This is a genomic window from Pandoraea sp. (assembly GCF_004297875.1).
GTDB lineage: Bacteria > Pseudomonadota > Gammaproteobacteria > Burkholderiales > Burkholderiaceae > Pandoraea.
This window is the reverse complement of sequence record NZ_SCSK01000004.1, coordinates 1-56,523: the sequence shown is the minus strand read 5'-3', so window position 1 is coordinate 56,523 and position 56,523 is coordinate 1. Positions and strand designations below refer to the sequence as shown.

General features: G+C 64.6%; 52 protein-coding genes and 1 pseudogene (1 of these 53 only partly in view). 27 read left to right on the top strand and 26 right to left on the bottom strand.

The genetic code is table 11. The features are described 5' to 3' along the window. The 10 genes in view from EPN80_RS01845 to EPN80_RS01800 are tightly spaced (at most 10 nt apart) and all read right to left on the bottom strand, a layout consistent with a single transcriptional unit that may run on beyond the window. A protein-coding gene (locus tag EPN80_RS01845) for a type II secretion system F family protein (RefSeq protein WP_293022967.1) crosses the window boundary here: on the bottom strand, nt 1-520 show its beginning. Its footprint begins 674 nt before the window's first position; 520 of the gene's 1,194 nt are visible here — the first part of the coding sequence; its start codon is at nt 518-520; its stop codon lies off the left edge, out of view. Beyond that, the gene (locus EPN80_RS01840; protein WP_293022965.1) at nt 517-2,415 is read right to left on the bottom strand and encodes an ATPase, T2SS/T4P/T4SS family; all 1,899 of its coding nucleotides are present in this window, start codon (nt 2,413-2,415) and stop codon (nt 517-519) included. Before EPN80_RS01840 ends, EPN80_RS01845 begins: the two co-directional genes overlap by 4 nt. 10 nt (nt 2,416-2,425) lie before the next feature. After that, complete coding sequence (locus EPN80_RS01835) at nt 2,426-2,911, bottom strand: hypothetical protein (protein ID WP_293022962.1); 486 nt, start codon at nt 2,909-2,911, stop codon at nt 2,426-2,428. After that, entirely contained in the window at nt 2,874-4,073 is a 1,200-nt protein-coding gene (locus EPN80_RS01830; RefSeq protein WP_293022959.1) for a hypothetical protein, read from the bottom strand. The genes EPN80_RS01835 and EPN80_RS01830 overlap by 38 nt, the downstream gene beginning before the upstream one ends. Then, the gene (locus EPN80_RS01825; protein WP_293022956.1) at nt 4,073-5,629 is read right to left on the bottom strand and encodes a hypothetical protein; all 1,557 of its coding nucleotides are present in this window, start codon (nt 5,627-5,629) and stop codon (nt 4,073-4,075) included. Before EPN80_RS01825 ends, EPN80_RS01830 begins: the two co-directional genes overlap by 1 nt. Before the next feature lie 5 nt (nt 5,630-5,634). Beyond that, nucleotides 5,635-6,168 carry a hypothetical protein gene (locus EPN80_RS01820; RefSeq protein WP_293022953.1) on the bottom strand — a complete coding sequence of 178 codons (534 nt, stop codon included), beginning with the start codon at nt 6,166-6,168 and terminating at the stop codon, nt 5,635-5,637. Beyond that, nucleotides 6,165-6,971, bottom strand: a complete 807-nt coding sequence (locus EPN80_RS01815; RefSeq protein ID WP_293022950.1) for a TcpQ domain-containing protein — start codon at nt 6,969-6,971, stop codon at nt 6,165-6,167. Before EPN80_RS01815 ends, EPN80_RS01820 begins: the two co-directional genes overlap by 4 nt. Beyond that, complete coding sequence (locus EPN80_RS01810) at nt 6,968-8,293, bottom strand: TrbI/VirB10 family protein (RefSeq protein WP_293022947.1); 1,326 nt, start codon at nt 8,291-8,293, stop codon at nt 6,968-6,970. Before EPN80_RS01810 ends, EPN80_RS01815 begins: the two co-directional genes overlap by 4 nt. After that, nucleotides 8,293-9,270 (bottom strand): TrbG/VirB9 family P-type conjugative transfer protein, encoded by a 978-nt coding sequence (locus EPN80_RS01805; protein WP_293022945.1) that lies wholly within the window; start codon nt 9,268-9,270, stop codon nt 8,293-8,295. Before EPN80_RS01805 ends, EPN80_RS01810 begins: the two co-directional genes overlap by 1 nt. Next, nucleotides 9,267-10,037, bottom strand: coding sequence for a VirB8/TrbF family protein (locus EPN80_RS01800; RefSeq protein WP_293022942.1), 771 nt, complete (start codon nt 10,035-10,037; stop codon nt 9,267-9,269). The genes EPN80_RS01805 and EPN80_RS01800 overlap by 4 nt, the downstream gene beginning before the upstream one ends. 215 nt (nt 10,038-10,252) lie before the next feature. Between EPN80_RS01800 and EPN80_RS01795 the strand changes: the two genes are divergently transcribed. Continuing rightward, nucleotides 10,253-10,471: a hypothetical protein gene (locus EPN80_RS01795; RefSeq protein WP_293022940.1), complete on the top strand. Its 219-nt coding sequence runs from the start codon at nt 10,253-10,255 to the stop codon at nt 10,469-10,471. 26 nt (nt 10,472-10,497) lie between these two features. Here the strand turns inward: EPN80_RS01795 and EPN80_RS01790 are convergent, their stop codons facing one another. Genes EPN80_RS01790 through EPN80_RS01760 form a run of 7 tightly spaced genes read right to left on the bottom strand, consistent with a single transcriptional unit; the run spans nt 10,498 to nt 16,900 of the window. Then, on the bottom strand, nt 10,498-11,448 hold the full coding sequence (locus EPN80_RS01790) for a type IV secretion system protein (RefSeq protein ID WP_293022937.1): 951 nt from the start codon (nt 11,446-11,448) through the stop codon (nt 10,498-10,500). A gap of 9 nt (nt 11,449-11,457) precedes the next feature. After that, complete coding sequence (locus EPN80_RS01785; protein ID WP_293022935.1) at nt 11,458-11,727, bottom strand: hypothetical protein; 270 nt, start codon at nt 11,725-11,727, stop codon at nt 11,458-11,460. 10 nt (nt 11,728-11,737) lie between these two features. Then, on the bottom strand, nt 11,738-12,511 hold the full coding sequence (locus EPN80_RS01780; protein WP_293022932.1) for a conjugal transfer protein TrbJ: 774 nt from the start codon (nt 12,509-12,511) through the stop codon (nt 11,738-11,740). A 16-nt stretch (nt 12,512-12,527) separates the two neighbouring features. Continuing rightward, entirely contained in the window at nt 12,528-15,122 is a 2,595-nt protein-coding gene (locus EPN80_RS01775) for a conjugal transfer protein TraC (RefSeq protein WP_293022929.1), read from the bottom strand. After that, entirely contained in the window at nt 15,116-15,454 is a 339-nt protein-coding gene (locus EPN80_RS01770) for a VirB3 family type IV secretion system protein (protein ID WP_293022928.1), read from the bottom strand. Before EPN80_RS01770 ends, EPN80_RS01775 begins: the two co-directional genes overlap by 7 nt. Nucleotides 15,455-15,465: 11 nt before the next feature. Beyond that, a complete protein-coding gene (locus EPN80_RS01765) occupies nt 15,466-15,843 on the bottom strand; it encodes a hypothetical protein (protein WP_293022925.1) in 378 nt (125 codons plus the stop codon). Then, nucleotides 15,827-16,900, bottom strand: a complete 1,074-nt coding sequence (locus EPN80_RS01760; RefSeq protein ID WP_293022922.1) for an ATPase, T2SS/T4P/T4SS family — start codon at nt 16,898-16,900, stop codon at nt 15,827-15,829. The genes EPN80_RS01765 and EPN80_RS01760 overlap by 17 nt, the downstream gene beginning before the upstream one ends. 85 nt (nt 16,901-16,985) lie before the next feature. On the opposite strand from EPN80_RS01760, the gene EPN80_RS01755 reads away from it, so the two are divergent. Together EPN80_RS01755 and EPN80_RS01750 are read left to right on the top strand one after the other, a co-directional pair. Further along, nucleotides 16,986-17,264, top strand: coding sequence for a type II toxin-antitoxin system RelE/ParE family toxin (locus tag EPN80_RS01755; RefSeq protein WP_293022919.1), 279 nt, complete (start codon nt 16,986-16,988; stop codon nt 17,262-17,264). A gap of 12 nt (nt 17,265-17,276) precedes the next feature. Continuing rightward, nucleotides 17,277-17,579, top strand: a complete 303-nt coding sequence (locus EPN80_RS01750) for a HigA family addiction module antitoxin (RefSeq protein ID WP_293022916.1) — start codon at nt 17,277-17,279, stop codon at nt 17,577-17,579. Between the two features lie 196 nt (nt 17,580-17,775). Here the strand turns inward: EPN80_RS01750 and EPN80_RS01745 are convergent. Continuing rightward, nucleotides 17,776-18,174, bottom strand: a pseudogene (locus tag EPN80_RS01745) (lytic transglycosylase domain-containing protein); the annotation flags it as partial. Between the two features lie 547 nt (nt 18,175-18,721). Between EPN80_RS01745 and EPN80_RS01740 the strand changes: the two are divergent. The 5 genes from EPN80_RS01740 to EPN80_RS01720 all read left to right on the top strand — a co-directional run bounded on the left by EPN80_RS01740 (nt 18,722) and on the right by EPN80_RS01720 (nt 24,575). Then, nucleotides 18,722-19,198 (top strand): hypothetical protein, encoded by a 477-nt coding sequence (locus tag EPN80_RS01740; protein ID WP_293022913.1) that lies wholly within the window; start codon nt 18,722-18,724, stop codon nt 19,196-19,198. Then, a complete protein-coding gene (gene mobH, locus EPN80_RS01735) occupies nt 19,165-21,333 on the top strand; it encodes a MobH family relaxase (RefSeq protein WP_293022910.1) in 2,169 nt (722 codons plus the stop codon). The genes EPN80_RS01740 and mobH overlap by 34 nt, the downstream gene beginning before the upstream one ends. Next, nucleotides 21,330-23,420, top strand: a complete 2,091-nt coding sequence (gene traD / locus EPN80_RS01730) for a type IV conjugative transfer system coupling protein TraD (protein WP_293022907.1) — start codon at nt 21,330-21,332, stop codon at nt 23,418-23,420. The genes mobH and traD overlap by 4 nt, the downstream gene beginning before the upstream one ends. Nucleotides 23,421-23,428: 8 nt before the next feature. Continuing rightward, a complete protein-coding gene (locus EPN80_RS01725; RefSeq protein WP_293022904.1) occupies nt 23,429-24,124 on the top strand; it encodes a DUF4400 domain-containing protein in 696 nt (231 codons plus the stop codon). Between the two features lie 139 nt (nt 24,125-24,263). Then, on the top strand, nt 24,264-24,575 hold the full coding sequence (locus EPN80_RS01720; RefSeq protein ID WP_293022901.1) for a helix-turn-helix transcriptional regulator: 312 nt from the start codon (nt 24,264-24,266) through the stop codon (nt 24,573-24,575). Nucleotides 24,576-24,900: 325 nt separating this feature from the next. Here the strand turns inward: EPN80_RS01720 and EPN80_RS01715 are convergent, their stop codons facing one another. From EPN80_RS01715 to EPN80_RS01705, 3 genes are read right to left on the bottom strand one after another with little or no spacing between them, the layout of a single operon-like run. Beyond that, nucleotides 24,901-25,857: a biotin-dependent carboxyltransferase family protein gene (locus EPN80_RS01715; RefSeq protein WP_293022898.1), complete on the bottom strand. Its 957-nt coding sequence runs from the start codon at nt 25,855-25,857 to the stop codon at nt 24,901-24,903. Next, a complete protein-coding gene (gene pxpB, locus EPN80_RS01710) occupies nt 25,854-26,573 on the bottom strand; it encodes a 5-oxoprolinase subunit PxpB (protein WP_293022895.1) in 720 nt (239 codons plus the stop codon). Before pxpB ends, EPN80_RS01715 begins: the two co-directional genes overlap by 4 nt. A 21-nt stretch (nt 26,574-26,594) precedes the next feature. Beyond that, nucleotides 26,595-27,029, bottom strand: a complete 435-nt coding sequence (locus tag EPN80_RS01705; protein WP_293022892.1) for a VOC family protein — start codon at nt 27,027-27,029, stop codon at nt 26,595-26,597. 158 nt (nt 27,030-27,187) lie between these two features. Between EPN80_RS01705 and EPN80_RS01700 the strand changes: the two genes are divergently transcribed. Continuing rightward, nucleotides 27,188-28,069 carry a LysR family transcriptional regulator gene (locus tag EPN80_RS01700; protein WP_293022889.1) on the top strand — a complete coding sequence of 294 codons (882 nt, stop codon included), beginning with the start codon at nt 27,188-27,190 and terminating at the stop codon, nt 28,067-28,069. A gap of 43 nt (nt 28,070-28,112) precedes the next feature. On the opposite strand, the gene EPN80_RS01695 is transcribed toward EPN80_RS01700, so the two are convergent. Next, nucleotides 28,113-29,003 carry a LysR substrate-binding domain-containing protein gene (locus tag EPN80_RS01695; protein ID WP_293022886.1) on the bottom strand — a complete coding sequence of 297 codons (891 nt, stop codon included), beginning with the start codon at nt 29,001-29,003 and terminating at the stop codon, nt 28,113-28,115. 163 nt (nt 29,004-29,166) lie between these two features. Here EPN80_RS01695 and EPN80_RS01690 point away from each other — a divergent pair, with 163 nt between their 5' ends. From EPN80_RS01690 to EPN80_RS01655, 8 genes are all read left to right on the top strand, one after another. Beyond that, nucleotides 29,167-30,222, top strand: a complete 1,056-nt coding sequence (locus EPN80_RS01690) for an ABC transporter substrate-binding protein (protein ID WP_293022883.1) — start codon at nt 29,167-29,169, stop codon at nt 30,220-30,222. A gap of 90 nt (nt 30,223-30,312) precedes the next feature. Further along, nucleotides 30,313-31,368: an ABC transporter ATP-binding protein gene (locus EPN80_RS01685; protein WP_293022880.1), complete on the top strand. Its 1,056-nt coding sequence runs from the start codon at nt 30,313-30,315 to the stop codon at nt 31,366-31,368. Next, the gene (locus EPN80_RS01680) at nt 31,365-32,237 is read left to right on the top strand and encodes an ABC transporter permease (RefSeq protein ID WP_293022877.1); all 873 of its coding nucleotides are present in this window, start codon (nt 31,365-31,367) and stop codon (nt 32,235-32,237) included. The genes EPN80_RS01685 and EPN80_RS01680 overlap by 4 nt, the downstream gene beginning before the upstream one ends. Beyond that, nucleotides 32,234-33,037, top strand: a complete 804-nt coding sequence (locus EPN80_RS01675) for an ABC transporter permease (protein ID WP_293022874.1) — start codon at nt 32,234-32,236, stop codon at nt 33,035-33,037. Before EPN80_RS01680 ends, EPN80_RS01675 begins: the two co-directional genes overlap by 4 nt. Then, nucleotides 33,038-34,141, top strand: a complete 1,104-nt coding sequence (locus EPN80_RS01670) for an FAD-binding oxidoreductase (RefSeq protein WP_293022871.1) — start codon at nt 33,038-33,040, stop codon at nt 34,139-34,141. It begins immediately after the preceding gene. Continuing rightward, a complete protein-coding gene (locus EPN80_RS01665) occupies nt 34,119-34,427 on the top strand; it encodes a (2Fe-2S)-binding protein (RefSeq protein WP_293022868.1) in 309 nt (102 codons plus the stop codon). The genes EPN80_RS01670 and EPN80_RS01665 overlap by 23 nt, the downstream gene beginning before the upstream one ends. Beyond that, entirely contained in the window at nt 34,424-35,860 is a 1,437-nt protein-coding gene (locus EPN80_RS01660; RefSeq protein WP_293022866.1) for an NAD(P)/FAD-dependent oxidoreductase, read from the top strand. The genes EPN80_RS01665 and EPN80_RS01660 overlap by 4 nt, the downstream gene beginning before the upstream one ends. 57 nt (nt 35,861-35,917) lie before the next feature. Beyond that, nucleotides 35,918-36,271, top strand: a complete 354-nt coding sequence (locus EPN80_RS01655; protein WP_293022865.1) for a RidA family protein — start codon at nt 35,918-35,920, stop codon at nt 36,269-36,271. 95 nt (nt 36,272-36,366) lie between these two features. On the opposite strand, the gene EPN80_RS01650 is transcribed toward EPN80_RS01655, so the two are convergent. From EPN80_RS01650 to EPN80_RS01640, 3 genes are all read right to left on the bottom strand, one after another. Continuing rightward, nucleotides 36,367-36,822 carry a universal stress protein gene (locus tag EPN80_RS01650; RefSeq protein ID WP_293022862.1) on the bottom strand — a complete coding sequence of 152 codons (456 nt, stop codon included), beginning with the start codon at nt 36,820-36,822 and terminating at the stop codon, nt 36,367-36,369. A 291-nt stretch (nt 36,823-37,113) separates the two neighbouring features. Continuing rightward, on the bottom strand, nt 37,114-38,538 hold the full coding sequence (locus tag EPN80_RS01645; protein ID WP_293022859.1) for a sensor histidine kinase: 1,425 nt from the start codon (nt 38,536-38,538) through the stop codon (nt 37,114-37,116). After that, complete coding sequence (locus EPN80_RS01640; protein WP_293022856.1) at nt 38,525-39,190, bottom strand: response regulator transcription factor; 666 nt, start codon at nt 39,188-39,190, stop codon at nt 38,525-38,527. Before EPN80_RS01640 ends, EPN80_RS01645 begins: the two co-directional genes overlap by 14 nt. 199 nt (nt 39,191-39,389) lie before the next feature. Between EPN80_RS01640 and EPN80_RS01635 the strand changes: the two genes are divergently transcribed. Together EPN80_RS01635 and EPN80_RS01630 are read left to right on the top strand one after the other, a co-directional pair. After that, entirely contained in the window at nt 39,390-40,385 is a 996-nt protein-coding gene (locus tag EPN80_RS01635; protein WP_293022998.1) for an ABC transporter substrate-binding protein, read from the top strand. 27 nt (nt 40,386-40,412) lie between these two features. Continuing rightward, the gene (locus tag EPN80_RS01630; RefSeq protein ID WP_293022853.1) at nt 40,413-41,717 is read left to right on the top strand and encodes an MFS transporter; all 1,305 of its coding nucleotides are present in this window, start codon (nt 40,413-40,415) and stop codon (nt 41,715-41,717) included. Between the two features lie 59 nt (nt 41,718-41,776). Here the strand turns inward: EPN80_RS01630 and uvrA are convergent, their stop codons facing one another. Continuing rightward, a complete protein-coding gene (uvrA, locus tag EPN80_RS01625; RefSeq protein WP_293022850.1) occupies nt 41,777-47,677 on the bottom strand; it encodes an excinuclease ABC subunit UvrA in 5,901 nt (1,966 codons plus the stop codon). A 258-nt stretch (nt 47,678-47,935) separates the two neighbouring features. On the opposite strand from uvrA, the gene EPN80_RS01620 reads away from it, so the two are divergent. The 8 genes from EPN80_RS01620 to EPN80_RS01585 all read left to right on the top strand — a co-directional run bounded on the left by EPN80_RS01620 (nt 47,936) and on the right by EPN80_RS01585 (nt 56,413). Further along, nucleotides 47,936-48,421: an aminoacyl-tRNA deacylase gene (locus tag EPN80_RS01620; RefSeq protein WP_293022847.1), complete on the top strand. Its 486-nt coding sequence runs from the start codon at nt 47,936-47,938 to the stop codon at nt 48,419-48,421. Nucleotides 48,422-48,552: 131 nt separating this feature from the next. After that, entirely contained in the window at nt 48,553-49,011 is a 459-nt protein-coding gene (locus tag EPN80_RS01615) for a MarR family winged helix-turn-helix transcriptional regulator (protein ID WP_293022844.1), read from the top strand. A 13-nt stretch (nt 49,012-49,024) separates the two neighbouring features. Further along, nucleotides 49,025-51,073, top strand: a complete 2,049-nt coding sequence (locus tag EPN80_RS01610; RefSeq protein ID WP_293022841.1) for an FUSC family protein — start codon at nt 49,025-49,027, stop codon at nt 51,071-51,073. 41 nt (nt 51,074-51,114) lie between these two features. Further along, on the top strand, nt 51,115-51,324 hold the full coding sequence (locus EPN80_RS01605) for a DUF1656 domain-containing protein (protein ID WP_293022838.1): 210 nt from the start codon (nt 51,115-51,117) through the stop codon (nt 51,322-51,324). After that, nucleotides 51,321-52,217, top strand: coding sequence for an HlyD family secretion protein (locus EPN80_RS01600; RefSeq protein WP_293022835.1), 897 nt, complete (start codon nt 51,321-51,323; stop codon nt 52,215-52,217). The genes EPN80_RS01605 and EPN80_RS01600 overlap by 4 nt, the downstream gene beginning before the upstream one ends. Next, a complete protein-coding gene (locus EPN80_RS01595; protein ID WP_293022832.1) occupies nt 52,214-53,686 on the top strand; it encodes an efflux transporter outer membrane subunit in 1,473 nt (490 codons plus the stop codon). Before EPN80_RS01600 ends, EPN80_RS01595 begins: the two co-directional genes overlap by 4 nt. Before the next feature lie 171 nt (nt 53,687-53,857). Further along, a complete protein-coding gene (locus EPN80_RS01590; protein WP_293022829.1) occupies nt 53,858-56,026 on the top strand; it encodes a TonB-dependent receptor in 2,169 nt (722 codons plus the stop codon). 15 nt (nt 56,027-56,041) lie between these two features. After that, a complete protein-coding gene (locus EPN80_RS01585; RefSeq protein ID WP_293022826.1) occupies nt 56,042-56,413 on the top strand; it encodes a hypothetical protein in 372 nt (123 codons plus the stop codon). Nucleotides 56,414-56,523: the final 110 nt, after the last annotated feature.

Below are 56,523 nucleotides of genomic sequence, written 5' to 3'. Positions count from 1 at the left end.
GCCCGAGCGTGATCTTCACGCCGCGAAAGACGCTGCGCATCTGCAGGGCCAGCTCGTGCCGGTCTTCCACTTCCTGACCCAGATCGAGCAGCGCCTGCGGCAGTTGCGCGGCCTGCGCTCGTGCGCCCACCACCATCGCGTCGCGCGCCTCGAACCCGGCCGCGCGCATGGCGGCGCCCGGCGGGCGGCCCTCCTCGATGCCGGCCGCAAAGATCGCCACGGCGCTCTTGAGGCGCCCATCGAGCAGGTAATCGGAGGCGTCCTCCAACTGCGCCAGCAACTCGCCCCCATTGGCCAAGCGCTCGCCCAGCGTCGCATAGAAGCGGGCGAGCTCTCGCGCGTCGATTTTCGCGCCGAACGCCTCCTTCACCGTCTCGACCACGTCCAGGTGCGCTGTCGGTTGACTAAAGCCCATCTGGCGGATCGCGTAATACGCATAGTCGAGGGACTCGGAGGCGATCAAGGCGCTCACCTTGCGCTGGCGGGCCGTCATGGCCGTGAAGCGATAGATGCATTTCATGACGCGGCCTCCCCGTCGGCATGGGAGGCATAAGGCGACTGGAGCCAGGCGTTTTCTCCAGGCTGATAGTCGTCGGGCGCTTCTTCGACTTCGGTGGCCAGGATCGAGGCGATCGCTTCATGCGACGTGATGCCGGCCGAGAGCAGGCGCAAGGCGCTGGCGGTCATGCGGCGGTGGGGCGGCAAACCCGCCGCGGCGATCTCCGAAGGCAGCGCCTGCCGCTCGATCAGCCGACGCACCTGGGGGTCGACGTGCAGCAGCTCGTAGACCAGTTGCCGCCCGCGATAGCCGGTGTGATTGCAATGGCGGCAACCGGGACCGGCCCGGCGCGGCCGGTGCGGCGTGTCGGCCAGCCAGTCATGGCGCAGCAGATGGCGGGTCGCCTCCCGCGCATCCGGCACCGAGCAACGGGTGCAGAGCTTGCGCACCAGGCGCAGCGCGAGGATGCCCAGGAGCACCGCCGCCACATCGGTCATGTCCACGCCGAAATTCTTGAGCCTCGTGAGGGCGGTCTCGGCCCGGTTGTTATGCTGGGTGGATAGCGTCAAGTGGCCCGTGTTGGCCATCTCCAGCATCAGCGCGGCGATTTCCGCATCGCGCGTCTCGCCGTTCAGAATGATGTTCGGCGCGTTGCGCAGGATGCCTTTGAGCAGGAGCTGCGCGGCCTCACCCTCGTCCTTATGTCCCGGCACCTGGTACTGAATCCACGAACCCTTGCGGTATTCGATCGGGCGCTCCGAGGACTGCACCCAGCGCTCGATCGGATCGACCTCATTGAGTAGCGCATAGATCGCCGAGGTCTTGCCGGAGCCGGTCGGCCCCGTAGTGAGAAAAATCCCGTGATCGGCCTGCATATAGCCGCGCAAACGCTGGAGCGTGTGCGGATCCATGCCGATCTGGTCGAGTTCGGCCGCCTCCGCGTCCTTGTCCAGGATCCGGATCACCACGGTGGTGAATTCGTTCTCGGGACTCTCGACCTGGCGGGTGAGCGAGACCCGGAACGCGTAACGGTGCTTGATTTCCGCGTATTTCTTCTCTTGCGCCGACGTGAATTCGATCTTGCCGTCCACCGGCTCGTCGCGCAGCTTCTCCTGGCGCCCGGAGCGGGTGATCAGATAGGTGATGATCCGTTTCCAGATCGGCCATTCGAGAAAGCGGAAGAAGTCGCCCACCCCGCCCACTTTGAGGCGCACCATCGCGCCGGTGCTGGTGGCCATCGGTGTCAAGCCGATATCGCTCGCCTGCATGTAGCAGGCGTGACGGATGAGCGTCATGATGAGCTCGCCCAGGGCCGCCGCGGCGTCCGGATCGTCCTCGCGGCCCATCAGTTCGCGCATGCGCCCATACGCCACATCGAACGCGGCCTCGGTACGTGCGAAACACTGCCGGTAAATGCTCTGGATCGTGCGGTGCGAGGCGATCCGGTACCGCACGAGGTAGTCCGGCAACGCCGTCTTGGCAATGTTCTCCTGCTCGATCTCGGAGATGGCCACCGTCAGGCATTGCGCAGCTGCGTCGTAGTCGATCGGCACCCAGTGCCGGAACTCGGTGGGCCAGGCCGCCTGGGGGATGCGCTCCGGGTCGATCTCGTCGATGGCCGCCGGCGGCAAATACGCCAGACCGTCCATCCGGGCGTTGACCTGGGCGATCTTCTCGGGCGTGAGAAACCCGTAGTCGGCCGAGCACATGATGTCGGTGAGCGACTCATTGGTGAGTGCCTGACGTTGCTGCACGGCCCGAATGTGGGTCTCTTTCATGCCGAATTCGCGCAGGACCTGCGTGAAGCGGTCTTCCTTCCCGTCTTTAGGCTCTCTACCGAACGCCAGCACCACCCCCGGGGCGCTCGTCGCGGGCGCTTGCCCGGCGCGGGTCGCCTCTTCCATTGCATAAGCCATTGCCTTCTCCTCAGGTCCCGTAGACTTCCAGGTCCAATACGAATTTGTCGCCCGTGAACGCGGCGTGCGACAGCGCCGTGCCATGCGAGGCCAGGGCGGCGATAAAGCGCAGCAGCCCCTCGATATCGGTGTAGGTGCCTTCGCACCTCACCGGGACGAATGAGAGGCCGCTCATCGTGGTCTGCCGCACGCTCGCCACCGGGGCCGCGCCGTTGCGGCCGCGGAAGTTGCCCACCGTCACGGCGCCCAGCCGGATCAGGTCGGCCAGCGCCAGCTCTCGCAGGCGCACCGTCGCGCGCGCGAGCGACACGTCCACGCGCGGCGCGGGGCTTGCCGCGGCACCTTTCAGGCGTTGGCGCAACCCGCGCGTGGCGACCTGCGCATGCACCCATTGCGCGCGGGCGGCGGCGATGCCGGCGCGCAAGGCGGCCTGCTGCGCGCGCCAGGCCAGCCCTTGCTCAACGGCGAGCGCGGAACATAGCACCAAGAGCAGCATCAGATACAGTCGGACACGCATAGGTGAGGTCGATCTCGGAGAGAGTTGAGGTAATGGCCGGGGGCGCTTCATGGCAGGGCGCACCGAGTGGAGCGGGTAAGCGCACCTGGCGCGGATCGTCGCCCAGCGGCACGTGGGTGGTGAGGGTCATGCCGCGCTCGCGATCGATCTGGATGTCGACGTGGCCGCCCGGCACCACCAGGCGCGCCGCGCGCGCCAGCGCCGGCGTCGAATCGATGCTGGCGAGCGCCGTGAACGCATCGAAGCGCGTGCGGGCGAGCGTACGGATGGCATCGAGCGAGTGGGCCACCATCGCCTGACTCACCGCGAGCTGCTGGCTCAAGCGCTTGACCTGCCAGGCCTGCCAGCCGGACCAGGCGATCAGGGCGCAGCAAGCGGCACCCGCCGCGGCCTGCGCGAGCCAGCGCACCGTCGTGCTGGGAATCCCGACCACGTCGCCCGTGCGCGGATAGGCGGGCACGCGCGCCAAGGCGCCGCGCAGCTCCTCGCTGGTAAAGATCATGACCTGCGCGTCGGAGAGTTCCCGATCGGCACCCTTGATCGCTATCTTGGCGCCCGAGGCGAACGAGCGCAGGGTGCGGGCGATGCTGTCCTGGCTGATGCGGGGCACTACCTGCAGCCGGTCGAGCTGGCCAGCCTCATCGAGGACGAACTGGATCAAGAGGGTGTCTTGCGGATCCCCGACGGCAAAGCCGACCACGGCCGGCAACTGCGTGGGCCGGCGCGTCTTGAGTAGCGCATGCAGCACCGCCACGCCCGGCATGACGGGTTGCTCCAGGCCCTGCAGGCGGCTGGCTGGCGTGGCGAACACGGCGGTGTCGCGCCGCGCGCGGATATGGCGAGTGGTCTCCCCGAAACTGCGCGCGATGGTGCGCGCGACCGTGCGCCGGAAGGCGGTGGGCGGCACCAGCAGGCACCGGTCCTGATCCGAGAACGACACGATCGGCGCGGCCGCCGGCACCGCTTCCAGCAGGCTCACGCGATCTTGCTCGGACAGGCAGTAGTCGCGCTGCACACCGCCCGTCTCGGTGCGCAGATAGATCGGCCCCGCTGCCGGCTTCGCCTCAGCCGTCCACCGCCGGCGCCGCCCGATGGCCGTGCCCGAGTCAAGACGCTGATGCAGCTTGATAGGCAGTTTCATCAGATCGCCTCGCCCACCAGGGTTTCAAAGGACGGCGCCGGTACGATCTGCACCTGCAGGAGCAGCACGTTCTCGCGCGCGGCGTTGACGTCGTTCACCCCCGAGAGCGCTCGGCCCACGCCGGGCAGGCGCGCGACGCCCGGGATCCCTTGCGTGCCGTCATTGCCGCTCATATAGCGGTCGCCGGCGAGCACCACCGTATAGCCGGTGGGCACCAGCACTTGCATCAGCGACTGCTTGGTCGACATCACCGGCGCCTGAATCTGGCCGTTGAGGAACGTCTGCATCGTGCCGACCGTGTTGGAGACGGGCACCAGGCGCAACGACACTTCCTGGTTCGACAGGATGTCGGCGGTGACCGAGAAGCTCACGCCGTTGAGCGCGTAGGCGACCGAGCCGGACGTTTGAGAAAAGCCGCCGGTCCCCGACGAGAGGGTGGTGTTGACCGAGGGCAGGTACGGGTCCTGCACCCCGTCGAATTTGGTGGCTGCGGTGTGATTGGCGGCCACCAGCGACGGCTGCGAGACGACCTTGACGCTCGTGTAGTCTTCCAGCGCCTTCATGATGGCGGTGATGGACGCCGTAGTGAGATTGACGTTGAGCGCTGCGTTACTGACCGCGCCCGTGGTGTTGTAGCCGATCGATTTGGTCCCCGCGGCGTTGAGGATCTTGTTCCACTGGATGCCGTATTGGAGCGTGTCGTTGAGCGACACTTCGATGAGCGAGGCCTGGATCTGGACCTGACGCATCGCGTCCTGCGTGTAGGTCTGCAGGAATTCGTGGATCCGGCGCAGCGCGACCGCATTGCCCCGCACGGTCACGAAACCCGAGGCCGGAAACACCAATACCTGGGCCCCTTGACCGCCTTGCTGCTGCAGGTAGGTTTGCAGGCCGCTGGTGTCGGCCTGCTTGTTGTTGCCCGACACCGTGAACTTGGCCGAGAGCGTCGGCCCACTGGTGCCGCCGCTACCGCCCGAAGTGGAGCCGCCGGACGTGCTACCGGTACTGCCCTGGCCGCCGCCTTGGGTGGGATCGCCCCCGACCTTGAAGTCCGCTTCCATCTTGTGCATCAGGCCCGTGGGCAGGCGGAAAGTGTAGGTGGCCGTCTTGGCGAAGGTGACGGTGTGGGCGTCAGGGTTGATCACCGCCACGTACCCCGCCACCAGGCCGATGTAGCGCATCGCCGCGTCGAACGTGAGCCCCCTGAAGTCGATGTTGACCGTCCTGAGCGGATTCACGCCGTCGAGCACGGCCACGGTGTAACCGTGCTGCGTGGCGATCGATTGCGCGAGCGCATAGAACGAGGCCTGCTGCACCGACAGGGAAACCGTATCGGCTGGATCCGGGACATCCACTTCGTGCACGAGCGGACCAGGCCCGGCGCCAGTGACGTTCTCGACCACGTCGCGCGCCGCGGCGAATTGCTTGGCGTCTTGCGCGAGCGGCGCGAGTTGGTTGTGCGCCTGTTGCGAGAGCGGCGCGAAATTGGCGCAGGAGGCGAGGCCCAGGGTCGCCAGGAGCAGGCTAAGGCGAGTCAGTCGGCGAGTCGGTCGCATTATTCTTATTCCTCCGAGAAATTATCGTTGCGCACCACCACGCGCTTGTCGGCATCGAGCACCTGAGCGCGCACGCCCAGGCCGGCGAGCGTGCGGCGCAGCAGGTCCGGCACCGACGCCGGCCGGGTCGCCCAATCGGCGTCGGCGACGAAGTGCCGCAGGCGCCCCGGGCTCGCGCCCTGGGCTTGCCAGTCGAGCGTCCAGCCGGCGCCCTTGAGCCAGGCGCCCAGTGCGGTGGTTAGGTCCTGACCGGCGCGTACGGAAAACGCCACGAGCGCCGGCTTAGCGTCGGGTGCAGAGAGAGGCCTGCGCGACGCCACCGCGGCCGGCATCGAGGGCGCGGCAGCCACGACCGCCTTGACGGCACGATCGCCCTCCGATGGCGCGGGCGCCGGCGAAGCGATCAACGGGGGCGCTGAAGCGGGCGCAGGTGGCGCCGGCGGACGATAGGGCGCGATATGGATCGCGGGGTCCGCCCAGGCGGCCCGCGTCACGCCGGTCAGGCTGCAGATCAAAAGGAGGGGCAACAGCGCTCTCATCGCAGCGTCTCCGCGGTGGTCGTGGTGGTAGTGGTCGAGGGGGAGGTCAGTTCATAGATGCGCACGTGGCGATCTCCAAAAACGGCGTTCAGCGGATAACCGGCCTGCCGCAAGGCGGTGAGGACCGCCTGCACGGCCGGCACGAAGCGGCCGGCCCCCAGCGGCTCGCTGGGGGCGGTGATCGGCGCCGCGATCGAGACATCCCACGAGACGGTCCAACCGGCCATGCCCGCCCAGCGCGCGAGCGCCATGGCGACCGTGCCATCCTGCGCGAGCAGCGCATAGGAGCGCGCGACCGGGCCGGTGGGCGTGGTCGCGCGCTCGAAGGACGTATCGTGCGTCGCGGCGTCTTCCCGGGTGCGTTTGGCGCGCAGCTGATCGGGCGTGACCGCCAAGGCGGCGGCGCCACCCTCATGGACCGGCGCGGCGGCGCCGAACGCAACCCCCTCGGGGCCCGCAACCGGCGGGCGCCAGGCGCGTACATGCTGCCGCCCCAGCCGAAAACTCAGGTGCGACTCCAGATGGGCGATCACCACATAGGGTGGCTCCGACTTCCAGGCCAGCAGGATCGCCCCGCCTGGCGTGTCCGCAAAAATCGCCGGGATGGGCGCGCCCGTCTGGAACTGAAGGTAGATCTGCTGGCCATCGTCGAACACCTGAATGGGCGCGACCGGGCCGCTCCCATCGATCGTCCAGGCGAAGTTGTACAGCGCGGGCGTTGCGTGGGCCGGTGCGGCGCCCGCCAGGGCAGGGGGACACAAGAGGCACAGCGCGGTGCCGATCGAAGTCAATAAACGTCTCATGACGCGTTCCGATTCACGATGTCCGGGGGCAGATCCATCTCGCGCGTGACGATGATGGTGATCTCGTCACCCGGGTCGACCGACAGGGTCGGTTTGATGGTCTGATTGCGCTGCAGGATGTGCTGCACAGTATCCGAGAGCCCCTGCGCCGCGGCTTGCGAGAGCGAGCCGGCCGGGTTCGCGCCGGACACGTTGATCGTCACGCCTCTGCTCGATGAATTGCCGCCGGCCAGGGCCGCGACCCCCGCAATGAGAAAACTGCTGCCGAACTGTTCCCAGAAGTGGCTATTGACCTCGTCCGCCGGCAGGCCCGCGGCGCCCGACACGTCAGCGCCCGGCAGCCCGCCGAGCGTGAGCGTGGCGCCGCTCGGAAACCGCACGCGGTTAAAGGCCATGAGGATGCGGTCCTGCCCCGCGGCAATGTCGGTGTCCTGTGTGCCTATCAGCACCGTGCCGGCCGGCATCACCACATCGCGCGCGTTGACCGTGTCATAGATATCTCGGATGACCATCGCGCGCACGGTGCCGGGTTTGTCGGTATTCATCGCTTGCAGCACCACCGCCTTGATGACGTCGCCTTCCAGGAGGGCGTAGGGAGATTGCGCCGGGCTGGGGACAAGCGGCGAGTAGGTGTCGTGCGTGGCACTCGCTTGCGCATCACTGAGCCAGCGCCGGTCGGCCGCAACCTGGCCGCTGCGGCCGGCCTGTCCGGCGGCCGCCAGCTCGGCGCGGGCGAGCGCTGCCTCGGGCGAGCCGTCCGGTGAGACGCCTGGCGCGGTATGCGCGTGGGCGAAGGGCACCAGGCGCTTGAGCAGATCGAGCGTCGAATCGGCTGGCGCAGCGGGCTTGGCGCCACGGCTGTCGGCCTCCCAGGCGCCGATGCTGCGCGTCTGCAGGACTTTCTGCGCCCGTGCGAGCGCGAGCTTGTCGGCATTGGACTCGGTGGGCGGCACCTGGAACTGCGCCGGCAGCGGGCCGGGGCGCGCCGCACCGGATGGCGCACTGGCGGACGCGGGAGGCGCGCCTGGGGGCGGGCGACGCGCCCGGATCTGCGCCTGGAGCCTATCGAGCGCGACTAGCTCCTGATGGTCGAGCTGGTCACGCATCTCCTCAGGCCGCCCTGCGGGTTGATTGGCCAGAGCGTCCTGGGCCCGCTTGGCCGCCTGTTGCGAGAGCGTCTGATGCGGCCCGAAGAGGTGCCGCGCCACCAGGATGACGATCATCGAGACGACCAGCACGACGAGCGCCACCTGCAGCAGGTTGCGGCGCGTGCGCGTGAGCTTTTGTGGGCCCGTCGAACGGATGCGCGGTGGCTCGGCCATCAGGGCGTCTCCCGCGACAGATTGACGGCGCGGCCCCGGCAGCCGAAGAAGCCGCAGGCGGGGCTGTGCCGGTTGAAAATCTTGATCTTCGCGTGGTTCAGAACCATCAGAGCGCCGTAGGGGAAGGTCTGCTTGACCAGGAAGAAGTCGCAGTGCGGCTCAGGCGGGGTGAAATTCACGATCTGCGCCGTACCGTGTTTGCCCAGCGCAAAGAGGGCCGGCAGATCGACGTGCCGCGGCATCTTGAGCCAGGTGAAATTGCCGTCATCGAACACCATCGTTGGCCTGAACGGCGCGTCGCCTTCGATGCGGTAGTCGAAGTTCACTTTGCCGATATCGACGCTGGGACCCGGGCATTCGGCCGAGCGAGAAGCCTCGCCAACCGGCGCGTGGCGCTCCTGGGGTGCGCGCGAAGACGAATCGCTATTCACCTTTTGAGGCGACGCGCCATGGCTGGTGAAGGTATCGAACGGACCGCGAGTCCCCTCATCGCCCTCGTCGTTATAGTCCCACTGGACCCGCAGATAGGCCGACGACGCATCGACGGTGCGAAATACCAGTTCGTATTGGCGCTTGTTGGTGATGATGGTGGCGGTATCGTCCACGCCATCGATCTTGGGCATGATGAAGAGATCGCGCTGGGTGACCTTCGACACCTTCGCATCCCAGCGCTTCAGATCGGAGAAGTAATAGCCCTCGATCCGCTCGTCCGGGGCGAACTGCAGGTGAGTCAGCACAATGGGGTTGGTGAGAATGGGGTAGCTGTAATTGGCGTCGTAGCTAAAGGTGACCAGGCGCGGATCGAGCGGCTCGGGGATGGCGGGAAATGCCGAGGGGCCCGCCGAAGGGCTCGGATGCGCGTGCGCGGCGACGCTGGCGTGGGCCGGCATCGGATGCGCCTGGCGCGGCGCGGCCGCGGCGACCGAGGCGAGGTTAAGGAGGGCGGCGCCCGCGGCGAGGAGAGTGCGCGGACTCATTGGGGCGTGCCTCCCGGGCCGTAGTAGGGCGTGAGCGTCCAGTCGGTGATGCGCAGGCCGATCGGGTCATCGCGGCGCTCGCCGTCGGTGAGCTTCTCGGGAGCCAGCAGGAGGCTGGCCGTGAGCATCTTGCGCTGGGTAGAGGTCACCGCGCCGTTCACCCGTTCGGTGAAGGTCAGCAACATGTAGGCGGTATGGCCGTCGGCCGAGAACGAGGTCGAGTTCTCGATGACTTCGCGCGTGAGGCCCGGCGTGTTGGCGACCCGGTCCGCGACGCGGTCGGTCTTGGCGAAATACTCGGAGAGTTCCTTTTTGGCCGAGCCGATGGTCCACGCGTAGGCGGCGGGGATGTCGACGTTCAGGGTTTGCTTGACGTCGGGCTTGATGGTCCAGGCGCGGGTGGCCCAAATGCGCAGGAAGTAGGTCTTGTTCAGCGCATCGGGGGAGTACTTTTGCGAGACGGCGTCCGAGATCCACACGGCCCCCGAGGCGGGATCATGTTCGATGAAATAGGGCTGAGGGCCGCTGCGACGCGCGCTGACGATGGCGGCAACGCCTTGCAGCACGTTCAGCGCGAAGAGCGCTGCGCACACCCACATGACGCGGTCGGCCGTCAACAGTGGCTTCTTGAACGCCGAGAAATACAAGGCCAGCGCCCGGGGCGAAGTGCCCGCCGGCGCGATATTCTGCGGCTGCGGCGCGGCGTGCCGCTCAGTCTCAGGTAACTGAGGCACGCGGGCGTGGCGTTTGCGTCCTAACAACGGCATCTTGAAATATCCTCAGATGGTGATAGACTGATTGCGTAGGTTCGCGGTGGATAGCTGGTTCGGTATCCGACAAGAACTGATTGGTGGTTGTGGCGCGGCGGAGCATCGCCGGCATATCGCGTACCCACGCGTGGGCAGACGGGAGCTTCAGGACCCGCGCCACGTGTGCGGCCTGAGTGACTCCCGGAATTCAAATGCTGTGTGGAGTCACCATCATGAAAACCTTCGCAAAAATTCTCCTGGGTGCCTGGACTGTCTTTCATTTGCCGCGCCTGCTGGCGGGCGGCATCGGCGGCATCGTGCGGTGGACACTCGTTATTGGCCTTTCTCGATTCATGTATTCTCTGGACCCAAGCTTCAAGTGGGCAACCATTGGTGCGATGGCAGGACTGATGGGACCGACAGTGTTGCGTTGGTACCTTCTGTTTGTATGAGCCCAGTCGACGAATGTTGGAAATTGTCATTTTGCGATTCTCAGCAAAGTTTTGCCGATGCTCCCCGATCCGAGGCCACTCACGCGACCGCCCGTACCTCCGGAGACCAAGCCATCCGCGTAATGAGGCACTTGCCACATCATCCACGCGGCGATCGCGCACATGATGGAGATCGCCAAGGCGGGCATATAGTTGGTGACGAAGAAGTCCGCCGTGGTTGACTGAGCCACGTATTGCTGCGCGAGTATTCCAATCTGCGGCATGCCGACGGCCAGGATCGTCATCATCGCGATCGCGATCAGCTTATAAAACGCGGCGCCGATCGTGAATCGCAGCCAACTGTTAAAGAGAAATTCCATCGGCGGGCAAACGTACCAAGCGACCATGACGGGACCAATGCCGAACGCCAACGCCAGCAGGAAGCTTCCCATCTGGATAACCGCCATATAGATGAAGGCGCAGATCAATAAGAAAAATACAGTGAGGCCGATGAGCAACCAACTAATGAATAACGAGGCGAGATTGGCCCAGAATCCGCCCGATGTAACCATGCTGGCGATCGCACCGAGCGTACTGCCAGTACTGGCTGGTGGCTTATTCATGGACTTGGTGTCTTCGCTGCGTACAAATATTTCAGCCGTAGACATCAAAGTCTCCAGCGGCGCCTGTGCATCAAACGCGCCCCCCGAAAGCGTCTGAGCCATCGACTCCGTGTTGTTGACGATGAGCGTCTGCAATTGGCTGGTCCAACCTCCGAGCATCACGAGCACCACGGCGGCTTTGATCCCCATGTTGAGCATGTTCGACGCAAAATCCACGAAGCCGTCGCCCAGCACGAGATTGAGCAGATACCAGGCCGTCATGATGAAAGCGAGCGTGCCGACGATCTCATATCCTTGCGGGACCAACCGCCCATACATGGCTTGGCCCGCATGCTGCATCGCTAGAAAGAACGTCTCGAATACCTGGGTGTTCATCGACGTGCCTCAGTAGAGCCAACCGGCCCAGCGCAGCGCCCACACGACGATCAGTCCCGTCGTGGCCGCCAGCCCCGCCGCGAGCATGCCGGGTTGATCGGCTTGCAATTGCAAAACGCTCCAGACGAACGCCATGCGCAGGCGCCGCGTGATCCGCCGGTCCGTCACCGGCGCATGCTGATCGAGCGCGCGCGCTTCCACGTGGCGTTTGAGCTGGCGCAGCATCACGCGTTGTTCCGGCCAACTGCAAAGGCGAATCAGGAGACGTCTGATGAGCATCGCGCGGCCCTCATTGACTGTCGTTAAGTGGAGAGAAACCGACGCCGCTGGTCCAGGCCTTCTCGCTATCGATCGTGCTCTGCAGCGCCTGTATGCGTTGCTGCTCTTCCTGCGCGGAAGCGGCCTGTGCGTTCGCCTCGCTGAGCTTGTCCTGCTCCTGCGTCACCACCTGGCGCTGCACCAGGCCCCGCAACTCCACCATCTCGCCCCCGAGCAGGTTGGCCTGCTGGTTCAGCAATTGCAGTCCCTGGACGTTGCCCGAGACCTGCGGAATCTGTGCCGAGAGCGTCTGCAGGTGCTGCGCCTGCTGCGAGAGGTTACTCAGCGTATCCAGATCGCTGTCCAACTGCTGCTTGTACTGCCCCCCTTGTTGCTGAGCCAGGTTGATATAGGCATTGAGCCATTGCAGCGGGCTCATGCCGGTCGTGTTCATCTCGGATATCCCATTGCTCAGCAGCGCTTGCGTCTGGGCCGCCGCGCTTTGCAGCGAGCCGACGGCTTGCACCACGCTCTTGAGGTCACCGATTTGCTGTTGATATGGCGCGAGCGTTTGAGCCAGCAGGTTTTGCGGAAGCTGCACCAGATTCTTGATCTGGTTGGCCAACTGCGAAATCCGGGTCAACTGCGCGGTCGCGTTTTGTCCGACCATCGTGGCCTGCTGCGACACCGAGGAGGCGAGTTCCACGTGATTGAGCAACTGCGTGACTTCCGTGGCGCCGCCCGTGGGCGAACCCAGCCCGCCGCCTGCGAAAGCGGCATTGGCCCACACGGCAGCTGTCAGCATGAGGACTCGGCGCGCGTTATTCACGGGTCATCTCCTCGAAATACCGTTCGCGCCAGTCCTCACGGCCGGAGGCCAGATGGCGGTTGAAAATCGCCTGGGCGGACAACTCGCTGCGCAAGACCGCCAGCGTGCGCGGATCGAGCGAGAGCGAGATGCGCCGCATGAAGCCGTCCTTGTTCGTGATGAAGTAATCGCGTTTGGGGACGCCTTGCGAGATCATCTGCATCTGGCCATCGTTCAGGCCCAGCTCGCGGAATGCAGCGCGCAGCGACTCGGTCATCGCCGGGTAGGGCAGGATGATGCGCGTGGGGACGTTGTCGCGAATCGCCGGGTAGATCGACGAGGCGATGTAGCGCTCGGGCGACTGCGCATCCATCCACACCATGCCCAGGAGCTTGCGCATGGTCGCGAGCCACTTGGCGATCTCCGTGGCGAAAAAGGGGATGTCCATCAGATGCCAGACTTCGGGCAGGCCGATGAACGTCGGCGAGATGCTGCCGGACGCCTTCTTGCGCTCGATCCGGTCGCGAATCCGATAGAACGCGTAGGCCATGAACGGCGCGGCCACATTCGGGCGCTGCATCAGCGCGCCGGTCTCGAAACCGACCAAGCCGCCGACCTGGTCGAACACATCCCGCACGTTGTCGAAATAATGGGCTTCGGTCGCCTCACCCACCCAGGGGCCCAGCTCGTCCTTGAAACGCCCCGCGTTGAGCGACACAAAAAGCGCATGCAGGCGCCAGTGAGCGCGATCGATCGAGCGCGTGGCGAGGAGTTTCTTCTCCAGATCTTGGCGATCTTCCGTGGTCGGCGCATAGCCGCGCAGCGAGGCGAGCGATTCGATCCAGTTCATCAGCCACTCGAAGTGGCGGGCGTCGGCCAGGAGCGAGAGCGGATTGAGGCGCGCCTCGGTTTGCTCGGGCTGGGTCGGATCGAAATACTGGCCGCCTTGCAACAGTACCGGAATGCGCGACGAGTTATCCCGGTCGAACAGGAAAGCGTCGGCCCCGGGAACCTTCCTCAACAGCGTCCAGACGAGGTTGACGAGCGTCGTCTTGCCCATGCCGGTCTCGCCCGAGAGCAGCGCATGGCCGAGATCCTCGTAGAAGCCGGTGAACCAGTAGGGCGTGCCGTAGTCGGTGGGCAGGGCGGCCAGCGCCGGAATCGGGGTGCCCATCTCCTTGGACAGATGGGCGTTCATCTCATCGCCGCGCGAGACGGTGCGCAGCGGCGAGAGACGGGCAAACACTTGGCTGTCGATGAACGACCAGCGGGCCGCCTCGCGCCACATGCCGGGAATCGTGATGGAGAAGGCCGACAGCGCATGCTCCTCCTCGCGCACCGGCGTGAAATGGGCGCCGTTGAACACGTCTTCCACGGCTTTTTGCGTCTGGACCAGTTGCTCGTAGGCAGCCGGTATCTCCTCGTCGTGCGTATAGTGCGGCGAGTGCGCCAGCACCGTCAGGTTGTACCAGCCGTAGGTCTCGCGCCCGCGCGAGACCTGCTCATAAATCGTCTGCGCCTCGTCGGCGGCCTCGGTGCGGGCACGGTTCTCCCGCACGACGTGAGTCGGGTCATTCTTGTTGAGCGCCTTCGACACGAGGCCGCGCAGGTTCAACGCGCGGTTGTCGTGATAGCGACGCATGCCCTCGACAAAGCGCTCGGTGACACCGCGCGGCGCCAAGCGATAGACCTGGGAGATCGTGATCTCGCCCGGCACCTTGAGCAGATCGTCGAGGGTCGACGGGTCCACCTGGTCCGGCCAGAAGTCGTGCCCGGACGGGATGCCGGTGGCCATCGCCAGTTGCCGATTGCCGTTCGAGGAGAAATACAAAAAATCGTCGCCAGGGCTCACGCGGGTGTCGCATAGCGTGTCGTCGAGAAAGTCGCGCAGCACCACGTCGCCGGTCTGGCGCGAGGCGGGCGAGCAGCAGCGGTGCAAGAAGCCGCCGAGCTGCGCCCCTGAGAGGCGCTGGAAGGAGAGTCCCGGCAGCCCCGAAATCAGCGCGGCGAGCATCTCCTCATAGCGATCCACGGCCCCGAGGAGTTCGCGCGAGGTGTAGGCGAAGGTCATCTGATCCGAGAACAAGCCGCGCGCGGCAAAGAGCAGCGCGGCCGGCACCGACTGGTTGTCCTGCCGCAGTGCATGACCGAAGCGCCCGACAAAGCGGTCCAGGCCCGCATTGGCGAAGAGGGCGATGGACAGCGTATGGTCGTTGACGAAGTTCGCTTCGCGCGTGAACGCATGGCGCCGCTCGTCATCGACCACCTGGGCGTAAGGCTCCGGCATGGGTAGCGTCGGATAGTCGCTCACCCGGCGCCGGTGCACGGTCCACCAGAGCGTAGCCGGATGGCGACTGAGCTGACGCAGCGCCAGCACCAGTTGCTGGATGAGCGACACGAGCCGCGCGCCGGCGATGCTGTCGGTGTCAGGCCCGCGATAGGCAAAGCTTGCGAAGAGCGACGAATCCTTGTTGACGATCACGCGATCGTTGAACTGGAACATCCAGGGCAGCAGCTCGGAAGTCGATCCGCCATTGCCGTTTTGCCGGACCTCGATGTCGCGCAGCGATTCGCTGTGCGTGGGGAAGTCGCGCGTGTGGTTCAGCATAGGCGCCCCCGTCCGAATCCCTCCGGGCGCGGGTTGCGCGGCACGGGATGGGCGCGCGGCTCGTAATAGTCGCGCTGATGGCGGTATTTGAGATAAATGTCGCAGCGATCCGGGTCACGGCGGGTGGCTAGCCACAGCACCAAGTGAATGGGCACATAGGCCAGCAGCAGCCAGTAGCTGTGCAGGACCGCGGCGAAGAGAAACACCAGCACCAGCACGACGACCGCGGGGCGCCGATCGGCGCCCGCCACGAGCTTGTGCTCCAGGAGTGACTTACGCACCTGGGCGCGCAAGGTGTCGTCGGCGGATTCAGTGGAGGGCATGAGGGCCATGGCAAGCGCGCTTAACCGCAGGCGTAAGCGTGATTGGTAATCGCACCGTAGACGACCGGCAGGTTCAGGAGCGCGAGCGTGCCGGCGCCGATACGCAGCGCGTTGAGCTTGATCGCGCTTTTACCGTCATCGAGCATCCACGCGATGATCATGCCCGCCGCGGAGCCGAGCGACACCGTCGTATACAGCTCGTTGTCGAGGATTTGGTTGGCCGCGTTGCACAGCGTGCCGTTCCACAGATCGGCGTGCGCCAGGACCGGCATGCCGGCGGTGAACGCCGCGATGATGACGGACAGGGTGCTGGGTCGTTTCAGGAAGGCGCGGGCTGCCGCCTTGAAATCGCGCCAGTCGGTGACGCGCCGGGCCAGGAAATTACGCAGCTTCTTCATAAGCGGATGCCTCTTGTTGGATTTTGGAGAACAGCAAACGGGTGAGGTAGCGGCCCTGGTCGTCGACGCCGAGAATCTCGCGGATCTCGCACGGCCCGCGGCTCGCACCGACGCGCTGGGCGTGAATCACAAAGCGGAAGGTGTTGGCAATCTGCCGGCGCAGATCCACGAGCGGCCAATTCTGCGTCTCGGGGGCCATGCGGATCATCGATTCGAGGCGGGGCAGGGCAAGCGCGGACGAATCGGCGTGAAACGACACGGCCGAGCCCGAGTGCCCGGTATTTAACGCGTCGAGCAAATCGAACGCCTCGGGCCCGCGCACCTCACCGACGACGATGCGGTCGGGCCGGCAGCGCAGGGCCAGGCGCACCAGGTCGCGCACCGTGATGCCCTGGCCGGGGTTGGTCTCGAACGACACGTAATTGGGCACGTGCACCTGGAGTTCGCCCGTGTCCTCGATCGTAATCAAGCGCTCATGCGCAGGAATCACACCGGTCAACGCATTGAGGAGGGTCGTCTTGCCGGCGGAGGTTGAGCCAGACAAGATGGCATTGATGTGGGCCTCGATCATCCATTGCAGAAAATCCAGCACGGCTTGGCCGCCATGCTTGAGGCCCGCGAGCAGTTGCGTCATGCGCCGCCGCTCGGCGCCGCTCACGCGCTCGTCGAACGGCACGACGTCGAAGGCGCCACGCTGGAGGTAATCGACCAGCGTGATGTGCCGCATCGCGTGCTTGCGGATACACATCATGTCGCCGCGCATGGCGATGGGCTTCTTGGCCGCGGCGATGCGCAAACCCGCCAGGCGCGCGTCGAGAATCGGGCGCGGTGCGCCCTTGTCGTTCATGTTGGCGATGATCGTGATCGCGGTCGACAGACCTGCCTCATCCAGGCGGATATCTGCCAGGTGCTCGATCTCGCCGGCCCGCTCGATACGGATGTCGTCAAACGCGTTGATCATGATTTCCTGAATGGTGGGGTCATCCAGCAGGGCGCGGATCGGCGCGAGGTGCTGCGCCAGGATCTGCAGCGCGTAGGCTGCGGTGAGCCTATCCACGGTCGCGCTCCACGATGTCGAAGCTCGGCACGTGACAAAGCGATCCACGTTGCCACATTACGTTTCGCGTAATATCATTGGCGTTATGATCAAATCTTTCCGATGCAAGGACACGCACGCGCTGTTTGCCGGTCGCTCGCCCAAGCGCTTTCGCACGATTGAAGATGTCGCCGTCCGCCGGTTGAGCGCGCTGGAAGCCGCCAAGGAACTGCGAGACTTGCGCTCGCCGCCCGGCAACCGGTTCGAGGCGCTCAAAGGGGATCGCCACGGGCAGTACAGCATCCGCATCAACGGCCAGTGGCGTATTTGCTTTGCATGGACGGAGCAAGGCGCCGTCGACGTCGAGATCGTCGACTATCACTGACAAGGAGATCGTATGACCAAAAACGGTATGCGTCCGGTCCATCCGGGCGAAATTCTGCGCGAGGACTTTCTGGTCCCGCTGGACATGAGCGTGAATGCGCTGGCGCTGGCGCTGAATGTGCCGGCGACACGGCTGCACGAGATCGTCAAGGAGCGGCGCGGCGTGAGCGCCGATACGGCCTACCGGCTGGCACGGTACTTCGACACGACACCCGAGTTCTGGCTGAACTTGCAGGCGATGTACGATCTCAAGACGCTGGCGACGCGAAACGAGATCGATCGCCGGGTGGAGCCGCGCAGTCTGGCCCATGCGTAAGAGCCCGGCAATCCGGAAATTATCCACGGCCGCCCTCCATGGTGTCCAAAGTGCTGTCGTGGGTGTCGTGATCAGAAGAAAAAAAAGCGGCCGGGACCGCGGGAGCAATCCCGGGCCGTAAAGTCTGGCGCGGGGTACGCCGGGTCGGTAACGGGGCGCCGGCCGGCGCGATGGCGCCTTCGGCCAGCAACTGGCGATAAATCTTGGCCTCGTAGGCGAGGCGCTTATCAGGAGAGGTCGCGTTATAGGCGCCGATGGCGTTCCAGTCGAGGCCCAGGCGGGCAATGTTCTGCGACAGAATCCAGGCGCCGACATAGGTGTTGACGCAACCGTCGAGCAAATCGCGCTCGTGAATGCCAAAGCGGGCTAATGTGGGCAACCAGGACGAATTGATCTGCATGCGCCCGATGTCACGGCTGCCGTTCGCATTGGTGGCGATGATGTGGTCCCGCATGCCGGATTCCTGCATCGCGATAGCGCGCAACAGGTGCGGGTCGACATGGTGGTAGGCGGCCGCGTCATTGAGACAGTCGGCTCGCACCACACCTAACCCTGCGTAGGCAAGCAGCAGTAATCCGGTCACTACTTGGCGCATTTTTATCGCACTCTAAAAAGACCACCGAGCGGGTGAGTTCGCCCGGTGGACCAAGACCAGTCAGCACAAGTGGCAGGCCGACGGGAGCACTGTAAAAAATGGGCAGCTAAATGTCCCAAAACTTGTTGCACATCATCACTGCACAAGCGACAACAAGTTCGACGCGATATTTGGCTTTCCGATAGTTTTTGGCTATGAAATAAAAAGACGTTAAAACACCAAAAACCGTAAGGGAAACAGAGGGTTGCGAAAGGAGAAGGGGCCTATCCAAAGGCCGCGCGCGATGCTAAAGCCTCGCTTTGCGCGCTTAACCAGCGCAAAGGCTGTTTAAGGGGAAAAGGTATTTCAATTCAAAGGGTTAAAGTACTTGAAACGAAATGCAAAAAAGCTTGCAAAGGCAGAAAAACCGCACAGTATAGCGAATCCTCAGCCTGTTTGTCCCGAAACTTCCTGCCGCTTGTGAAGCAATGATGTGCAACAAGTTTGGAAGGCCCGCCACGCGTCTGACCTACAGTTCCTCAAACGCCTCTTACCGTTGGCCCACCTTATGGAAGATTTTTCCGATCGACTGCAACATTTGCTGACCCAGACGGGGCAGGCCCGCTGGTGGCCGCCGATCCAGGTGTGGCTGCACCGCTTTGACGGCTGGTATGCCGACTGCCGGGACGAGGCGCGCGAGCCAGCTTGGGCCATCACTTATCACGCCATCAAGCGAGCGCCGCTCCCGGCCAATCCGGCCGAGGCGGCCTTTTTTCTGGCGCAGTTGCCATTTAACGCATGGTGCGCGGCCACGCTCTCCATCTCCGAGCGCTGGAATCCGCTGCTCGCGTCCTACCGCGAGTTCATCGCGCGCTGCACCGAGCCGGTCTGTCCGGCGGTGGCCGCGGCGGTGCCGCCGCAGCGCGTGACGCAAACCACTCAGTGGCTGCTGGCGCTGTACCAGGGCGGTCTGGCGCCCAGCCCGGCGCAGCGCGCGCCGATGCGGGCAGCGTGCCGGGTCCGACCCAAACCCTCCTCACCCTGATGTCCGTCTTCCATAGCGATTGGCCCTATCTGGTGACGGCCGCCGCGGCCGGCGGCGCCCTGTGGATGGTGCGCCGCCGGCCGATCTCGCCAGTCTCGCCCGCCACCGCGGGTGCCGACGCGAACTCGCTTCGTGCCGAGAGGCCGCCTCCCAGTGCTCGGCACCTGCCGGTGCTGTCGTATGAAGCGTTGATCGCGCGCACGGGCTCTCAATCCTCGATCGGCAAAATCCGCACCCGCCTGGGGTTCACGGCAGAGAATTTCTCGGGGGAAGTCGAGCCGCTGCTGCAGCGCTTTGCCGAATTCGTGCAACTGCTGCCAGCCTCCGAATCCCATCACCATGCGCAGCCCGGCGGCCTGCTGGTGCATTTATTGGAAGTCGCTTGTCACGCACTGCATTTCCGGGATGCCTACAAATTGCCGTTGGGCGCCACCACCGAAGAGCAGTCGCGGCTGGCGGCCCTCTATAGCTACGCGGTGCTGGTCGGGGCGCTGCTGCATGACATCGGTAAGCCCGTGTCGGACGTGCTGGTGCAACTGGTCAAAGCCGACGGCACGCGCGAGGCGTGGGTGGCGTTGGGCGGCAGTATGGTGGAGCAGGGCGGAGCATGGTACACGGTGGATTTCCCGGCCGAGCGGCATTACGACAAACACGGCCGGCTCGCCTTGATTCTGCTGCAGCGCCTGGTGCCAGCCCGGGCGCTCACATGGCTGGGGCAGTATCCGCCGGTATTGAATGAATTGACCGACTATCTCAGTGGCGAAGCCGCGCAGGGGCAACTCGCCGAGATCATCAAGAAAGCGGACGGCACGTCGGTGGCGGACAATTTGCTGACTGGCCCGCGCACGCGCTTTGGCGCGGCGCGCGCCGTGCCGCTCATCGAGCGGCTAATGGAAGGGCTGCGCCGGCTCCTGGACGCCGGCGAGCTGCCGCTCAACCGCGCCGGCGCGGCGGCCTTCTGCGACGGCGAGCATTTGTGGTGCGTGGCTGGGACCGTCGCCAAGGCGGTACGCGAGTATCTGGACAAGCACGAACAACGGCAGGCTGGGGCAGCGGGCATTCCGCAGGACAATTCGAGGCTCTTTGACACCTGGCAGGAATACGGCGCGCTAATCCCGACCGAGGCGGGTCAAGCGATCTGGAACGTGAAAGTGACGATCGGGGCCTGGAGCCAGCCCTTTACCGTCATCAAGTTCGCGCTCGCGCGCCTGTATGCGTCGCCCGAGCGCCATCCGGGGGCACTGCCCGCCGGCGCAATCGTGGCGATGGAGACTGCGTCAAGCGCGGCGCCGGCGGTAACCGCTCCGGAAACTGCGCCAGTTACCGCATCAGTGGAGCCGCCGTCTCCGGTGGCTGCTGCAGCGACGGGCACGGCCGCGCAGATCAACGAGCACGGCATGACCGAGGCGGAGATGGCTGCGGCATTGGCGGGAGAAGCTGCCACCCCGGCCGAGCTGGCGCCATCCATGCAAACCGCTGCGCCAGCGCTCTTCCCCGTCCCATCCACCAAGTCATCTCACCCTGCGCCGGCTGCGCCAGTTGCCGACTACCTGGACGAGCAAGACAGCGCGGCAAGTGCTTTATCGCCTGAGAATGCCATGACCATGAGCCCTGCGCCAGAAACCTTGAGCGCGCCGCTGGCGCCCAAACCCAAGCAGGCGCCGCGGGCGCCCAAGCTAAGCCGCGCGGCGCCTGGCACACCCTCCGGGCCGACCCCGCGGCCCAACGCCGAGCGCTTCCTCGCTTGGATCCAGCAAGGCGTTGCCGACGGGACGTTGCCATACAACGATGCCAGTGCGCCGGTGCATTTCGTGGAAGCAGGCGTCCTGATCGTCTCGCCGCGCGCCTTCCAAATGTACGCGGAGCGCTTTGGCCCGCAGATCGAGATCTCGCCCACCAGCGCGGTGCGGGAGCCCTGGCGTGTGCTGCAGCGGGATTTTCAGCGCTCGGGCTATGCCGCCAAAGGCGTGGGCGGCACCTTCATCCACTATTACACCGTGGCTGGCCCCGGCAGCAAGCAATTGGTCGGCTACCTGGTGCCAGATCCGGGCCGTTTCTTCAACCCGGTGCCGGCGGCCAATCCGGCGCTCAGTCACCCCCTCAGTCAGCCCAAACCGGTGAAGGAGGGGGCGTGAGCGGCGCCCGTTTCAAGAACCGGTTTCGCAAGCCTGTCGAGTTGGTTTCGGTGGCGACTTCGCTCACCTGTGTCGTCGTGCTGTGGACCTGGCCGAGGATCTTCCTGGTGACGCCCGCCATCGGCGGGGTGATGACCGTGGGCTTGCTGACGCTCGCCGGCGTGCGTGGCTACCAGGCCGCGCGTCTGCTGCGCTTTCAGCGCAACTTGAAACGCTTGCCGGCCTACCAGATGCGCCCGCAGGATATTCCGGTCTCATCCGCCGAGCAGTTTCTCGGCCGCGGCTTCTACTGGGCGCCCGAGCACACCCAGCGCCTGCACATGGCACGCTTGCCCGAGTACCGGCACTTGCGCGCGCGCAACGATCTGTACGAGTGGGCGCGTGACTTCGAACGCAGCCATCCGGGCTCGCGCCTCGCACGCTTGCTGCAACGGCCAGCCTGGTGGAACCCGGTGGCGCCGCTGCCGCCCGTGGGGGGCGACCCAGCGATTCATGGCGTCGAGCCGCGCGAGGCGGACGTCTATACGGACCTGCGCGAGCGGGTGGGCCACACGCTGGTGCTGGGCACCACGCGCGTGGGCAAGACCCGCTGGGCCGAGATCCAGGTCACCCAGGACATTCGCCGTGGCGACGTCGTGATCGTCTTCGATCCCAAGGGCGACGTGGATCTGCTGCTGCGCATGTACACCGAGGCCAAGCGCTGTGGGCGGGAGCAGGATTTAACGTTCTTTCACTTGGGCTATCCGCATGTGTCGGCCCGCTACAGCCCGATCGGCACGTTCGCCCGGATCACCGAGGTGGCGACTCGGATCGCCGGCCAGTTGCCGGGCGAAGGGCAGAGCGCGACCTTCCGCGAATTCGTCTGGCGTTTCATCAACGTGATGGCGCGAGCCATGACCGCGCTGGGGATGAAACCCACCTATGAGATGGTGTACCAGAACGCCGTCAATATCGACGGCCTGTGCCTCAAATACTTCGAGTTCTGGCTCAATCGGGACCACCCCGGCTGGCGCAACGAACTACCCGAGGCGGACCGGCAGGTTCAAGAGCAGGCGCGCAAGACGGGCCGGGCGATGCTGGCGCTGCAGATCCTAGCGCTGATGCGCGAGCGCGGCTGGCAGGACCCGATTGCCGATGGTCTGGCCTCGGTGCTCACCAACGACCGCAGCTATTTCGAGAAGCTGGTCTCGTCGCTCTATCCGCTGCTGGAGAAGCTCACCACCGGCAAGGTGGCCGAGCTGCTCTCGCCCGACTACGACGACCCGAACGATCCTCGTCCGGTCTTCGATTGGACGCGCGTGATCGACCAGGGCGGCATCGTCTATGTGGGGCTCGACGCGCTGTCGGACTTTGAAGTGGCCGCGGCCGTGGGCAATGCGATGTTCGCCGACCTGACCTCGACGGCCGGGCGCATCTACAAGTACGGCAACGGCTTTGGCCAGACCCGGCAGGGCGCCAAACGTAGCATTGATCTCTACGCGGACGAGTTCAACGAACTGTGCGGCGACGAATTCATCCCGATGCTCAACAAGGCCGGCGGGGCGGGCGTTCGCGTGACCGCCCTGACGCAGACTGATGCCGACATCGAGGCCAAGATCGGTTCGAAGGCCAAGGCCCAGCAGATGTTCGGCAACTTCAACACGCTCGTCATGCTGCGCGTGAAGAACTCCAGCACGGCCGAAGTGCTCACGGATCAGTTGGCGATGACGCAGATCTGGATTCGCACGACCGAATCCGGCGCGAGCGACGCCGAGGAGCCGGGCGAATTCGTCGACTTCACCGCCAAGACGGCCGACAAATGGACGCCGCGCGAAGTGCCGATGATCGAGCCCACGGATCTGGTGCAGCTACCCAAAGGCCAGGCATTTGCCCTCATCGACGGCGGCCAGCTCGTCAAGCTGCGCCTGCCGCTGGCCAAGGATGAGGGAGATCCGATCGCGATTCCGGGTCTGGACGGCGTCATTACGGACATGCGGGCGCGCTACGGGCGCCAGGGGGCGGGGGACGATGATGCGGATGCGGCGCCCGACTGGCCGCTGAACAGCGGCGAGGCGTTGACCGTAGAGGGCAAGGGCGCGGGATTCTAGGAGTGGCGATGGGGCGCAATAAAAAAGGCGATAGCGACGGGGTGCGGGAGTTCTTCTGGGTGCTCCACCTGGGGTTCGACCTGGCGCTGTGGCTGGCGGTGATCTCGGTGTTGTCGGTGGGCGCGGCCCTGCTCGCGGCCCATTATTGGTGGCACGCGGATCCGGTGGCGGGCGTCGAGCATCTGTTGGGGTACTACCTGGCACAGACGACCGATCCGGCGCTTGCGCGCACCTGCGCCGACGGCGCCTACTGGAGCTGGTTCGGCTGGACCGGGATCGATGCGGCCGCGCGAGAGTTTGCCCTGGGCCTGCCGGCCAGCTCCGCCATGGGCAACATCTATCGCCACACCCTGTTCACCAATCTGTACCAGCCGCTGACGGTGGCCATGATGGCGATGAAGCTCTTTGGCGTGCGCGTGGCGATGCTGGCCATGGCCGCGCCGGCGTTCGGTATGGCGCTGGCCGCGTTCCTGGCCGATGGGCTCGCGGGGCGCCATATCCGACGCGAGGACGGCGCCAACGAGTCGGCCACGCGCTACCACCGTGCCAAGCGCTGGTTCACCTTCGGGATGATTCCGTTGACGGCGATTATTTGGCTGGTTGCGCCCGTCAGGATTCCGTTAGTGGGTTTGTTCCTGCCGGTCACGGGATTCTGCGCGCTCTTGATCTGGAATATGGCCAAGTATTACAAGAAGTATGTGTAAGGCGGGGGCAATGCGCGAAAATATGATATTGACGGAATAGTCACTAGAGGAGATGACCGATGGTACGACGTGAATGTGCCGATCGCAGACAAGTTGTACGACATGCACCTTGAGATATTGAGAAAGGGAGAGTAGAGCAATGGCTAAGAAATTCAGCGAATTACGCGCCAAGATGTCGCCGCAGGCGCAGTCACGCGCAGCTGCGCGCGCCGAGGCCATGCTTGTAGAAATGCAGCTCCAGGAACTGCGCAAGGCACGTCATGTGACGCAAGTCGCGGTGGCCAAGGCCATGAGCGTGGAACAAGCTACTATCTCCAAACTGGAGCGCCGTGACGACATGTACGTCAGCACCCTGCGCGAATACGTCAAGGCGCTTGGCGGTGAATTGAAGCTCGTGGCCTCGTTCCCTGACGCTGAGATTCAAGTGCGCCCGTTCGAACTGGCTAACTAAGCGAGGGACTCGATTTTCTGTCACTGAAATTCCTCGCGAAATTGCCGTTAGATAAGGATTCCAGTCAAATTGTTGTAGAAATCATCAAATTTGCGCCGTGAGACTGTCCCAATTCTTGACAGTTGTCATTGATTAACGATAGGCTTTGCTCACTGCGCAAAATGGGAGCATACGAAGGGGTTAAATACGAACAACGATGGGAATCGGTCGAGTGCGTGACTGTTGAGGTAGTTGAGGGTCGCGAAGGCGGCATTTTTTAGCGCCGCCAAATTCGCATAATATACATTATGTTAAATAAACTCTCTGACGCAGCACCGATTCGCACTCATTGCTCACCCGCTGCCGCGAACGCCGCCTCCTGCAGCAGCATCAGCCGTTGCGCTTCATCCAGGTCGATCAGCTGGAAATGCACCGTCTCCCCGGGCATTTTCTGCGCCAGGCGCGGCAGATCGACGGCGCAAACGTGCGCGATCTTCGGATAGCCTCCAGTGGTTTGCCGATCCGCCATCAAGACGATCGGCTGACCGTCGGGCGGTACCTGGATGGTACCGAAGCCGACCGCCTCGGAGATCATTTCCCGGGCGGCGCCAAGCTCGAGCGGCAGGCCCGCCAGGCGGTAGCCCATGCGGTCCGATTGCGGGTCGATGCGAAACGGCTCGGCCACCAGGTTGCGCTGTGCCTGGGCGGAAAACATCGACCACTCGCGCCCGGCCAGTGCGCGCAATGGCGCATCAGGCGAACCCAGCACCACGGGCGGCAAGACCGGCAGCGCCGTTGCGCGCGCGCCTTTGACGGCTCGCCGAGCAGCCTGCGGCGCACCGCGCAGCGCAATCACGTCACCCCGGCGCAACGGCTCGCCGCGCAGCCCGCCATAGCCGCCGCGCACGTATGTGCTCGCGCTGCCCATCACGGGCGCCAGCGCAAAGCCGCCGCGCACGGCCAGATAGGCCCGCACGCCATTACGGCGCTTCCCGAATGCGAGCACCGCACCGGCAGCGACCGGCACCGGCTCATACATCGGAATCGGTTGATCGTCGACACTCGGCTGGAGATCCGCGCCACAGATGACGATCGTCGCTGGCGCGTGCCACTGCAGCGTCGGTCCCATCAGCGTCACTTCGAGAGTTGCTTCGGTCGACGCATTGCCGGCCAGCAGGTTCGCCAGCCGGTGCGAGCGCTCGTCCATCGCGCCGTTGACCGGCACGCCAAGATGCTGATAGCCGGCGCGGCCGAGATCCTGGAAGGTCGTCAGCATGCCCGGCTTGATCACTTCGATGCTCATGCGGCCCCGCCCTGACCTGCCTGCATTGCCGCGAATTCGTTCGGTTCGATGGGAACAAAGCGCACGCGATCGCCCGGGCGCAGCAGACACGGTTGCGAGCCACGCCGCGCATCGAACAACGGCAGCGGCGTGCGTCCGATCAAATGCCAGCCGCCGGGCAAATTCATCGGATAGATCACGGTTTGGCGATTCGCCAGACCCAGCGAGCCGGCCGGCACGACGGTGCGCGGCGTGGCCCGGCGCGGCGGCGACAGGCGCGCATCGAGGCGACCAATATATGGATGGCCCGGCGCGAAACCAAGCATCAGCACTTCGACCGGCGCCGCGCAATGCAGCTCGATCAGTTGCGCGGGCCGCAGATTGCACAAGGCGGCAACCGCTTCGAGATCGGGCCCGCAATCACCGCCGTAACACACCGGCAGTTCAATCACGCGCGCATCGCCGACCGCCGGCAACGACAGATCGGCGAGCATCGATTGCAGGATTTCCGTCAGCGCCAGATGTGGCAACAACGCCCCGGACAATCGCACGCGATGCGGCTGGTAATGCACGCCGACCGTATGCAATGCCGGCACCACGTCGGTCACGCCGGGCAGCGCGGCGGCTTCGATGCAGGCTGCCGCTGCGCGCACGAAGCGATTCGCCGCGAATGGATCTGATGCCTCGAATTCGACGATCAGGCACCGATCGCCGGACGGCGCGATGACTGGCACCATGGCGCAGGCGTTTCGAATTGCTTATTTCGCGAACAGCGACGCCATGTCGGCAAACGCCTTGATTTCGACGGCATTGCCCGACGGATCCAGGAAGAACATCGTCGCCTGCTCACCCACCTCTCCTTTGAAGCGGATATGCGGCTCGATAATGAACTTGATGCCAGCCTGCGTCAGCTTGTCGGCCATCGCCTGCCATTGCGGCATCGTCAGCACGACGCCAAAGTGGCGCACCGGCACGGCATCGCCGTCGACCGCGCTGGTCTGGCGGTGGCCGGCCTCCTCGGGCGCGAGGTGCGCCACGATTTGATGGCCATAGAAGTTGAAGTCCACCCATTCAGGCGCGCTGCGCCCCTCGGGGCATCCCAGCAGTTCGCCGTAGAACGCTCGCGCGGCGGCGATACTGTGTACCGGAAAGGCCAGGTGAAAAGGAGGAATGGTCGCGCTCGTTTGGCTCATGTCGTGGCAACTCGAAGTGGGGATGAAAGGGGTTCGGTCGATATGCCAAGCGTTCACCTGGCACGATCAACGTTACCGGGAACCATTATATGCATGATAAAAATTGCTTAAAAGCGATATATTTTTGAGCTTACAATCATTTTTTTTGATGAATTGCCATGCTGCGCGAACTCAAGACATTCATGGCCGTCGCCGAGCACGGCACTTTCGCCGCTGCCGGTGCGCACATCGGGCTGACGCAATCGGCCGTCAGCGCCCAGATACAGCGGCTGGAGGAAGAACTGGGCATCGCATTGTTCGACCGCACCGGCCGTTCGGCGCGCCTGAACAGCGATGGCCGCCAAACGCTCGCGTTGGCCGGCGAATTGATGACGCTCTACGCCCGTCTGGGCCGGCACGGTGACGCCGCCGAAAAAAGCGGCATGCTGCGCGTGGGGGCGATCGCCTCGGCACAAGTGTCGTTTCTGGCCAGCGCGATCGAAACATTCCGGCAGCGGCTGCCGGGCTGGCACCTCCGTATCGTGCCCGGGGTGTCGCTGAACCTGCTGAGCCAGGTCGACGCGGGTGAAATCGACATCGCCGTGCTGATCCGTCCGCCCTTTGCGCTGCCGTCCGAATTGAAATGGCGCCCGCTGGTCAAGGAACCGTTTGTGCTGCTCGTGCCCGAGGCTGTCGGCGGGCAGCCGTGGCGTGCCCTGCTCCGGCACGCGCCGTTCATTCGCTATGACCGCAATTCGTTCGGCGGCCGGCTGGTCGAACGCTTCCTGCGACGTGCGCGATTGAACGTGCAGGATGTCGTCGAGCTCGACGAATTGCAGGCGATCGTGCAACTCGTCTCGCACGGCGTCGGCGTGGCGCTCGTGCCCAAGGCGGCCGCGCTCGGCCCCTGGCCGGCCGGGGTCTGCGCGCTGGATCTGGGCGACGCCACCTTCCACCGCGAAATCGGCCTGATCGAGCGCCCCCGACAAAGCCCCGATCACGCGGCGCATCAGTTTGCCGACGAGGTCGGCCGCGCGGCCGAGGCGATCGCCAGGGCTTGAACCGCGCTCGCAGGATACGCCCAGGCACCCTGCCCGTTCCTGTTTATCCAGAGACCACTTCCAGCAGGCGTTCCTTCGCGTAATCGACGAATGCCCTGGCGAGCTGCGACAGCGGCCACTGGTTCGACACAACCAGCGAATACTCCGAACAGATCTCCGGCGTGAACGGCTTGACCACCACGCGCCCAGCGGCGTATCGCGCGGTAATCGGATCGATCAGCGCAACCCCGGCGCCGTGTTGCACCAGCACGCACAGTGTCGCCGACAGCTGCGACTCCGAAGTAATGACGCGATCGATGCGCCGCGCGGCGAACTCCCGATCGATCGCCACCCGGCCGTCGAACTCCTTGGGAAACGAGACGAACGACTCGCCGTGCAGATCCTCCGGCGTGATCACCGGGCGCTCGGCCAAACGATGGCCCAGCGGCAGGACGCAGCGCATCGGCGCCTTCACGATAAGCTGGACGTGCGCTCCGGGGTGTGTGAGCGGATGGGCAATGAAACCCACGTCGCAGCGCCGGCCAACGACCAGATCGACCACCGTCCGGGAACTGTGTATGAGCAGCGTGGTGTCGATGCCGGGATGCTCGCGCAAGAAGCCAGTGAGCGTGGTCGGCAGGAATTCCAGCGCGATGGCGGGCGCGCCGGCGATATGCAGCGAGCCGCGCCGCAGCGACTTGATCTGCTCGGCGGTCTGCGCAATGCGCTCCATGCCGGCAAACGAACGCTCCACCTCCTCGAACAGCGCCTGCCCTTCGGGCGTCGGATGCAAGCGGCCGTTGGCGCGATCGAACAGCGGGAAGCCGACATCGGCCTCCAGGTCGTTGATCAGGCGCGTGACCGCCGGCTGCGAGATATGCAGCATCTGTGCGGCGCGCGTCACAGTCTGCCGCAACATCAGTGCATGAAAAGCTTCAAGCTGTCGGATTTTCATAAGGAACCGCGAGATCGACCGTATAACATTTGCGTATGAACGACGCAAAAAATGTGATTTGACTTCATCTTTCCCGACGACGATTATTCGGAAAATCAAGCCGATAGTAAAGAAAAAAACGTTGTCGTTCCTATAACATGCTTGTAGCCAGGAGGTTGTGAAAATGAGTTTATCCCCCGTAATGCGTCAATTTGGACTTGCGGCAGCGATGGCTGCCGTCATATCGGTCGGCGTCACCAACGCCCACGCCACCACCACGCTGTATGTCGGCGCCTATGGCGGGTCGTTCGAGCAAATGCTGAGAAAGGACGTCATCCCCCCGTTCGAAAAAAGCAATGGGGACGTCAAGGTCGTCACGGTGCCGGGCGACTCCACCACGACGCTGGCCAAACTGGAGGCACAAAAGGGCAAGGCCGGCATCGACGTGGCCTTCCTCGACGACGGCCCGATGTACCAGGCGATCCAGTTGGGCCTGTGCGGCAAGCTGGCGGATGCACCCGTCTACAAAGACCTGTACGACATTGCCCGCTTCAAGGGCGACCGCGCCGTGGCGGTCGGCTTGATCGCCACCGGCATCGCCTACAACACGCATCTGTTCAAGCAAAAAGGCTGGGCGCCGCCGACTTCCTGGAAGGATCTGGCCGATCCGAAATACAAGGGACTGCTGGTGATGCCGAGCATCATCAACACTTATGGGCTGCACGCGCTGCTGATGGAGGCCCGGCTCAACGGCGGCAGTGAAACGGACATCGACCCGGGCTTCGCGGTCATGAAAAAGTCGATCGCGCCGAACGTGCTGTCGTTCGATCCGTCGCCGGGCAAAATCGCGCAGATGTTCGGGGACGATGAAATTGCGCTGGCGGTGTGGGGCAACGGCCGCGTGCAGGCGTTGCGCGACCAGGGCCTGCCGGTCAAGTTCGTGTATCCGAAGGAAGGCGCCGTCGCGCTGGGCATGGGCGTGTGCGTCGTGGCCAGCTCCGCGCACAACACACTGGCGCAAAAGTTCGTGCAATACATCCTGTCGCCGCACGTGCAAGCCATCCTGGCCCAAAGCCAGGGCGTCGGCCCGTCCAACCGCAACACCAAGCTGCCGCCCGCGGTGGCCGCCGAGGTACCGAGCCCGGACGAAATCAGCAAGCTCGTGCGGGTCAACTGGGACGTCGTCAACCCGCACCGAAATGCGTGGACGCAGCGCTGGAACCGGGAAATCGAACAATAAAACCGAAACGCGCACCACTTGAACCCGGCGTTCCGGGCAGCAACCGGACGCCGGATTCACACAGCCTGTCTGTCGTCCGGCAAGAGCACCATGACACCTTATCTACACCTTGAAAATCTCGGCAAGCGCTTCGGCCCAACGATTGCCGTGGACGCGATCGACCTGACGGTGGACCAGGGGGAGTTCATCTCCCTGCTGGGCCCATCGGGTTGTGGCAAAACCACCACCCTGCAAATGATCGCCGGTTTCACCGAACCCAGCGCCGGGCGCATCCTGCTGCAGGGGCGCGACCTGACCCCCATTGCCCCGGAACGGCGCGGGCTGGGCATCGTATTCCAGAGCTACGCGCTGTTTCCTCATATGACGGTGGCTCAGAACGTCGCCTTTGGCCTGGAGATGCGCCGCGTCGATGCCGGCGCGCGCCGGCGCCGCGTGCAGGATGCGCTGGAGCTCGTGCACCTGGGCCAACATGCCGGACGCTACCCGCGCGAACTCTCGGGCGGGCAGCGCCAGCGGGTCGCGCTGGCCCGCGCGCTGGTGATCGCTCCGCCGCTGCTGCTGCTCGACGAGCCGCTCTCCAATCTGGACGCCAAGCTGCGCGAAGAGATGCAGGGCGAGCTGCGCGCGATTCAGCGCAAAGTCGGCACCACCACCATCATGGTCACGCACGATCAGGCCGAGGCCCTGGCCATCAGCGATCGCATTGTGCTGCTCAATCAGGGGTGCATCGTGCGCATCGATGCGCCGCACACGGCCTACGAGGATCCCCGTCATACTTTTGCGGCCCATTTCATCGGGCACACGAACCTGATCAGCGGGCAAATCGAGTCGCGGCCATCGGGCATCGTGCTCACGGCCAATGGCAGCAGCTTCAATCTGCCGCCCGACACCGCCAGTCGCGACGGCGCGACCTTCTCCCTGCGTCCGGAGCGCATTCGCGTGGTTGCCAGCGGCGCCGGTCGCCTGAAAGGTCAGGTCGAGCAGCGCATGTTCCATGGCAATCATTGGGTGCTGAGCGTGCGCACCGGGCTGGGCAGGCTACAGGTATTTTTGCTCAACGACGGCATCCCCACAGCCATGGAAGGCGACACGGTCGACCTGGATTGGGGCGACGATGCCCTGCGTCCGGTGGAGGAAAACGCATGAGTCGCAATCGCGCGCATCATGGCCTGACGCTGACGCTGCCCGCGGCGCTGTATTTCATCCTGCTGCTGGCGGTTCCCCTGGCACTGACATTCGTGCTGAGCCTGCGGGGGTTCAACCTCGACGTGGGCGGCATCGTGGATACCACGTCGCTGCACAACTACGTCGCAGTCCTGAGCGACCCCTACTACTACACGATTTTCCTGCGCACGCTGTTTCTGTCGGTGGCGGTCACGCTACTGTGCGTTCTGGTGGGGGTTCCCGAAGCGTATTTTCTGTTTCGCATGCGCGATCCATGGCGCTCGCTGTGCCTGGTGGCGGTGCTCGGCCCGCTGCTGGTCTCGGTGGTGGTGCGCACGCTCGGCTGGTCGATCCTGCTGGGCCGCGAGGGGCCGGTCAACGCCCTGCTGCTCAAGCTCGGTCTCGTCGCGCATCCGATCCATATGCTCTTCACGCTCGGCGCCGTGATCGCCGTGATGGTGCACGTGCTCGTGCCGCTGATGGTACTGTCGGTCTGGACGTCGCTCACGCGGCTCGATCCGGCGGTGGGCCATGCGGCGCGCTCGCTCGGCGCCGGGCGGGGCACCGTCCTGTGGCGCGTGGTATTGCCGCAGATCGCGCCGGGCATTCTCTCCGGCAGCCTGATTGTGTTCGCCCTGACCGCCAGTGCGTTCGCCACCCCGGCGCTCATCGGCGGGCGGCGGCTCAAGGTGGTGGCCACCACCGCCTACGACGAGTTCCTGGGCACCCTCAACTGGCCCCGCGGCGCCGCCATCGCCGTCATTCTGCTGGTGGCCAACTTCGTCATCATCGCCGCCTATAACCGCGTGGTCGAACGACGCGTCACGCGCCGGCTCGGAGGTGCGTCATGAAACATCACGATCGCAACGGCGCAGTAGCGTTGCTATTCCATGGCCTGTTCCTGGCCTTCATTCTGGCCCCGCTGGTGGTGGTGTGCCTGTCGGCCTTCACTCCGGACGATTTCCTGACGATTCCGACCCGCCACTTCTCGCTGCGCTGGTTTGTCGCGCTGTGGCATAGCGACGATTTCACCTCGGCCTTCAAAACCAGCCTGTGGCTCGGCGCGCTGGCGGCAACCATCAGTTCCGCGCTCGCGCTGCCCACCGCGCTGGGGCTGGTGCGCTATCGCTTTGCGGGTCGCGACGCCATCAATGCCTTCGTGCTCTCGCCGCTGATGATCCCGCCGGTGGTGCTCGGCATCGCCTTCCTGCGGTTCTTCACGCTCATCGATATCAGCGGTTCGTTCGCGAGCCTGGTGGCCTGCCATGTGCTGTTGATCTTTCCGTATGCGCTGCGTCTGATCATGGCTGCGCTCACGGGCATGGCCAGCGACGCCGAGCAGGCCGCGCGCTCGTTGGGCGCCACACGCTGGACCACGTTTCGCCGCATCACGTTGCCGATGATTTTGCCTGGCCTGGTGGGCGGCTGGGTTCTGGCATTCATCAGCAGCTTCGACGAGCTCACCGCCACCATCTTCGTTGCGGCGCCGGCGACCATCACCTTGCCGGTGCGCATCTACATGAACATGAGCGAGACCGTCGACCCGACGGTGGCGGCCGTCTCCACTGTGCTCATCGCGCTGGTTCTGGTGGTGATGGTGTTCCTGGACCGCATCTACGGCTTGAACAAAGTATTAGTGGGAAGTCATTAAATGCAAAAAACTTTCGATGTCGCCGTTGTCGGCGGCGGCCTGGTCGGCATGGCCATCGCCTTCGGACTGGCCAAACGCGGCCAAAGGGTCATCGTATGCGATGGTGAGGACGGCGCGCTGCGCGCCGCGCGCGGCAATTTCGGGCTGGTGTGGGTCCAGGGCAAAGGCGCCAATTGCGTCAGCTATGCCCGCTGGTCGCTGCATTCGGCAGATCTCTGGCAGGGTTTCGCCGACGAGTTGCTCACGCGCAGCGGCGTGTCGATCGGCTTTAGCCGGCCGGGCGGCTTCAACATCGCGCAGTCGCGGCAGGAGCTGACGACCAAGGCTGAAACGATGCAGCGCCTCTATCTTGCCGAGCCGCGCCTGAAGTTCGAAGTGCTGGAGAGCAGGGAACTGGCGCAACGGCTGCCGGCCATCGGCCCGGATGCCGCTGGCGCCATCTATTCGCCCAACGATGGACACGTCAGCCCACTTTATACGCTGCGGGCCCTGTTCGCGGCCTACGAGCATGCCGGCGGCGAGTACGCACCGAACGCCAACGTCACTGAAATCAACCCGGCCAGCGGCTCGTTTCGCCTGCGCGTGGCCAATGGCCACACGCTCGAGGCGGGCCGCGTCGTGCTGGCCGCCGGGCTCGGCAACCGCGCACTCGCGCCGCAGGTCGGCCTGCGAGCCCCCGTCAAGCCGCTGCGCGGCCAGATTCTGGTGACCGAGCGGGTCCGCCCGTTTCTGGCCCACCCGACCATCTATGTGCGGCAAACGGTCGAGGGCTCGGTGCTGGTGGGCGATTCGGCGGAGGACGTGGGTTTTAACGACAGCGTCACGCCGGACGTTCTGGCCGACATCGCCCGGCGCGCCATCGCGCCGTTCCCGCTGCTCAAGCACGTGCGGGTAGTGCGCGCCTGGGGCGCGCTGCGCGTGATGACGCCCGACGGTCTGCCGATCTACGAGGAATCGACCCGTCACCCGGGCGCCTTTCTGGCGACCTGCCACAGTGGCGTGACGCTGGCAGCCGCGCATTGCGAGACCATCGCGCCGTGGATTCTCGGGGGCGATCGCCCCGCTCTTCTGGATACTTTCTATGCCAACCGATTTGCTGTTTAAGACACTGCCTCGCGCGGAGCATGCCACCGTGCGGATCTATATCGACGATCGAGCGCACGACGTGCCCGGCACGCTGAGCGTGGCAGCCGCACTGCTGGCCGCCGGGCATCTCGTCTGCCGCACCACGCCAGTGGGCGGTAACGAGCGCGCGCCGTTTTGCATGATGGGTGTGTGCTTCGACTGCCTGGTGGAGATCGACGGCGTGCCAAACCGCCAAGGCTGCATGACGCCGGTGCGCGATGGCATGCATGTGCGGCGCATGCAGGGCGCAAGGAGCATCGCATGACTGAAAAATATGTCGATCTGCTCGTCATCGGCGCCGGCCCCGCGGGCATGGCCACCGCGCTCGAAGCGCATCGGCGCGGCGTCGAGACGCTGGTGCTCGATGAAAATCCCTATCCCGGCGGCCAGATCTACCGCAATGTGAGTCACTCGCCACTGGCGAATCCTGGCGTGCTCGGCCCCGATTACCTCTACGGCCGCACGCTGGTCGACGCATTCGCGCGCAGCGGCGTTGCCTACTGGCCGCAAACGCTGGCCTGGCAGATCACGCCGGACAGGCGCGTGAGCGTGACACGCCAGGGGCCCGACGGCGGCACGCTGCAAATCGCCGCGCGCGCGATCGTGCTGGCCGGCGGCGCGCAGGAACGTCCCTTCCCGGTGCCGGGATGGACGCTGCCGGGCGTTATGGGCGTTGGCGCGGCGCAAACCCTGCTGAAGGCGGCCGCCCTGGCACCCGGCGCGCCGGCGGTGCTGGCTGGCTGCGGGCCGCTGCTGTACTTGTTTGCCTGGCAATTGCTGCAGGCGGGCATCGAGATTCGCGCGCTGCTCGACACTACCGCACCGGGCGCCTATCGTGCCGCCCTGCCGCATTTGGCCGGCGCCTTGCGCGCATCGTCCTATCTTGCCAAGGGGTGGCGCATGTTGCGCGCGATTCGCCGCGCTGGCGTCGAACACGTCAAACACGTGCAAGGACTCCGGGTGCTGGGCACGCACCGAGTCGAAGCGATCGAATACGAAGTCGCCGGCCGTGTGCGACGCCTGCAGACGCCGCTTGTGCTGTTGCATCAGGGCGTGATTCCGAACACACAGGTCACGCGGTCGATCGGCTGCGACCATGCCTGGGATCCAGCACAGCTATGCTGGCGGCCTCGGCTCGACGCGTGGGGGCAAACCAGCATCGCCGATATTTTCGTGGCGGGCGACGGCGGTGGTATCGCCGGCGCGCTGGCGGCCGAAGTCTCAGGCCGGCTCGTCGGGCTCCAGCTTGCCCATCGCCTGGCCGGACTCGATCTTGCCGAGCGCGACGCGGCAGCCGCCGGGGCGCGTGCCGAGCTGGCCCGGCATCTGGCCATTCGCCCCTTGCTCGATGCCCTCTATCGCCCCGCCGACGCATTCCGCCGCCCGCCCGCCGATGACACTATCGTCTGCCGCTGCGAGGAAGTCACCGCCGGCGAGATCCGTGCGATGGCCAGGCTCGGCTGCGTTGGCCCGAATCAAACGAAGTCGTTCTCGCGTTGCGGCATGGGCCCGTGCCAGGGTCGCTTCTGCGGGCTGACCGTCGCCGAACTGCTTGCCGACGCGCAGGCAAAGCCCATTCCGGAAGTCGGTTACTACCGCATTCGCCCCCCCATCAAGCCGATTACCCTGGGCGAAGTGGCTGCAGCCATACCGATGCACGAAGACAACCGCATGGCGCGCGGCGGCTTTCCCAAGTAAGCGGCTCGCGTGGCCGATCGCCATTTTTGAACAACTGCAACTTTGACAAGAGACACAATGAACGAAATTAAACGCTTTCATCCGAGCACCCGCATGAGCCGCGTGGTGATTTATAACGGCATGGTTTTCATCGGCGGCCAGACCGCTGGCGACCCGGCGCAGGACATCGCGGGTCAGACGCGCCAGGTATTGGCAAAGATCGATGGCTTTCTGGCCGACGCCGGCATCGACAAGACAAGGCTATTGACCGCTCAAGTCTGGCTCAAGGACATCGCAGCCGATTTCGCCGGCATGAACGAGGTATGGGACGCATGGGTGGCGCCCGACTGCGCACCCGCCCGAGCCACGGTACAGGCAAGTCTGGCGCGTCCGGAACTGCTGGTGGAGATTTCGGTAACCGCCGCCCTATGAGCAGCAATATGGTCCTGGCGTAGAAAATGGCAGCAAGCATGCGGCCGGCTCGCCAGCCGCATGCTTCGGCAAATCACTGGCCGGCGCGAAGACCCTCAGGACTGCTCGGTATCGGCCCCCACCGACACCAGCAGGCTACACGAGACCCGGTCGAGCAGCATGGCGCTCTCCGAGCCGCCGGCCCACCAGCGGGCCAGCGTGCCGCGTGTCTGATGCCCAACCACGATCAGATCGGCATTGAGTTTTTCCGCCAGACGCGGGATTTCCTCGATCGGGCGACCGTGCGCCAGATGCCCGGTCGCATTCACGCCGCGCGAGGTCAGCCACTGCACGCCTTCCTCCAGGATCTCGCGTGTGGTGGTTTCGATCGCACTGCAAGTCACGTCGGCCATGATGCCGCCGCTTTGCGCGACGTTCGAGATAATGTCGACCACCGCCAGCACATGTGTTTCGGCCTTCAGGTCGAGTGCCAGATTAGCGCCGCAACGCAACGCCTTGCGGCCTTCGCGCGAACCGTCATAGCACAGCAAAATACGGTTGTAGGCTGCCATATCGATCTCCTGCAAATTTTCCCTACCCCACTCTAGCGTCACAGCCGCGCCATCGCCATAGTGGCTTTTACCGAGAGACCGTCGCCCCGACTTGGCGCATCGAGGCCGGGCGGCGCGGCCCGCCGGCCGCCCTGCTCCATTAACAGCTTAGACGCTTTTGACGAAAATTTAGTAAAACCAATCACCCTGGCATATGAAATGCGGCGTGGCGTCAATCGATGCCATGACAGGAATACGAGGGGCGCGCCGTCACACCCTTGTAGGCGGCACTGCCGCATGTTCCGATATGAATCAATCGGGTTTCGGTGAGGGATCGGCCGAGCCGTTCGGGGCCGGGCCGACGGCGCGCCGAAAGGTGAGCAATACAGAGAAGCCGCCACCCTGCGGCCGGGCAAACCGGATCTGGCCGCCATGCGCGCGCATCACCTCGTCGACGATGGCCAATCCGAGCCCCGAGCCCCGTTGCTGCTCGCGCAGTTTCACAAACGGTTGCAACGCCGCGTCCCAGTCGGCCGGATCGATACCGCAACCGTTGTCGGTGATGCGCAGTGTGACGCCCTGCCCCGCGCTTTCAACGGATACGTCAATCGCATCGGCCTGCCCGTGACAGAGGGCGTTGTGCAGCACGTTCGATATGGCCTCCTGCAGGCTGACGCTGTCGCCGAAGATGTACGTCGGGTCCTGGTCGCAGCGAAACGTCACACTCACGTCGCGCTCGCCTGCCAGAGGAACGGCCCTGCCGAGCGCTTCGCGCACCAGGGCATTGAGCTCGACCGGCTGCAGTTGCATGGCTTCCGAGCGGTGGATCACCATCGCATGGTTCAGCAATTGACCGGCAAGCCGGCCGGCATCCGCGCAGGAAGCCTGCAGCGCGGCGATGCGCCGGTCGCGCGCTGCGGCGTCCGGCTCCATCGTCAGCAATTCGATTTGCGCATCCAGACTTGCCAGGGGCGTGCGAATCTGATGCGCGGCATCGGCGATGAAACGCTGCATCATGGTCATGCGCCTGGCCAGGCGCTGCATCAAAAGATTGATGGCGCCGATAATCGCGCCCATCTCGGCCGGGGTGTTCACCACCAGTGGCTTGAGATCTCCCGGATCGCGCCGCATGATCAACTGCTCGATCTGAGCAAGCGGCTGCAGGCCGCGTTTGATCGCCACGCCGCTGGCACTGATGGCCAGCACGCTCATGGCCGCGATCAGCAAGCAGACCTTGAGCGTCATCGCGTTGGTCAATTGCTGTCGCGCATGAACGGTCTGCGCGACCGTGACCAGGCTCCAGCCGGGTACGGCGGCATCGGGCATATAGCGGGCAATCGTGGCGATTCTCACGCGCCGCCCATGATAGAAGCCGTTCTCGAAGATCGGCCCGCGTTGGGCTGCCGCCAACGTCGCCCCGGCCCGCAGATCCGGATATCCGGCGATCACCATGCCGCGCGGATCGACCACCTTGTAATAGACAGGATCATAGTCCGACATGGTTGCGAAGGCGTCCAGCGGCGGATTCAGCGCCAGCACGCCACCCTGGACATAGAGATTTTCCGCCACCTGGATAACCGCGCCCGAGAGCAACCGGTCATAGGCTTCCTGGGCCGCGGCCGCGGCGTAATAACGGGCGATCAACGCAAGCATGATCGCACCGGAAATAACCACCAGTGCAACGAACAGCAGCGTGCGCCCGAACAGCGTTTTCCCGATGTACTTAGGCGAGCGCAAGTTGATATCCCATGCCTCGCGCGGTGCGGATTTCAACGTCGCTGCCCTGCAGCTTCTTGCGCAAGCGCGTCACGTACTGCTCGACGGCATTCAAACTGGGCTCTTTTTCGAAGGGAAACAGTTGATTGAGCAATTCGTCCTTGGAAAAAATGCGCTGCGGCCGGCTGGCCAGTATCTCCAGCAATGCAAACTCCTTGCGCGAGAGCGCCAGCGGTTGTCCGCCCAGTTCGGCCAGACGATTGCTGCGATCGAGGCTTAGACCGCCAAGGTTCAGGCGGTCGGACACCTGACCGCTCCTGCGACGCAAAAGCGCCTGGACCCGCGCCTCCAGCTCCCGATAGTCGAACGGTTTGACCAGATAATCGTCGGCGCCCAGGCTCAGGCCGCTCACGCGATCATCAATCGCCGAGCGCGCGCTCAGCAGCAGCACCGGCGTTTCGCTGCCGCGCTCGCGCAGCTCGCGCAAAATGGCAAATCCATCCATGGACGGCAGCATGACGTCGAGCACCACCAGATCGTAGGGCTGCACGCGCAGCAAGGCGTTCGCCTCGCGGCCGTCGATCTGCAGATCGACGGCATGCCCCAATCGCGCCAGGCGGTTGCGGATCGCGGCACCGATATCCTTGCCGTCCTCGACGATCAGAATCCGCATGCCCTTCCTTGCCGATTTTTCACGTTAACCCCAGGGCGATTTGTCAGTGTTATCTCAGGTTCGGAAGATAAGCTTGCGCCAAATAAATAGTCAAGCGACTTCGAGATCAGGAGACAACTTGTTACGTGTGAACGATGCCAGTGCCGCCGGCCGCCGCTCGCCGCGCCCTGGGCGGCGAGCGTTCGTGGCCGCGGCCGGCATGCTCGCGGCAATGCCCGCCGCCGCTCTCGCCGATGCGCCACTGGAGATTCGTATCTCGAAGGGTTATGGCATTCTGTATTTGCCGCTGCTGGTCATGGAAAAGCAGCGCCTGTTCGAGAAGCACGCGGCGCGCCTGGGGGCCGGCAATTGCCGCGTCAGCTGGGTATTGCTCGACGGCGGCGGCTCGATCAACGACGCCATGATGGCGGGTACGCTCGACTTTGCCGGCACCGGCGCGCCCGGTTTCATTGACCTTTGGGCCAGGGCCAGGGGCATTCCGAACGTCGAGGTCGTCGGCGTGAGCGGGCTGAGCGCAACGTCGCTGTGGCTCAATGCCAATCGCCCGCGAATCCGCTCGCTGCGCGACTTCACGGCAAAGGACAAGATCGCCGTGCCGGGCATCAAGACCTCGCTCTCCGCGGTGGTGTTGCAGATGATGGCGTCCAAAATACTGGGCCCGCGGCACTTCGCCGCCCTGGACGCGTTGACCGCCAATTATCCGCATCCGGCAGCGATGCGCGCGCTCATCGAGCGGCGCGACGGTGTGAGCGCGCATCTCGCATCGCCGCCCTTCTCCTATCTGGAACTGCTGCACAAAGACGTGCATCGCGTCCTGAGTTCCGTGGACGTGCTGGGCAATATCACTCTGGACGTGATCTTCGCGCCCAGGCGCTTCACGCAGTCGCATCCGCTCATGGTCGACGTCTTTCTCGACGCGCTCGACGAAGCGAATCGCTTCATCGCGGCGCACCGGCATGTGGCCGCCGCGCTGTATGCGGCCGATGCCGCAGTGAGCGTCTCGGCCAGGGAAGTGCTGGGCATGCTCGACGATCCCGATACCCGTTTTTCGCTGATACCGAATCAAATCATGGACTACGTGAATTTTCTCTACGGTACCGGCACGATCAGGATCAAACCCGAACGCTGGACGGAATTGTTCGTACCGCAACTGGTGGCGCGGGTGTCCCATCGAGTGGACAAATCAGGCAGGTGAAGAAAAAATTTTCAACGGAGATCAAACATGAAAGAGACAAACGGCCATCCCACGGAACAGCAGATTCGCAAAGTGGCGCTGGCCAGCATTATCGGTTCCGTCATCGAGCAATACGACTTCCTGGTGACCGGCATCATGGCCGCAACGGTGTGGGGCGGCGTGTTCTTCAAGCTGCCTGGTTTAGCCGCGATTGCCGCGGCGATCGCGGTCTACGGCATCGGCATCATCATCCGGCCTCTGGGCGCTTTCATCTTCGGCAATATCGCCGACCGCCTGGGCCGCAAGGACGCGATGGTCTATGCGCTGCTGTTGATGGGCTTCAGCACCCTGGCCATCGGGCTGACCCCGTCGTACAACAGCATCGGCGTGATTGCACCGGTGCTGCTGATCGTCTTCCGGCTCCTGCAGGGGATAAGTTTCGGCGCCGAATTCGGCACTGCGGCGACCTGGGTGGTCGAGCAGGCCGCACGCTCCAAGCGCCGCGCTTTCTGGGGTGCCTGGGTCGGCTTCGCGATTCCGATCGGCCTGCTGCTGGGGTTCGGCTCGGTGATTTTCGTCAAATCGCTGATGTCCCCCGCTGCATTCCTGAGCTGGGGCTGGCGGATTTTCTTCGTGATCGGCTTTATCGTGGCGATCGTCGGCATCGTGATTCGCACGCGTACCATGGACAGCTTCGTGTTCGAGGGCTTCAAATCCAATAGCCAGACCCTGCAGCATCCGGCCCGGCAAGTGTGGCGCGACATGCCACTGCGCATCCTGCGCACCTCGCTGGTCAACGCCATGTTCGGCGGTGTATTCTTCCTGAGCTTCGTGTTCGGCACCGGCTATATGAAGTCGGTCGGGTTCACCGGCACGCAGGCCGAGACGATTGGCCTGATCGCCGCGGCCTTTATGCTGGTGTTCATGATCATCGGCTCGACGTTGGCCGACAAAATCAATCGCCGCACGATCTTGCTGATCGCCGCGGTCGTTGCTTTCGTATTCGCCATCCCGTATTTCTATCTGCTCAACACCGGCAATTTCCTGCTCGCGACGATCGCTGAAATTATCGGCTTCGGCTTTGTGTTCGGCTTCGGCTACGGCGCGGTACCGACCTTCTACACGGAGAGCTTCCCGACCAAGTACCGCGCCTCTGGGGCCAGTGCCGGCTACCAGGTATCGCAAGTGTATGGCGGCGGGCTGATTCCGATTATCGCCGGCATGCTGCTGCATACCTACGGCATCCATCGCGCCTATCTCTACATCGGCATGCTGGTGATGGGTTACGCGGCGCTGGCGATTTTCGCCATCCTGGCTTCGCCCGAAACCAAAGGCGCCAGCCTCGAGGCATAGGCGGCAAAAGAGTTGCGGCGGGCCGCGACCCGCCGGATCGCCCGCATTCCGGCTTCGGGCTACGCGGTTTTTGCCGTGCCGGCCGTCTCGCTTGCCTGCGGGCGCCCGGCGATGCGCGCCAGCACCGGCCGCAAGGCCACGCCGGTATGACTCTCGCGCACCCGCAGCAAGTCCTCCGGGGTGCCTGCGGCGACGATCGTGCCGCCGCCCACCCCGCCCTCCGGGCCGAGATCGATCACCCAGTCGGCCTCGGCAATCACATCGAGATCATGCTCGATGACCACCACGCTATGCCCCCCATCGGCCAGGCGGTGCAGCACGCGAATCAGCTTGGCCACATCCGCCATGTGCAGCCCGACGGTCGGTTCGTCGAGCACATACAGCGTGTGCGGCGCCCGCTGGCCGCGCCGCGTGAGATCGTCGCGCACCTTGCTCAGTTCCGTCACCAGCTTGATGCGCTGCGCCTCGCCGCCCGACAATGTCGGCGACGGCTGGCCGAGCGTCAGATAGCCCAGGCCGACGTCCTTCATCAGTTGCAGCGGATGGGCGATGCTAGTGATGGGCGCGAAGAATTCGACGGCTTCGTCGATTTCCATGGTCAGCACGTCGCCGATGTTCTTGCCGCGCCAGGTCACCGCGAGCGTCTCGGGGTTGAAGCGCTGGCCGTGGCACACGTCGCACGGCACCTTCACGTCGGGCAAAAAACTCATGCCGATGGTGCGCACGCCCTGCCCCTCGCAGGCGGGGCAGCGCCCGGCACCGGTATTGAATGAAAAGCGCGAAGCGGTGTAGCCGCGCGCACGCGCCTCGAGCGTGCCTTCGAACAGCTTGCGAATCGCATCCCACACGCCGATGTAGGTCGCCGGGCACGAGCGCGGCGTTTTGCCGATCGGCGTCTGGTCGACTTCGAGCACGCGGTCGATCGCTTCCCAGCCGGTCACGGCATCACAACCCTGCCATTGATGCGTGACCTCCAGCGGCGCACTCGCGCGATGCCTTTCGGTGTCGGGCTGCCGGGCCGCGGCAGCCTTGCGCGCGCGCCGCGTGGCAGGCGAGGACAGCACCGAGCGTCCGACCGCATCGAGCAGATTCGTCATCAACACGTCGCGCGCCAGGGTCGACTTGCCCGACCCGCTCACGCCCGTGACCACCACCAGCCTCGACAGCGGAATGTCCACCGTCAGCTCGCGCAAATTGTGCAGTCTGGCACCTTGCACGCTCAGCCACTGCGCCGGTTCCGGCGCCTTGCCGCTACCGACCGGCACCACAGCGCGGCGCGCTTGCAGCGGGTGCGCGATCGGATGCGCAAGAAACTGCCCGGTCAGTGACGCCGCCTGCTTCGCCAGATCGGCAACGCTGCCTTGCGCCACCAGCGTGCCGCCGCGCTTGCCGGCCCCGGGGCCGATATCGATGATGTGATCCGCACGGCGGATCGTGTCTTCGTCGTGCTCGACCACCACCAGCGTATTGCCCTTCTCGCCGAGCTTGCGCAGCGCGTCGAGCAAAATCCGATTGTCGCGCGGATGCAGGCCGATGGTCGGCTCGTCGAGCACGTAACAAACCCCCTGCAAATTGCTGCCCAGCTGCGCCGCCAACCGGATGCGTTGTGCCTCGCCGCCAGACAGGCTGGGCGCCGCGCGATCGAGGCTCAGATAGCCCAGTCCGACCTCTTCGAGAAACGCCAGCCGGCTGCCGATTTCGCTGACCACGTCGCGCGCGATGTCGGCCTGGCGGCCAACCAGTTGCAGCGATTCGATCCAGCGGCGCGTATCGGTCACGGTCCACTGCGCGACGTCGACGATCGGATGCCCGTCGAAAGTGACCGCGCGCGCTGCCGGGTTCAGGCGGGTGCCGCCGCAGTCGGGGCAAGGCTCATCGCCCACCCCTTCGGGCTCCTGCTCCTCGGACGGCAGGCTTTGTTCGCGCCCCCGGCCGTCCTCGGCAAGCAGCGTGTCGTCGTAGGCTTTGCGTTGCTCGCGCGTGAGTGCCAGGCCGGTGCCGACACAACTCGTGCACCAGCCGTGCTTGCTGTTGTACGAGAACATGCGTGGATCGAGTTCCGGATAACTGGTCCCGCACACCGGGCAGGCGCGCCTGGTCGACAGCACCTTGACCTGGCCGATGCCGGCACTCGAGCGTCCGGCGCGCATGGCGTCGCCCAAGCCATCGAGCGGCACGAGCAAATGCATGACGCCCTTGCCAACTTCCAGGGTTTCGTCGAGCAGCCGGCGCAATTCTGCTTCGCGGTCAGCCAGAATCACGAGATCGGCCACCGGCAGCTCGATCGTGTGCTCGCGAAAGCGATCGAGCTTGGGCCACGGCGCCACCGGCACGAATTCGCCGTCCACGCGCAAATGGGTATGGCCGCGCGCCCGCGCCCACTTCGCCAGGTCGGTATAGAGCCCCTTGCGATTGACCACCAGCGGCGCGAGCAAACCGACATGCTCGCCACGGTGATCACGCAGCAGTTGCGCGGCGATCGATTCCACGCTTTGCGCGGTGACCGGCGTGCCATCGTGAATGCAATGCTGCAATCCGAGCTTCACATACAACAGCCGCAGGAAGTGCCACACTTCCGAGGTGGTGGCGACGGTGCTCTTGCGCCCGCCGCGCGACAGGCGCTGCTCGATCGCCACGGTCGGTGGAATGCCATAGACGGCGTCGACCTCGGGCCGGCCGGCCGGCTGCACGATCGAGCGCGCATACGCGTTGAGCGACTCGAGATAGCGGCGCTGGCCTTCATGAAAAAGAATGTCGAACGCGAGCGTCGATTTGCCCGACCCCGACACGCCCGTGATCACGTTGAACTTGCCGTGCGGAATGTCGACGTCGAGCGACTTCAGATTATGTTCGCGCGCATTGACGATGCGCACCACATCCTCGCCTTCCACCGCACGGCGTGCGCGCGACGCGCGCAGCGCCGTTTGCAGCGGCATGCCTGCCAACCCGCTGCCCGCCGCGCCGACCGCGTCCGCATGCTCCGGGTCGGCCAGCGCGGCCAGCGCGCGTTCGTATTGCAACAGGGCCTGTCCGGTATGCGATTCGGCACACTGCTGCACCGTGCGCGGTGTGCCGGCGCACAGCACGCGGCCACCGCCGTCGCCACCTTCAGGGCCCAGGTCGATCAGCCAGTCGGCCGCGCGAATCACATCGAGATTGTGTTCGATCACGATCACCGAATGCCCGCTCGCAAGCAGTTTGCCGAACGCACGCATGAGCTTGGCAATATCGTCGAAATGCAGCCCGGTAGTCGGCTCGTCGAACATAAAGAGCCGCGCCGAAGGCACCGATCCTGCGCCGCGCGCACCGCGCGTATTGGCGGTCTCGGCCAAAAATCCGGCGAGCTTGAGCCGCTGCGCCTCGCCGCCCGAGAGGGTCGGCACCGGCTGGCCGAGTTTGACGTATTCGAGCCCGACGTCGACGATCGGCTGCAACACGCGCAGCACTTCCGCGTCGCCGGCAAAAAGTCCGGTAGCCTCGCTGACCGTCAGCTCCAGCACGTCCGCGATGCTCAGCGCGCGCGCCGGCACGCCGCGCTCGATTTTCACTTCGAGCACTTCAGGCCGGTAGCGGCGCCCGTCGCAATCCGGGCAGCGCAAATACACGTCGCTCAGAAACTGCATCTCGACGTGTTCGAAGCCGGAGCCGCCGCACGTGGGGCAGCGTCCATCACCAGAATTGAAGCTGAAGGTGCCGGCGCTGTAGCCGCGTTGCATGGCCATCGGCGACTTGGCGAACAGCTTGCGGATTTCGTCGAATGCGCCGACATAGCTCGCCGGGTTCGACCGGGTGGTCTTGCCGATCGGCGATTGGTCGACGAATACCACGTCGCTGAGCAAGTCGGCGCCGACCACACGCCGGTAAGCGCCCGGCGCTTCGGTGGCCAACCCGAAATGGCGCGCCAGTGCCGGGTACAACACGTCCTGCACCAGTGTCGACTTGCCGGAGCCGGAAACACCGGTCACGCACACCAGGCGGCGCAGCGGAATCTCTACCGTGACGTCCCGCAGATTGTGTTCGTTCGCCCCCTCGAGCACCAGGCGCGGGGTGCTCGGCTCGACCGGGCGGCGCGTCCAGCTCAGGTCGGTGACCTGGCGCCGCCCCGCCAGGTATTCGCCGGTCAGCGTGCCGCTGCGCCGGATCTGGCCGGGGTTGCCGTCATAGATGATCGTGCCGCCGCGCTCGCCGGGCCCAGGGCCCATGTCGATCAGGCGGTCGGCCGCAAGCATGACCGACGGATCATGCTCGACCACCACCAGCGTATTGCCGGCGTCGCGCAACCGATGCATCGCCTCGACGATGCGGTTGAGATCTCGCGGATGCAGGCCAATGCTCGGTTCGTCGAGCACGAACAGCGTCTTGGTCAGCGACGTGCCAAGCGCTGTGGTCAGGTTGATGCGCTGCACTTCGCCGCCCGACAGCGTGCGGCTTTGGCGGTCCAGCGTCAGGTAACCGAGCCCTACGTCGCACAGGTATTTCAGGCGTGTGCGCACCTCGGCGAGCAGCAGTTTGAGCGCATCGTCGAGCATTGCGCTGGGCAGGACGATGTCGTCGAAGAAGCGCCGGATGCGCTCGATCGGCAGCAGCATCAGGTCGTGCACGGTCAAACCCGGCAATGCCTCGAGCTGCTCGCGGCGCCACTCGACGCCATGCGGCATGAAGCGCCGCGCCGGCGCCAGCACTGCGTCGGCGTTGGCCTTGGTGCCCAGGCGCCACAGCAGCGACTCGGTTTTCAGGCGCGCGCCGCCGCACGTCTGGCATGGGGTGTAGCTGCGATATTTCGACAGCAGCACACGGATGTGCATCTTGTAGGCCTTCGATTCCAGATAACCGAAGAACCGCCTGACGCCATACCATTGCTTCTGCCACTTGCCATTCCATTCCGGCGCGCCGTCGATGACCCAGGCGCGTTCGGACGGCGACAGGTCAGCCCACGGCGTGTCGCAACGCACGTCGGCTTTTGCCGCGTGGCGCAGCAAATCATCCTGGCACTCCTTCCAGGCGGGCGTCTGCATCGGCTTGACCGCGCCGCCGCGCAGCGTCTTGCGCTCGTCGGGAATCACCAGCCCCAGGTCGACCCCGATCACGCGGCCGAAACCGCGACAGGTGTCGCACGCGCCATAGGCCGAGTTGAACGAAAACAGTGCCGGCTGCGGATCTGCATAACGCAGGTCACTGTCGGGGTTGTGCAAGCCGGTGGAAAAGCGCCAGATTTCCGGCGCGGCATCGATCGCATCGGCCGCGTCGGTCGCCGGCAGCACATAGACGTTGACGCGCCCGCCCCCGCGCTTGAGGGAGGCCTCGATCGCCTCGAGCACGCGTGCGCGCTCGGCCTGCTGGATGCGAAAGCGGTCGGCCACCACGTCGAGCAGTTTGCGCGGACCGCTGGTGCTTGCCACTTCGCGCTGCGCCTGCACGCGCGTATAGCCACTGAGCGAGAGCCACTGCTCGACTTCCTCGGCCGAAGCCGATTCGGGCAATTCCACCGGAAAGGTCACCACCAGCCGCGGATCGTCGCGCTCGGTGCGCGCCCGCAGCTCGGCATAGATTGTCTCTGGCGTATCGTGCCGCACCGGCTGCGCGGTCTTGCGATCGAACAACTCGCCCGCGCGCGCATAGAGCAGCTTCAGGTGATCGTTGAGCTCGGTCATGGTGCCGACCGTCGAGCGCGAGCTTCGCACCGGATTGGTCTGGTCAATTGCGATCGCCGGCGGCACACCGTCGACCCGGTCGACCTGGGGCCGGTCCATCCGGTCGAGAAACTGCCGCGCGTAGGCGCTGAATGTTTCCACGTAACGCCGCTGGCCCTCGGCGTAAAGCGTGTCGAACACCAGGCTCGACTTGCCCGAGCCCGACGGGCCCGTGACGACCGTCATTTCGCCGGTCTGCAAATCCAGATCGATATTCTTGAGGTTGTGCTGTCGAGCGCCGCGAATGCGGATTTTTCCAGTCGATGACAATTTATTCGATCCTCACAAGGCGTTGAGCCAATGCTGTTGGCCCGATACGCAGCGCGGCGTCGCGACGCTCACCCGGTGCGCCGGCGCTTCGCCGCGGCAATGGGTTGCCGCAAAAATAGGAATATTCTACTGTACATTTATACAGCTTTGCAGCGGACTTCTCATTCGCACCCGGTTCGCCTGTCAATCGGCGCGAGAACGCCCTATGCTGGAAAACCAGGGAGCCCGCGGGACTCCCGTTCTCCCGAGGAGGCCCCCATGTCGATCGCCACCACTCTAGAGGACTGCCTGCGTGAAAAAGGCAGCGAATACGACATCGTGCAGCACCGTCATACCCACACCAGCGCCGAAACAGCCGAAGCCGCGCATATTCCGGCCGACCGCCTTGCCAAGACGGTACTCCTGGAGGATGAACGCGGCTACGTCGCTGCGGTGCTGCCCGCCACGCACCGGCTGCAACTGGCCAAGCTGTGGGCGCAGACCGGACGGCGGCTGGTACTGGCCAAGGAGAGCGATTTGCCCGGCCTGTTCAAGGACTGCGACATCGGCGCCATTCCCCCGGTGTGCGCAGCCTACGGATTGCCGACCTACGTCGACCAAAGTCTCGCCAGCCAGGCCGACGTGTACTTCGAGGCCGGCGACCATGAGGCGCTGATTCACATGCGCACGCAGCAATTCATGGACCTCATGGAACAAGCCGAAACAGCGCAGTTTTCGCGCCGCCGTCCGGCATATCGCCACTGATCGGTCCGGCGGCTGACGGCCCGCGTCGTCGTCGGCCGCCGTGCTTTGGCGCAAAGCATGGCCTCAAAAAATATCAATTCTGCATAAATAATTAGATTGCTATCTAATTATCAGTATGCTAATTTATTGCCATGTCCAATCTCACCTCCCTTCATCTCGCCTTGACCAGCACGCTCATGACCGCCGGGCGGCAATGGCGTCAAATCTCCGAGGCAATCACTACGCCGTCGGGCATCTCCGGCGCCTGCACCGCACCGCTGATTTTCATTGGCCGGCTGGGCGAAGGGGTGCGCCAAAACGTGCTGGCCGAGCAGATCGGCATCGAAGGCGCATCGCTGGTGCGCCTGCTCGACCAGATGTGCCGTGCGGGCCTGATTCGCCGCGAGGTCGATCCGGCCGACCGGCGAGCCAACATGATCTGGTACACCGACGCCGGCAGGGCATTGGCCGAGAAAATCGAGGCCGACCTCATTGCACTGCGGGCTTCGGTGTTTCGCAACGTCAGCAAGGAAGATGTCGAGGCGACCCTGCGGGTGTTGGCCGCCATTGGAGACGCAGCCCACGCGGCGAGCGCCCCGACCCGTCCGTGAGCGGGGTGCTGCCATGAGTCATTGGCCTTCGGCGCGGGACTGGCTGTTTTCGCTCAAAGCCTTCGTTGCCGCCATGCTGGCGCTTTACCTCGCGATGGCGGCCGGCTTGCCGCGCCCCTATTGGGCGATGTCGGCGGTCTATATCGTCGCCCATCCGCTGACCGGCGCCACCCGCTCCAAGGCGCTGTACCGCGTGCTGGGCACGCTGCTGGGCGCCACCGCGGCAGTCGCTTTCGTGCCGCTTTTCGACGACGCGCCAATACTGCTGGCGGCCGTCGTGGCGCTATGGACCGGCTCGCTGCTCTACATTTCGCTGCTGCACCGAACGCCGCGCAGCTATGTGTTCATGCTCGCCGCCTACACGCTGCCGCTGATCGCCCTGCCCGCCGTCGATCAGCCGCAGGCCGTGTTCGACATCGCCGTGGCGCGCAGCGAGGAAATCATGCTCGGCATCATCTGCGCCAGCATCGTCGGGGCGATCGCCTTTCCGGGCAAGATCGCGCCGGTGATCCACGCCCGCACGCAAGACTGGCTGCGCGACGCCGCCGCCTGGGCCGCCGACACGCTGGCGCCCGGCAGCGCCGCCGGGCATCCCGGCACCCGGCACCGGCTGGCGTCCGACATCCTGGCGCTCGATCAACTCATCAGCCAGCTTTCATACGACCCGGAAACGGACGATGTGGTGCGTCACGCGCGTGAATTGCGCGCCCGCATGTCGATGCTGTTGCCGGTGCTCTCGTCGCTGACGGCCGTGCTCGCCACGCTGCGCGGCCAGGGGCACGCGATGCCCGAGGATCTAGAGCAACTCACCGGCGAGATTGCCGGTTGGGTTCGCACGATGTCGGCCGATGCCGGCACGGCCCAGCGCTTTCGCGAACGGCTCGAGCGTGGCGACGCGCCAGCCGGCGACGCGCTCGACTGGGGCGGCGCGCTTGCCGCCAACGCCCGCTGGCGCCTGGGTGCGCTGGTCGATCTTTGGCTCGACTGCCTGAGCCTGCACGCGCGCATCGCCGGCAAGGCGTCGGGAACGCCCTGGGCGCCTGCGTATCGCCGCCGCGAGATTTCGCGTGGGGCGCGCCATCTCGACCATGGCATGACCCTGTTTTCAGCGCTCTCCGCGAGCCTGGCGACGTTCTGCGGCAGCCTGATCTGGATCGCCACCGGCTGGGCCGACGGTGGCGCGGCCGTCACGCTGGGCGCCATCGCCTGCTGTTTTTTTGCCGCCCAGGACGAACCGGCGCCGATGGTGCTGTCGTTTGCCGTCTGGACCGCCGTGTGCATCGTCATCGCCGCAATCTATCTGTTCGCGATCCTGCCGCTCTCGCACGGCTTCGCCACGCTGGTGATGCTGCTGGCCTTGCCGTTCCTGCTCGTCGGCACATTGATCGCGCAACCGCGCTTTAACATGATCGCCATGCTGCTGACCGTCAACACCGCGACCTTCATCGGCCTGCAGGGCGCTTACCAGGCGGATTTCACGGCGTTTCTCAACGGCAATCTGGCCGGCGTGGCGGGCGTGCTATTCGCACTCGTCTGGACGTTGCTGACGCGGCCGTTCGGTACCGAGTTGGCGCTGCGCCGCCTGGTGCACGCGAGCTGGCGCGACCTTGCCAACACTGCCGCCGGCCATGCCGTCACCGATCATGCGCGGCTCACCGCCCGCATGCTGGACCGGCTCGGTCAGTTGATCCCGCGCCTGGCGGCCAGCGGCAATGACAGCGTCACCGACGGCTTCAAGGAGTTGCGCGTCGGTTTCAGCACACTCGAGCTGCAGCGGGAGGAACTCGACCTGTCGGGCGCCACGCGCGATGCGATCCAGGCGGTACTCGATGCGCTTGCCGATTACTACCGGCGCTGTCTGGCCGAACGCACGCATCAGGCCCCGCAGGCCGACCTGCAGCAACGCATCGACGCGGCCATCGCGCGCATCGTCACGCGCCGCACCGCGGCAGCGCGCATCGCGCTCAATGCGCTGGTCGAACTGCGCGTGGCATTGCTGCCCAACGCGGCTGCCCTGCGGATGCCGAGCGTGCCCGCGCAGCCAGCGGCGGTTGATTTTTAACGTTTGAACGAGACCGGCCAGCGGCCGGGACTGACAGAAGAATGAGCGGCGAAATCAATATTTACGGTGTGTTCGTTCCCAGCGTGCTGGGCTGGATGCTGATCGCCTTCGCGATCACCACCGGCCTGCGCATGCTGCTCGGGCGCTCGGGCTTCTACCGGCTCGTATGGCACCGCTCGCTGTTCAATCTGGCGCTTTACGTGATCGTGCTCGGCGGCACGGTTTCCCTGATTCACTGGTTGCAATCATGAAAAAAGATACCCGCTTCATCGGATCCGTCATCCTCACTTTGGCACTGGCGGCACTCGCCGCCGTGATCGGCGCTCGCCTGTGGGACTACTACACCGTTGCGCCATGGACGCGCGATGGCCAGGTTGGCGCCGACGTCGTGCAGATCGCCCCCGACGTAAGCGGCCAGATCACCCAGGTGATGGCCCGCGACAACCAGACCGTCAAGCAGGGACAGGTGCTGTTCGTCATTGATCGCGCGCGCTTCGAGCTCGCGTTGCAGCATGCCCGGGAAGTCGTTGCCTCGCAAAGCGCGGCGTTGGCCGAAGCGCGCCGCGAAGCGGCACGCAATCGCGCACTGGGCAATCTGGTCGCCCAGGAAACCACCGAACAAAGCCAGGCCCGAGTGCTGCAGGACGAAGCGGCCCTGGCCCAGGCAAAGACCGCCGTCTCCCTGGCCGAACTGAATTTGCGGCGCGCCACCGTGCTCAGCCCGGTCGACGGCTTCCTGAGCGACCGCACGCCGCGCGTTGGGGACTATGTGGTGACCGGCAAGCCGGTGCTGTCGATCGTCGATGCGCATTCGTTCCATGTCGACGGCTACTTCGAAGAAACCAAACTGCACGACATCCGCATCGGCCAGCCGGTCAAAATTCGCATCATGGGTGAATCGCAGACGCTGCGCGGCCACGTGCAAAGCATCGCCGCCGGCATCGAGGACCGCGACCGCAGCAATGGCGCGAACCTGCTGCCGAACGTCAATCCGACCTTCAGTTGGGTGCGCCTGGCGCAGCGCATTCCCGTGCGCGTGGCGCTCGACGACGTGCCGCGCGATATCCGCCTGATCGCCGGCCGCACCGCGACCGTGTCGATCGACACCGACGCCTCTGCGCACAGATCGGGAGCGCGCTCATGAAACCCATCCGCCTTGCCGTGGCGCTCGTGCTGTTGCAATGCCTGCTGGGTTGCGCGGTGGTCGGCCCCGACTATCATCTGCCGGCCAGGGCGGCTATCAACCGCCCATCGGCCAATGCCGAATTCACCCGCGCGCACGGCGCCGCCGTCACGCTTGCTCCGGTGCCGGGCAACTGGTGGCGCCTGTATGACGACCCCGCCCTCAATAGCCTGGTGCGGCAGGCGCTTGCGGCCAACACCGACGTACGCGTGGCCGCCGCGAATCTGCGCCGCACGCTCGCGGTGCGCGACGAAGTCAATGCCGAGCGCGGTTTTCACGGCGCCATCGAAGGCGCGCTCAAGCGGGCCCAGGAATCGGGCGAACAATATCTGCTGAGCGAAAAGCTGCCGGTCATCAACGAAGGAGACGCCGGCCTGAGCGTGTCATACGACCTCGATCTGTTCGGCAAGCTCAAGCGCGCCGAGCAAGCGGCCGCGGCCGACACCCAGGCCAGCCAGGCAGCGCTCGATCTTGTGCGCGTGAACGTCGCCGCGCAAACCGTGCGCGCCTATGTGGAGAGCTGCGCCGCCACCCAGGCACTGGACGTAGTCCGCCGGCAACTCGATCTGCAAAACCGCAGCGTCGACATCGCCCGGCGGCTCGAAGCCGCCGGGCGGGGCCGCAGCACCGACGTGCTGCGCGCCCAGGCGCAAGCCGACCTGTTGCGTGCCAACTTGCCGAAATTCGAAGCTGCACACGATGCCGCGCTGCTGCAACTGGCCGTGATGGTGGGCAAAACACCGCGCGAATTCGATGCGTCGGCGCTCGTCTGCACGCACGCGCCGGCGCTGCGCCAGCCGATTCCGGTCGGCGACGGCACCGCGCTGCTCAGGCGCCGGCCCGACGTGCGCGAGGCCGAGCGCCAACTGGCCGCCGCCACGGCGCGCATCGGCGTGGCTACCGCAGCGCTATATCCGGATATCGTGATCGGCGCCTCGGGCGGCTTCACCGGCGTGCTGGAAGACCTGGGAAAGGCCTCGACCGGGCGCTGGAATATCGGGCCACTGATCTCCTGGACCCTGCCCGATAATGGTGCACGCGCGCGCATCCGCGGCGCACGCGCCGGCACCGAGGCAGCCCTGGCCCACTTCGACGGTGTCGTGCTCAACGCGCTCAAGGAAACCGAGACAGCCTTGACCCGCTACACGCACGACCTCGCCAGCCGAGGCGAGTTACGCGCCGCGCGCGATGCGGCCCGCCAGGCAGCGCAACAGAACCGGGTCCTGTACCGGGCGGGCAAGACACCGTACCTCGCCAGTCTCGATGCCGATCGTACGCTGGCCAATACCGATGCGGCGTTGGCTGCGGCCGACCGGCAAGTTGCGCTCGATCAGGTCAATCTGTTTCTGGCGCTTGGCGGCGGCTGGCAAGGCGTTCCAATCGAGTCCGCCACGCACTCGAGCGCTACCGCCGTAAAGTCGCCATCCTAAGCAAACGCTCATCCAAATTTCCCCTCAGCGTCACATTTTGGACATATTCATTTAATTAGGAAAACCTAATTAAAACTTAGGAAGATATTCACGGTTCTGTCAGAAACCATTGTTAGCATCGCGCCTCATTCGAAACGTCGTCTTACAACTGATTTGAATAAGGATGCCGATATGAAACGGGTAGTTCCGCAGTTCCGTAAAAAACCGCTGGCGCAATTGATCCTCGCATCGTTATGCGCTGCCGGCGCCCAGGTTTCCCATGCACAGGCCTCGGGCGACCTCGGTTCCGTGCAAAGCACCGCGAACTGGTCGGCAGCCGGCGGCTCGGGGGCGAACAACCCGCAGTCCGCACCGGCGCAGGCGCCCACCCAGGGGTCGCTCACCACGACCCAGCCCAAGTCGATCATCAGCCGCCATTACATCGAGAACAGCACCGCGCCGACGTCGAACTACACCGACATTCTGCAGATCGCGCCTAGCGTGTCGAACGTCGATCCCAACGGTCCGGGCTTGATGGAATCGCAAAGCCTGTCGATTCGAGGGTTTCAGGATGGCCAGTACAACGTGACGTTCGACGGCATTCCCTTCGGCGACTCGAACGACTTCACCCACCACTCGACGTCGTTCTTCGCCTCCCAGGCGCTGGGCAATATGTCGGTCGACCGCGGCCCGGGGGATGCCTCGCAAATCGGCTTCGCCACCTTCGGCGGCACAATCGGCCTGACCTCCAAGGCGTTGTCCGACAAACCGGCCTTTAACGTGGCAGGGTCGTACGGCAGCTTCAACACGTGGCTGGGCAGCGCTGAATTCAACAGCGGCGACATGAAACAATGGGGCGACGCCCGCGTGCTGTTCGGCTACAACCAGATCGGCAGTGATGGCTATTTGACCAACGCCCACCTGAGCCGCAAGAACACCTACTTCAAGCTCGAAAAACCGATCGGCGACAACACGCTGGTGACCTTGTTCGCGACTTATTCGCGCATTCATCAGAACGTCCCGGTTGGCGCGACCGCCGCGCAAATCCAGCAATTCGGGCCCGACTTCGGCCTGAGCACCGATCCGACCAGCCAATCCTATTACGGCTACAACTTCGACAAGATCAATACCGATTTCGAGTACCTCGGTATCCAAACCAAACTTGGCGAGTGGGCGATCGACAACAAGCTGTATACGTATGGCTATTACCACAACGGGTTCAACGGCGCAGATCCGAATGGCGAGACGCCGAACGGCACCAACTTCGGCGCCAACAACGTGCCCGGCCAGGAGATGAACAACAACTACCGGGCCGTGGGTGATGTGCTTAACGCCGAGCGAAAACTTGGCCCGGGCAAGCTGAAGACCGGGTTGTGGATCACTCGTCAAACGAACTTCCGCAACAACTTCAATGTCGACGATTCGCTGAATTTCGCTTTCGAGTCGCTGAACTTCACGATGAACGATACGCTGCAGACGTTTGAGCCCTACGCCCAATACGCCTGGGATCTGGGCCATGGCCTGACGCTGACGCCGGGCGTGAAGTACGTGTCGTTCAATCGCAGTATCTCCACACCGCAAAACCAGGGATCCGGCGCCCCACTCGATTACAGCCACACCTGGACCAAGTTCCTGCCGTCGCTGACCGCGCACGAACGGATCACGCCCAACTGGAGCGCCTACGCACAATATGCGCAGGGCTTCCTGGCACCCAACCTGAATGTTTTCTATGTGCAGAATCCGTCGATTTCCGGGCAGCCCAACCCCGAGCAGACCAATAATTATCAAATCGGCACGACCTACAAGACCGGCCGCCTGACGCTGGCCGCCGATGCGTATTACATCGATTTTCTCAATGCGGTGACCAAGCGCACGGTCGCCGGCAATACCACCTTCAGCAACGCAGGCGGCGCGATCTACAAGGGTATCGAGACCGAGGCCACGGTCTATGCGGGCGACGGTTTCAGCCTGTACGGCAACCTCACCTTCAACTCGGCCAAGCAGAAAGACACCGGCAGCTGGATGCCCAACGCACCGCGTCAGACCGCCGCGGCCGGCCTGATTTATCAGCATGGCCCGCTGTACGGCTCGCTGATCACCAAGTTCGTCGGCCGCCAGTTCGGCGACACCGGCGATACACAACCGATCGGCGGCTTCGCGGTGACCAACCTGGCGGCGGTCTACACCATCAAACACCTCGCGCCGTGGACGCATGACACGCGCATCGGCTTCCAGATCGACAACCTGTTCAATCGCACCAGCATCGATGCACTGGCCGGCTACACCGCGGCCGACAACACGCCGCTGTACTGGACCGTCCCGGGCCGCTCGATCATCGCCACGCTGGCCACCTCTTTCTAATTGGAGATTGACGTCATGACCGTCGACACTTTCATGCACCTGGCGAACAATTCGGACGGGGTGCTCTATGTCATTGCCGCCATGCTGCTGGTCGCCCTGACCGTCATCATCGAGCGGTTCTGGTTCCTGCACCGTGCAGCGGCCAGCAGCCACGCCGCGCTCGATGCGATCGACCGCAGCGAATTGCTCAGCGCCGCGACGCTGGCTGCATGCGCTGAGCAGTTCCGCGGCATGCCCGCAGCCAGCCTGTTTGCCAGCGCCGCGCGGTTGGCCGGACATACGTCGGACGACGCACTGGAGTCCTGCATGGAGGAGGTCATCATGCGCCAGGCGCCGCGCATCGACCGCTTCCTCTGGGTGCTTGACACGATCGTCACGCTAGTGTAGTGTTTGATTCTTGAGTGAACTTAATTGATTTGAGTTCCTCCAATGGTCTACTTCGGTTTGCATTGGAGCGAGCAATTGCGAGTGGCCCCGGGGATTGAGCTGACAGACGA

What these genes read in the sequence shown, in the direction of transcription:
- EPN80_RS01840 (WP_293022965.1), bottom strand. Translation starts at nt 2,415, where the DNA reads ATGGCTTATGCAATGGAAGAGGCGACCCGCGCCGGGCAAGCGCCCGCG.
- EPN80_RS01835 (WP_293022962.1), bottom strand. Translation starts at nt 2,911, where the DNA reads ATGCTGCTCTTGGTGCTATGTTCCGCGCTCGCCGTTGAGCAAGGGCTG.
- EPN80_RS01830 (WP_293022959.1), bottom strand. Translation starts at nt 4,073, where the DNA reads ATGAAACTGCCTATCAAGCTGCATCAGCGTCTTGACTCGGGCACGGCC.
- EPN80_RS01825 (WP_293022956.1), bottom strand. Translation starts at nt 5,629, where the DNA reads ATGCGACCGACTCGCCGACTGACTCGCCTTAGCCTGCTCCTGGCGACC.
- EPN80_RS01820 (WP_293022953.1), bottom strand. Translation starts at nt 6,168, where the DNA reads ATGAGAGCGCTGTTGCCCCTCCTTTTGATCTGCAGCCTGACCGGCGTG.
- EPN80_RS01815 (WP_293022950.1), bottom strand. Translation starts at nt 6,971, where the DNA reads ATGAGACGTTTATTGACTTCGATCGGCACCGCGCTGTGCCTCTTGTGT.
- EPN80_RS01810 (WP_293022947.1), bottom strand. Translation starts at nt 8,293, where the DNA reads ATGGCCGAGCCACCGCGCATCCGTTCGACGGGCCCACAAAAGCTCACG.
- EPN80_RS01805 (WP_293022945.1), bottom strand. Translation starts at nt 9,270, where the DNA reads ATGAGTCCGCGCACTCTCCTCGCCGCGGGCGCCGCCCTCCTTAACCTC.
- EPN80_RS01800 (WP_293022942.1), bottom strand. Translation starts at nt 10,037, where the DNA reads ATGCCGTTGTTAGGACGCAAACGCCACGCCCGCGTGCCTCAGTTACCT.
- EPN80_RS01795 (WP_293022940.1), top strand. Translation starts at nt 10,253, where the DNA reads ATGAAAACCTTCGCAAAAATTCTCCTGGGTGCCTGGACTGTCTTTCAT.
- EPN80_RS01790 (WP_293022937.1), bottom strand. Translation starts at nt 11,448, where the DNA reads ATGAACACCCAGGTATTCGAGACGTTCTTTCTAGCGATGCAGCATGCG.
- EPN80_RS01785 (WP_293022935.1), bottom strand. Translation starts at nt 11,727, where the DNA reads ATGCTCATCAGACGTCTCCTGATTCGCCTTTGCAGTTGGCCGGAACAA.
- EPN80_RS01780 (WP_293022932.1), bottom strand. Translation starts at nt 12,511, where the DNA reads ATGCTGACAGCTGCCGTGTGGGCCAATGCCGCTTTCGCAGGCGGCGGG.
- EPN80_RS01775 (WP_293022929.1), bottom strand. Translation starts at nt 15,122, where the DNA reads ATGCTGAACCACACGCGCGACTTCCCCACGCACAGCGAATCGCTGCGC.
- EPN80_RS01770 (WP_293022928.1), bottom strand. Translation starts at nt 15,454, where the DNA reads ATGGCCCTCATGCCCTCCACTGAATCCGCCGACGACACCTTGCGCGCC.
- EPN80_RS01765 (WP_293022925.1), bottom strand. Translation starts at nt 15,843, where the DNA reads ATGAAGAAGCTGCGTAATTTCCTGGCCCGGCGCGTCACCGACTGGCGC.
- EPN80_RS01755 (WP_293022919.1), top strand. Translation starts at nt 16,986, where the DNA reads ATGATCAAATCTTTCCGATGCAAGGACACGCACGCGCTGTTTGCCGGT.
- EPN80_RS01750 (WP_293022916.1), top strand. Translation starts at nt 17,277, where the DNA reads ATGACCAAAAACGGTATGCGTCCGGTCCATCCGGGCGAAATTCTGCGC.
- EPN80_RS01740 (WP_293022913.1), top strand. Translation starts at nt 18,722, where the DNA reads ATGGAAGATTTTTCCGATCGACTGCAACATTTGCTGACCCAGACGGGG.
- EPN80_RS01725 (WP_293022904.1), top strand. Translation starts at nt 23,429, where the DNA reads ATGGGGCGCAATAAAAAAGGCGATAGCGACGGGGTGCGGGAGTTCTTC.
- EPN80_RS01720 (WP_293022901.1), top strand. Translation starts at nt 24,264, where the DNA reads ATGGCTAAGAAATTCAGCGAATTACGCGCCAAGATGTCGCCGCAGGCG.
- EPN80_RS01715 (WP_293022898.1), bottom strand. Translation starts at nt 25,857, where the DNA reads ATGAGCATCGAAGTGATCAAGCCGGGCATGCTGACGACCTTCCAGGAT.
- pxpB (WP_293022895.1), bottom strand. Translation starts at nt 26,573, where the DNA reads ATGGTGCCAGTCATCGCGCCGTCCGGCGATCGGTGCCTGATCGTCGAA.
- EPN80_RS01705 (WP_293022892.1), bottom strand. Translation starts at nt 27,029, where the DNA reads ATGAGCCAAACGAGCGCGACCATTCCTCCTTTTCACCTGGCCTTTCCG.
- EPN80_RS01700 (WP_293022889.1), top strand. Translation starts at nt 27,188, where the DNA reads ATGCTGCGCGAACTCAAGACATTCATGGCCGTCGCCGAGCACGGCACT.
- EPN80_RS01695 (WP_293022886.1), bottom strand. Translation starts at nt 29,003, where the DNA reads ATGAAAATCCGACAGCTTGAAGCTTTTCATGCACTGATGTTGCGGCAG.
- EPN80_RS01690 (WP_293022883.1), top strand. Translation starts at nt 29,167, where the DNA reads ATGAGTTTATCCCCCGTAATGCGTCAATTTGGACTTGCGGCAGCGATG.
- EPN80_RS01685 (WP_293022880.1), top strand. Translation starts at nt 30,313, where the DNA reads ATGACACCTTATCTACACCTTGAAAATCTCGGCAAGCGCTTCGGCCCA.
- EPN80_RS01680 (WP_293022877.1), top strand. Translation starts at nt 31,365, where the DNA reads ATGAGTCGCAATCGCGCGCATCATGGCCTGACGCTGACGCTGCCCGCG.
- EPN80_RS01675 (WP_293022874.1), top strand. Translation starts at nt 32,234, where the DNA reads ATGAAACATCACGATCGCAACGGCGCAGTAGCGTTGCTATTCCATGGC.
- EPN80_RS01670 (WP_293022871.1), top strand. Translation starts at nt 33,038, where the DNA reads ATGCAAAAAACTTTCGATGTCGCCGTTGTCGGCGGCGGCCTGGTCGGC.
- EPN80_RS01665 (WP_293022868.1), top strand. Translation starts at nt 34,119, where the DNA reads ATGCCAACCGATTTGCTGTTTAAGACACTGCCTCGCGCGGAGCATGCC.
- EPN80_RS01660 (WP_293022866.1), top strand. Translation starts at nt 34,424, where the DNA reads ATGACTGAAAAATATGTCGATCTGCTCGTCATCGGCGCCGGCCCCGCG.
- EPN80_RS01655 (WP_293022865.1), top strand. Translation starts at nt 35,918, where the DNA reads ATGAACGAAATTAAACGCTTTCATCCGAGCACCCGCATGAGCCGCGTG.
- EPN80_RS01650 (WP_293022862.1), bottom strand. Translation starts at nt 36,822, where the DNA reads ATGGCAGCCTACAACCGTATTTTGCTGTGCTATGACGGTTCGCGCGAA.
- EPN80_RS01640 (WP_293022856.1), bottom strand. Translation starts at nt 39,190, where the DNA reads ATGCGGATTCTGATCGTCGAGGACGGCAAGGATATCGGTGCCGCGATC.
- EPN80_RS01635 (WP_293022998.1), top strand. Translation starts at nt 39,390, where the DNA reads ATGCTCGCGGCAATGCCCGCCGCCGCTCTCGCCGATGCGCCACTGGAG.
- EPN80_RS01630 (WP_293022853.1), top strand. Translation starts at nt 40,413, where the DNA reads ATGAAAGAGACAAACGGCCATCCCACGGAACAGCAGATTCGCAAAGTG.
- EPN80_RS01620 (WP_293022847.1), top strand. Translation starts at nt 47,936, where the DNA reads ATGTCGATCGCCACCACTCTAGAGGACTGCCTGCGTGAAAAAGGCAGC.
- EPN80_RS01615 (WP_293022844.1), top strand. Translation starts at nt 48,553, where the DNA reads ATGTCCAATCTCACCTCCCTTCATCTCGCCTTGACCAGCACGCTCATG.
- EPN80_RS01610 (WP_293022841.1), top strand. Translation starts at nt 49,025, where the DNA reads ATGAGTCATTGGCCTTCGGCGCGGGACTGGCTGTTTTCGCTCAAAGCC.
- EPN80_RS01605 (WP_293022838.1), top strand. Translation starts at nt 51,115, where the DNA reads ATGAGCGGCGAAATCAATATTTACGGTGTGTTCGTTCCCAGCGTGCTG.
- EPN80_RS01600 (WP_293022835.1), top strand. Translation starts at nt 51,321, where the DNA reads ATGAAAAAAGATACCCGCTTCATCGGATCCGTCATCCTCACTTTGGCA.
- EPN80_RS01595 (WP_293022832.1), top strand. Translation starts at nt 52,214, where the DNA reads ATGAAACCCATCCGCCTTGCCGTGGCGCTCGTGCTGTTGCAATGCCTG.
- EPN80_RS01590 (WP_293022829.1), top strand. Translation starts at nt 53,858, where the DNA reads ATGAAACGGGTAGTTCCGCAGTTCCGTAAAAAACCGCTGGCGCAATTG.
- EPN80_RS01585 (WP_293022826.1), top strand. Translation starts at nt 56,042, where the DNA reads ATGACCGTCGACACTTTCATGCACCTGGCGAACAATTCGGACGGGGTG.